This is a genomic window from Mesorhizobium sp. M0910, assembly GCF_040319465.1.
In the GTDB taxonomy this organism is placed as follows: Bacteria; Pseudomonadota; Alphaproteobacteria; order Rhizobiales; family Rhizobiaceae; genus Mesorhizobium.
The window spans coordinates 1-48860 of record NZ_JAMYNZ010000020.1 but is presented as its reverse complement, the minus strand read 5'-3'; the positions used below and the strand labels follow the sequence as shown (position 1 = coordinate 48860).

54 protein-coding genes, 2 tRNA genes and 2 pseudogenes are annotated in these 48860 nt (G+C 62.5%); 33 read left to right on the top strand and 25 right to left on the bottom strand.

Going from position 1 to position 48860, the window contains the following annotated elements:
• Nucleotides 1-238: 238 nt before the first annotated feature.
• Nucleotides 239-895: a glutathione S-transferase family protein gene (locus tag NKH78_RS30115; RefSeq protein WP_352740315.1), complete on the bottom strand. Its 657-nt coding sequence runs from the start codon at nucleotides 893-895 to the stop codon at nucleotides 239-241.
• Between the two features lie 236 nt (nucleotides 896-1131).
• On the opposite strand from NKH78_RS30115, the gene NKH78_RS30110 reads away from it, so the two are divergent.
• The 3 genes from NKH78_RS30110 to hdaA are packed head-to-tail and all read left to right on the top strand — an operon-like array spanning nucleotide 1132 to nucleotide 3594.
• A complete protein-coding gene (locus NKH78_RS30110) occupies nucleotides 1132-1689 on the top strand; it encodes a CDP-alcohol phosphatidyltransferase family protein (RefSeq protein WP_023677645.1) in 558 nt (185 codons plus the stop codon).
• Nucleotides 1661-2887 carry an AI-2E family transporter gene (locus NKH78_RS30105; protein WP_352740314.1) on the top strand — a complete coding sequence of 409 codons (1227 nt, stop codon included), beginning with the start codon at nucleotides 1661-1663 and terminating at the stop codon, nucleotides 2885-2887. The genes NKH78_RS30110 and NKH78_RS30105 overlap by 29 nt, the downstream gene beginning before the upstream one ends.
• A 5-nt stretch (nucleotides 2888-2892) precedes the next feature.
• Nucleotides 2893-3594: a DnaA regulatory inactivator HdaA gene (gene hdaA / locus NKH78_RS30100; protein ID WP_254820322.1), complete on the top strand. Its 702-nt coding sequence runs from the start codon at nucleotides 2893-2895 to the stop codon at nucleotides 3592-3594.
• Nucleotides 3595-3791: 197 nt separating this feature from the next.
• Here the strand turns inward: hdaA and NKH78_RS30095 are convergent, their stop codons facing one another.
• Nucleotides 3792-4793: a GlxA family transcriptional regulator gene (locus tag NKH78_RS30095; RefSeq protein WP_352779500.1), complete on the bottom strand. Its 1002-nt coding sequence runs from the start codon at nucleotides 4791-4793 to the stop codon at nucleotides 3792-3794.
• Between the two features lie 129 nt (nucleotides 4794-4922).
• Here NKH78_RS30095 and NKH78_RS30090 point away from each other — a divergent pair, with 129 nt between their 5' ends.
• On the top strand, nucleotides 4923-5750 hold the full coding sequence (locus NKH78_RS30090; protein ID WP_352479278.1) for an alpha/beta fold hydrolase: 828 nt from the start codon (nucleotides 4923-4925) through the stop codon (nucleotides 5748-5750).
• 125 nt (nucleotides 5751-5875) lie between these two features.
• Here NKH78_RS30090 and NKH78_RS30085 read toward each other — a convergent pair.
• Nucleotides 5876-5952: transfer RNA gene (locus tag NKH78_RS30085), tRNA-Pro, on the bottom strand.
• A 160-nt stretch (nucleotides 5953-6112) separates the two neighbouring features.
• Here NKH78_RS30085 and NKH78_RS30080 point away from each other — a divergent pair.
• The 3 genes from NKH78_RS30080 (at nucleotide 6113) to NKH78_RS30070 (ending at nucleotide 7824) form a co-directional block, all read left to right on the top strand.
• Nucleotides 6113-6418 carry an ETC complex I subunit gene (locus NKH78_RS30080; RefSeq protein WP_352479279.1) on the top strand — a complete coding sequence of 102 codons (306 nt, stop codon included), beginning with the start codon at nucleotides 6113-6115 and terminating at the stop codon, nucleotides 6416-6418.
• A gap of 50 nt (nucleotides 6419-6468) precedes the next feature.
• A tRNA-Arg gene (locus NKH78_RS30075) sits at nucleotides 6469-6545 on the top strand.
• A gap of 58 nt (nucleotides 6546-6603) precedes the next feature.
• A complete protein-coding gene (locus NKH78_RS30070; RefSeq protein ID WP_352740311.1) occupies nucleotides 6604-7824 on the top strand; it encodes an anion transporter in 1221 nt (406 codons plus the stop codon).
• A gap of 106 nt (nucleotides 7825-7930) precedes the next feature.
• Here the strand turns inward: NKH78_RS30070 and NKH78_RS30065 are convergent, their stop codons facing one another.
• The 4 genes from NKH78_RS30065 to NKH78_RS30050 form a co-directional block, all read right to left on the bottom strand.
• Entirely contained in the window at nucleotides 7931-8242 is a 312-nt protein-coding gene (locus NKH78_RS30065) for a cupredoxin domain-containing protein (RefSeq protein WP_352508883.1), read from the bottom strand.
• Nucleotides 8243-8256: 14 nt separating this feature from the next.
• Nucleotides 8257-8781, bottom strand: a complete 525-nt coding sequence (locus NKH78_RS30060; protein WP_352740309.1) for a DUF4142 domain-containing protein — start codon at nucleotides 8779-8781, stop codon at nucleotides 8257-8259.
• Between the two features lie 104 nt (nucleotides 8782-8885).
• On the bottom strand, nucleotides 8886-9557 hold the full coding sequence (locus NKH78_RS30055) for an RNA polymerase sigma factor (protein WP_352740308.1): 672 nt from the start codon (nucleotides 9555-9557) through the stop codon (nucleotides 8886-8888).
• A 245-nt stretch (nucleotides 9558-9802) separates the two neighbouring features.
• A complete protein-coding gene (locus NKH78_RS30050) occupies nucleotides 9803-10972 on the bottom strand; it encodes a cystathionine beta-lyase (RefSeq protein ID WP_352740306.1) in 1170 nt (389 codons plus the stop codon).
• A 427-nt stretch (nucleotides 10973-11399) separates the two neighbouring features.
• Between NKH78_RS30050 and NKH78_RS30045 the strand changes: the two genes are divergently transcribed.
• From NKH78_RS30045 to NKH78_RS30025, 5 genes are all read left to right on the top strand, one after another.
• On the top strand, nucleotides 11400-12428 hold the full coding sequence (locus tag NKH78_RS30045) for an amino acid ABC transporter substrate-binding protein (protein ID WP_352884939.1): 1029 nt from the start codon (nucleotides 11400-11402) through the stop codon (nucleotides 12426-12428).
• A 63-nt stretch (nucleotides 12429-12491) separates the two neighbouring features.
• A complete protein-coding gene (locus NKH78_RS30040) occupies nucleotides 12492-13679 on the top strand; it encodes an amino acid ABC transporter permease (protein WP_254820739.1) in 1188 nt (395 codons plus the stop codon).
• Between the two features lie 4 nt (nucleotides 13680-13683).
• Nucleotides 13684-14841, top strand: a complete 1158-nt coding sequence (locus tag NKH78_RS30035; RefSeq protein WP_254820738.1) for an amino acid ABC transporter permease — start codon at nucleotides 13684-13686, stop codon at nucleotides 14839-14841.
• A 69-nt stretch (nucleotides 14842-14910) separates the two neighbouring features.
• Nucleotides 14911-15660 carry an amino acid ABC transporter ATP-binding protein gene (locus tag NKH78_RS30030; protein ID WP_031212005.1) on the top strand — a complete coding sequence of 250 codons (750 nt, stop codon included), beginning with the start codon at nucleotides 14911-14913 and terminating at the stop codon, nucleotides 15658-15660.
• 257 nt (nucleotides 15661-15917) lie between these two features.
• Nucleotides 15918-17834, top strand: coding sequence for a multicopper oxidase domain-containing protein (locus NKH78_RS30025; RefSeq protein ID WP_352740304.1), 1917 nt, complete (start codon nucleotides 15918-15920; stop codon nucleotides 17832-17834).
• A 94-nt stretch (nucleotides 17835-17928) separates the two neighbouring features.
• Here NKH78_RS30025 and NKH78_RS30020 read toward each other — a convergent pair.
• Nucleotides 17929-18882 (bottom strand): annotated as a pseudogene (locus NKH78_RS30020) (cation diffusion facilitator family transporter); the annotation flags it as partial.
• Between the two features lie 5 nt (nucleotides 18883-18887).
• Nucleotides 18888-19151, bottom strand: a complete 264-nt coding sequence (locus NKH78_RS30015) for a metal-sensing transcriptional repressor (RefSeq protein ID WP_023719742.1) — start codon at nucleotides 19149-19151, stop codon at nucleotides 18888-18890.
• A 104-nt stretch (nucleotides 19152-19255) separates the two neighbouring features.
• Between NKH78_RS30015 and NKH78_RS30010 the strand changes: the two genes are divergently transcribed.
• Nucleotides 19256-19927, top strand: coding sequence for a TIGR02117 family protein (locus NKH78_RS30010; protein WP_352508875.1), 672 nt, complete (start codon nucleotides 19256-19258; stop codon nucleotides 19925-19927).
• A gap of 15 nt (nucleotides 19928-19942) precedes the next feature.
• Here the strand turns inward: NKH78_RS30010 and NKH78_RS30005 are convergent, their stop codons facing one another.
• Together NKH78_RS30005 and NKH78_RS30000 are read right to left on the bottom strand one after the other, a co-directional pair.
• Complete coding sequence (locus tag NKH78_RS30005; RefSeq protein ID WP_352508874.1) at nucleotides 19943-21175, bottom strand: FAD-dependent monooxygenase; 1233 nt, start codon at nucleotides 21173-21175, stop codon at nucleotides 19943-19945.
• A 19-nt stretch (nucleotides 21176-21194) separates the two neighbouring features.
• Entirely contained in the window at nucleotides 21195-21440 is a 246-nt protein-coding gene (locus NKH78_RS30000; RefSeq protein ID WP_254820632.1) for a zinc-finger domain-containing protein, read from the bottom strand.
• Between the two features lie 149 nt (nucleotides 21441-21589).
• Here NKH78_RS30000 and NKH78_RS29995 point away from each other — a divergent pair, with 149 nt between their 5' ends.
• Entirely contained in the window at nucleotides 21590-23791 is a 2202-nt protein-coding gene (locus tag NKH78_RS29995; protein ID WP_254820633.1) for an RNA degradosome polyphosphate kinase, read from the top strand.
• Entirely contained in the window at nucleotides 23791-25323 is a 1533-nt protein-coding gene (ppx, locus tag NKH78_RS29990) for an exopolyphosphatase (RefSeq protein ID WP_352508873.1), read from the top strand. Before NKH78_RS29995 ends, ppx begins: the two co-directional genes overlap by 1 nt.
• Nucleotides 25324-25494: 171 nt before the next feature.
• On the opposite strand, the gene NKH78_RS29985 is transcribed toward ppx, so the two are convergent.
• The 6 genes and pseudogenes from NKH78_RS29985 to betI all read right to left on the bottom strand — a co-directional run bounded on the left by NKH78_RS29985 (nucleotide 25495) and on the right by betI (nucleotide 30251).
• A complete protein-coding gene (locus tag NKH78_RS29985; RefSeq protein WP_352508872.1) occupies nucleotides 25495-25908 on the bottom strand; it encodes a DoxX family protein in 414 nt (137 codons plus the stop codon).
• Between the two features lie 118 nt (nucleotides 25909-26026).
• Nucleotides 26027-26458, bottom strand: coding sequence for a DoxX family protein (locus tag NKH78_RS29980; protein WP_352884937.1), 432 nt, complete (start codon nucleotides 26456-26458; stop codon nucleotides 26027-26029).
• Nucleotides 26459-26816: 358 nt separating this feature from the next.
• Nucleotides 26817-27167 carry a hypothetical protein gene (locus NKH78_RS29975; RefSeq protein ID WP_352884936.1) on the bottom strand — a complete coding sequence of 117 codons (351 nt, stop codon included), beginning with the start codon at nucleotides 27165-27167 and terminating at the stop codon, nucleotides 26817-26819.
• Between the two features lie 72 nt (nucleotides 27168-27239).
• Nucleotides 27240-28637: a class II fumarate hydratase gene (gene fumC / locus NKH78_RS29970; protein ID WP_352740298.1), complete on the bottom strand. Its 1398-nt coding sequence runs from the start codon at nucleotides 28635-28637 to the stop codon at nucleotides 27240-27242.
• 142 nt (nucleotides 28638-28779) lie between these two features.
• Nucleotides 28780-29537, bottom strand: a pseudogene (locus tag NKH78_RS29965) (SDR family NAD(P)-dependent oxidoreductase).
• A gap of 111 nt (nucleotides 29538-29648) precedes the next feature.
• A complete protein-coding gene (gene betI / locus NKH78_RS29960) occupies nucleotides 29649-30251 on the bottom strand; it encodes a choline-binding transcriptional repressor BetI (RefSeq protein WP_352508869.1) in 603 nt (200 codons plus the stop codon).
• Nucleotides 30252-30374: 123 nt separating this feature from the next.
• On the opposite strand from betI, the gene choX reads away from it, so the two are divergent.
• From choX to NKH78_RS29945, 3 genes are read left to right on the top strand one after another with little or no spacing between them, the layout of a single operon-like run.
• Nucleotides 30375-31310 (top strand): choline ABC transporter substrate-binding protein, encoded by a 936-nt coding sequence (gene choX, locus NKH78_RS29955; RefSeq protein WP_352884935.1) that lies wholly within the window; start codon nucleotides 30375-30377, stop codon nucleotides 31308-31310.
• Nucleotides 31307-32155, top strand: a complete 849-nt coding sequence (locus NKH78_RS29950) for an alpha/beta fold hydrolase (protein WP_352740295.1) — start codon at nucleotides 31307-31309, stop codon at nucleotides 32153-32155. The genes choX and NKH78_RS29950 overlap by 4 nt, the downstream gene beginning before the upstream one ends.
• 8 nt (nucleotides 32156-32163) lie before the next feature.
• On the top strand, nucleotides 32164-33612 hold the full coding sequence (locus NKH78_RS29945) for an amidase (RefSeq protein WP_352740293.1): 1449 nt from the start codon (nucleotides 32164-32166) through the stop codon (nucleotides 33610-33612).
• A 43-nt stretch (nucleotides 33613-33655) separates the two neighbouring features.
• On the opposite strand, the gene NKH78_RS29940 is transcribed toward NKH78_RS29945, so the two are convergent.
• The gene (locus NKH78_RS29940) at nucleotides 33656-34453 is read right to left on the bottom strand and encodes an NIPSNAP family protein (protein WP_352740291.1); all 798 of its coding nucleotides are present in this window, start codon (nucleotides 34451-34453) and stop codon (nucleotides 33656-33658) included.
• Between the two features lie 149 nt (nucleotides 34454-34602).
• Here NKH78_RS29940 and NKH78_RS29935 point away from each other — a divergent pair, with 149 nt between their 5' ends.
• Nucleotides 34603-35214, top strand: coding sequence for an LmrA/YxaF family transcription factor (locus NKH78_RS29935; protein ID WP_352740289.1), 612 nt, complete (start codon nucleotides 34603-34605; stop codon nucleotides 35212-35214).
• Nucleotides 35215-35263: 49 nt separating this feature from the next.
• On the opposite strand, the gene NKH78_RS29930 is transcribed toward NKH78_RS29935, so the two are convergent.
• Nucleotides 35264-35857, bottom strand: a complete 594-nt coding sequence (locus NKH78_RS29930) for a hypothetical protein (protein WP_352740288.1) — start codon at nucleotides 35855-35857, stop codon at nucleotides 35264-35266.
• A 119-nt stretch (nucleotides 35858-35976) separates the two neighbouring features.
• Between NKH78_RS29930 and NKH78_RS29925 the strand changes: the two genes are divergently transcribed.
• Nucleotides 35977-37107 carry a metallophosphoesterase gene (locus NKH78_RS29925; RefSeq protein ID WP_352778732.1) on the top strand — a complete coding sequence of 377 codons (1131 nt, stop codon included), beginning with the start codon at nucleotides 35977-35979 and terminating at the stop codon, nucleotides 37105-37107.
• Between the two features lie 63 nt (nucleotides 37108-37170).
• Here NKH78_RS29925 and NKH78_RS29920 read toward each other — a convergent pair whose 3' ends face one another.
• Complete coding sequence (locus NKH78_RS29920; protein WP_352479307.1) at nucleotides 37171-37350, bottom strand: CsbD family protein; 180 nt, start codon at nucleotides 37348-37350, stop codon at nucleotides 37171-37173.
• A 148-nt stretch (nucleotides 37351-37498) separates the two neighbouring features.
• Here NKH78_RS29920 and NKH78_RS29915 point away from each other — a divergent pair, with 148 nt between their 5' ends.
• Both NKH78_RS29915 and NKH78_RS29910 read left to right on the top strand, forming a co-directional pair.
• Complete coding sequence (locus NKH78_RS29915; protein ID WP_352884933.1) at nucleotides 37499-38167, top strand: glutathione S-transferase family protein; 669 nt, start codon at nucleotides 37499-37501, stop codon at nucleotides 38165-38167.
• Between the two features lie 84 nt (nucleotides 38168-38251).
• A complete protein-coding gene (locus NKH78_RS29910) occupies nucleotides 38252-39007 on the top strand; it encodes an SDR family NAD(P)-dependent oxidoreductase (RefSeq protein WP_352740286.1) in 756 nt (251 codons plus the stop codon).
• 18 nt (nucleotides 39008-39025) lie between these two features.
• On the opposite strand, the gene NKH78_RS29905 is transcribed toward NKH78_RS29910, so the two are convergent.
• Nucleotides 39026-39877, bottom strand: a complete 852-nt coding sequence (locus NKH78_RS29905; RefSeq protein WP_352740284.1) for a LysR family transcriptional regulator — start codon at nucleotides 39875-39877, stop codon at nucleotides 39026-39028.
• 97 nt (nucleotides 39878-39974) lie between these two features.
• On the opposite strand from NKH78_RS29905, the gene NKH78_RS29900 reads away from it, so the two are divergent.
• From NKH78_RS29900 to NKH78_RS29865, 8 genes are all read left to right on the top strand, one after another.
• Nucleotides 39975-40436: a RidA family protein gene (locus NKH78_RS29900; RefSeq protein WP_352740282.1), complete on the top strand. Its 462-nt coding sequence runs from the start codon at nucleotides 39975-39977 to the stop codon at nucleotides 40434-40436.
• A 66-nt stretch (nucleotides 40437-40502) separates the two neighbouring features.
• A complete protein-coding gene (locus NKH78_RS29895; protein WP_352740280.1) occupies nucleotides 40503-41294 on the top strand; it encodes an SDR family oxidoreductase in 792 nt (263 codons plus the stop codon).
• A 52-nt stretch (nucleotides 41295-41346) separates the two neighbouring features.
• Complete coding sequence (locus NKH78_RS29890; protein WP_352740278.1) at nucleotides 41347-41712, top strand: hypothetical protein; 366 nt, start codon at nucleotides 41347-41349, stop codon at nucleotides 41710-41712.
• Between the two features lie 84 nt (nucleotides 41713-41796).
• Nucleotides 41797-42006 carry a cold-shock protein gene (locus NKH78_RS29885; protein WP_010915421.1) on the top strand — a complete coding sequence of 70 codons (210 nt, stop codon included), beginning with the start codon at nucleotides 41797-41799 and terminating at the stop codon, nucleotides 42004-42006.
• A 465-nt stretch (nucleotides 42007-42471) separates the two neighbouring features.
• Complete coding sequence (locus NKH78_RS29880) at nucleotides 42472-42699, top strand: hypothetical protein (RefSeq protein ID WP_352740276.1); 228 nt, start codon at nucleotides 42472-42474, stop codon at nucleotides 42697-42699.
• Complete coding sequence (locus NKH78_RS29875; RefSeq protein WP_352740274.1) at nucleotides 42699-43106, top strand: hypothetical protein; 408 nt, start codon at nucleotides 42699-42701, stop codon at nucleotides 43104-43106. Before NKH78_RS29880 ends, NKH78_RS29875 begins: the two co-directional genes overlap by 1 nt.
• Nucleotide 43107: 1 nt before the next feature.
• Nucleotides 43108-43272: a hypothetical protein gene (locus tag NKH78_RS29870; protein WP_254820654.1), complete on the top strand. Its 165-nt coding sequence runs from the start codon at nucleotides 43108-43110 to the stop codon at nucleotides 43270-43272.
• A gap of 50 nt (nucleotides 43273-43322) precedes the next feature.
• A complete protein-coding gene (locus NKH78_RS29865; RefSeq protein ID WP_352508882.1) occupies nucleotides 43323-43661 on the top strand; it encodes a YkgJ family cysteine cluster protein in 339 nt (112 codons plus the stop codon).
• A 38-nt stretch (nucleotides 43662-43699) separates the two neighbouring features.
• Here NKH78_RS29865 and NKH78_RS29860 read toward each other — a convergent pair whose 3' ends face one another.
• Nucleotides 43700-44620, bottom strand: coding sequence for an AraC family transcriptional regulator (locus NKH78_RS29860; RefSeq protein ID WP_352884930.1), 921 nt, complete (start codon nucleotides 44618-44620; stop codon nucleotides 43700-43702).
• Between the two features lie 173 nt (nucleotides 44621-44793).
• On the opposite strand from NKH78_RS29860, the gene NKH78_RS29855 reads away from it, so the two are divergent.
• Together NKH78_RS29855 and NKH78_RS29850 are read left to right on the top strand one after the other, a co-directional pair.
• Nucleotides 44794-45213 (top strand): nuclear transport factor 2 family protein, encoded by a 420-nt coding sequence (locus NKH78_RS29855; RefSeq protein ID WP_352884928.1) that lies wholly within the window; start codon nucleotides 44794-44796, stop codon nucleotides 45211-45213.
• 86 nt (nucleotides 45214-45299) lie between these two features.
• Nucleotides 45300-45911 carry a LysE family translocator gene (locus NKH78_RS29850; RefSeq protein WP_352884926.1) on the top strand — a complete coding sequence of 204 codons (612 nt, stop codon included), beginning with the start codon at nucleotides 45300-45302 and terminating at the stop codon, nucleotides 45909-45911.
• 6 nt (nucleotides 45912-45917) lie between these two features.
• Here NKH78_RS29850 and NKH78_RS29845 read toward each other — a convergent pair whose 3' ends face one another.
• From NKH78_RS29845 to NKH78_RS29835, 3 genes are read right to left on the bottom strand one after another with little or no spacing between them, the layout of a single operon-like run.
• Nucleotides 45918-46304, bottom strand: a complete 387-nt coding sequence (locus NKH78_RS29845) for a nuclear transport factor 2 family protein (protein ID WP_352884925.1) — start codon at nucleotides 46302-46304, stop codon at nucleotides 45918-45920.
• 17 nt (nucleotides 46305-46321) lie between these two features.
• Entirely contained in the window at nucleotides 46322-46768 is a 447-nt protein-coding gene (locus NKH78_RS29840; RefSeq protein ID WP_352884924.1) for an OsmC family protein, read from the bottom strand.
• Nucleotides 46769-46819: 51 nt separating this feature from the next.
• The gene (locus NKH78_RS29835; protein WP_352884923.1) at nucleotides 46820-47830 is read right to left on the bottom strand and encodes a zinc-dependent alcohol dehydrogenase family protein; all 1011 of its coding nucleotides are present in this window, start codon (nucleotides 47828-47830) and stop codon (nucleotides 46820-46822) included.
• Nucleotides 47831-47933: 103 nt separating this feature from the next.
• On the opposite strand from NKH78_RS29835, the gene NKH78_RS29830 reads away from it, so the two are divergent.
• The gene (locus NKH78_RS29830; protein WP_352508846.1) at nucleotides 47934-48542 is read left to right on the top strand and encodes a TetR/AcrR family transcriptional regulator; all 609 of its coding nucleotides are present in this window, start codon (nucleotides 47934-47936) and stop codon (nucleotides 48540-48542) included.
• The last annotated feature ends 318 nt before the right edge of the window (nucleotides 48543-48860 follow it).

Genomic DNA, 48860 nt, shown 5'->3' with positions numbered 1-48860 from the left:
AGAAAATCCAGACCATCGACCTCAATGCAAGCCAACGATAGGATGGCAAACTGTTCGCGATGTCCTCGCACAGCTGTTCGCGATGTCCCCGGTCCAAACACCCACTTGAGGGGGGAGATGGCCGGCAGGCGAGAGGGGGCGCTGTCCCGCCGACCTGCCGATCGGCACCATTGCGCATCCAGGTCAAACCCCCAACCGGGTTCCAGATCAATGAGAAAGCCCTGCTGTCGGCTCAGCTTTATGAGGTAATGCTGGTTGATGGGGCGTTGATCGCAAATTGCGCGGTGAAAGCCCGGATATAAGCCGGCCGTGCTTCCCCGCGCGCTACATAGGCAGCCAAGTTTTGATATTCGTCCAAAATGCCGGACATTCTTAGTCGCAGCAGCACTGACACCATCAATAAATCGCCCGCGCTGAACGTATCATCGAGCCAGTCGGCGACGCCTAAGTGGGCCGAGAGTTTGTCCAGCCGAGCCCGAACACGGTCCTTTACCAACGGCAAGCGCTCCTCGCTCCAAGGCTTGTCACGTTCGAATATTCTTGCCGTCGTTAATTCGAGGATCGGCGGCTCGACGGTGTTAAGTGCGGCAAACATCCACGTGATCGCACGCGCGCGGGCACTGCGATCCTTCGGCAGCAATCCCGTATGCTGCGCAGCAAGATGAAAGACGATCGAGCCGGTTTCGAACAGCGAGAGAGAACCTTCCTCATAGGTGGGGATCTGGCCGAAGGGATGGATGGCCAGATGGCCAGGCGCCTTCATTTCTGCGAAGGAAACAAGACGAACCTCATACGGCTGCCCCACTTCTTCGAGCGCCCAGCGAACGCGCGTATCGCGCGCCAGTCCCTTGCCGCCATCGGGCGATCGTTCAAAAGCTGTGATAGTGATTGTCATCGCGTCCGTTTCCTTGCTCGCGGTCCAGGAAGGTCTGGGCGAATTCTTCGGCTTCCCATCGTGAGACGAATGAGCCTCCCCGAAATCGACATCTGTCTTGACCTATTTCATTTGTCTTGACCTATTTCATTGCTGGCGCCCTCGAGGGGTGATTGGCAGCTTCTGTGTCGCTTCTCACTTGCCGTCGCCCTCCATCTCCATCATGTATCGACAAACAAGAGCGACGGGATATGCGTTTGACCATCCCCAACATGATCACGATCATGCGCTTCGTGCTGGTGCCGGCCGTGGTGCTGGCCATGCTGCAGGAACGCTGGGACTGGGCGTTTGCCGGCTTCCTCATTGCCGGCATTTCCGACGGCGTCGACGGCTTCATCGCCCGCCATTTCAATCAGTTTTCCAGGCTCGGCGCCTATCTCGATCCCATGGCCGACAAGCTGCTGCTGGTCTCGGTTTTCGTGGTCCTGGGCTTCAGTGGCGAACTGCCGCTGTGGCTGGTCGTTACCATGGTGTCGCGCGACGCACTGATCGTCTGCGCCGTGCTTCTATCCACCGTCATGGCGCATCCGGTTGAGATGAAGCCGCTCCTGGTGTCGAAGGCCAACACCGCGATTCAGATCGTACTGGCGGCAGTGGTGCTGGGTGAACTGGCCTTCGACATCCGTCTCGATCCGCTGAGGCCGGCCCTCATATTGCTGTCCGGGGTCTTGACCGTGGCTTCGGCCGCGGCCTATCTCGTGGCTTGGCTGAGGCATATGAGCGGCTATGGCGAAGGCTCCACACCCGGCACCTGAACGCGGGGCACCTGAACATCGGGCACCTGACGAACGGTCCATCGACGCCGAGGCCGAAGCCGCGGCAGCGGAGGCTGCGGCATCGGCGTCGTTTCGCCGGCAGATCCGCTTCTGGCTGGTCAGCGCCATCATCCTCGCCGTCTTCCTTTACGTCTTCAGCGGCATCCTTCTGCCCTTCGTTGCCGGCATGGTGCTCGCCTATTTCCTCGACCCTGTCGCCGACCGGCTGGAGCGTCTCGGCCTGTCCAGGCTGATGGCGACGGTGGTCATCCTCGTCGCCTTTATCGTCGTCCTGGTGCTGGCCGTCGTCATCCTGGTTCCGGTGCTCGCCTCGCAGATGGCTGATTTCGCCAGCAAGCTGCCGGACTATCTGACCCGGTTGCAGAGCCTGATCACCAGCTTCGACCCGAAATGGCTGGAAGAGAAATTCGGCGTCGACGCCAATGGCCTGCGTGAAGGCTTGAACTCGCTGCTGACCTCCGGCTTCGGCCTCCTGACCACCGTCTTCACCTCGATCTGGAGCTCCGGCGTTGCGCTGGTCTCGGTCGTCAGCCTGTTCGTGGTGACGCCGGTCGTCGCCTTCTACATGCTGCTCGACTGGGACCGCATGGTGGCAATCGTCGACAGCTGGGTGCCACGCGACTATGTCAAGACCGTCAGGGCGATCGCCAGGGATATCAACACGGCAACCGCCGGCTTCGTGCGCGGACAGGGCACGCTGTGCCTGGTGCTGGGCGCCATGTATGCCACCGGCCTGACGTTGACGGGCCTGAATTTCGGCATCCTCATCGGCCTGTTTGCCGGGCTGATCTCGTTCATCCCCTATGTCGGCTCGCTGACCGGCCTGGTGCTGGCCGTCGGCGTCGCCTTCGTCCAGTTCTGGCCGGACTGGACCATGATTGCGGCGGTGGCCGGCGTGTTCTTCGTCGGCCAGTTCATCGAGGGCAATATCCTGCAGCCGCGGTTGGTCGGCAAAAGCGTCGGTCTGCATCCGGTGTGGCTGATGTTCGCGCTGTTTGCCTTCGGCGCGCTGTTCGGCTTCGTCGGCCTGCTGATCGCCGTTCCGGCTTCCGCCGCCGTTGCCGTTCTGGTGCGCTTCGCCATTGCGCGCTATCTCGAATCGCCGCTCTACAAGGGCCACGCCGACGAGCCGGTGCCGCCGCTGCAGGTGCGCCGCCGCGGGGGCGCGCGCGGTTGAGCCAGATGCCGGACAAGATCGATCCGCCGCGCCAATTGCCGCTCGATCTAGGCCACGGCACCGGCTATTCGCGCGACGAGCTTGTCGTTTCCAGCACCAACAGCCAGGCGGCGGCGCTTGTCGACCGCTGGCCGGACTGGCCGTCGCCGGTTGTCGTGTTGGCCGGGCCGGCCGGCTCCGGAAAAACCCATCTGGCCTCGATCTGGCGGACCCGCGCCGACGCGGTGAAAGTGGAGGCCGGCCGCATCGGCGACTGCATCGAAAATCTCGGCGCGCATCCGGCCCTGATCGACGATGTCGATGCCGGCCCGGTCGACGAGCACGGTCTGTTCCACCTGATCAATGCGGTGCGCGGCGCCGGCTCGACCTTACTGTTGACGGCGCGCCGCTTTCCCTCTGCCTGGGGCGTCCGGCTGCCCGACCTGGCATCGCGGCTGAAGGCGGCGGCTACCGTCGAGATCCACGAGCCCGACGACCTCTTGCTGGCCGGCGTCATCACAAAGCTGTTCGCCGATCGACAGGTCGAGGTCGAGCCGCATGTCGTGCAATATCTGGTGCGCCGCATCGAACGCTCGCTGGCCACCGCAATGCGGGTGGTCGAACGGCTCGACCGCACCGCGCTCGAGCGCAAGACGCCGATCACCCGCGCCCTGGCAGCCGAGACCGTCAGCGCCATGGATGAAGGGCAGGGCGAGTTCGAGATTTAGAGGATTCCAGTTCAGCCGCCGTCCCATTTTGGGAAAAAAGGCTGGCATCTGTCTTGCAAGAAAGAGCTTGCCGGCTAATCCCGGTCCTGATTGCGTATCAAATCAGGTAGTAGGCTCGCCGGGATGGAGTGGTTGGGGTTCTCGCCCGGCGAGCTTGCCGTCAGATGCATCTGGTAGCGCCATTGCGGCGGCAGGTCTCAACTTTCACCTCCTGCAATCGCGGCTCGTTCCACGCCAAAGCGCCGGCGATAATCGCCGGGCACCAGGCCGGTTATCCTGGCGAATACCTTGCGGAAGGAGCCGGGATCGTCATAGCCGACCTCCCAGGCGATCTGGTCGATCGATCGCATCGTGGTTTCCAGCATCTCGCGCGCCTTGCCGACCCGCAGGTGCTGACAATATTCGGTCGGCCTGAGGCCAGTGGCGTTGCGGAAGCGTCGCAGAAAGGTCCGCTCCTCCAGCCCCGCACGCTCGGCCATGGCGCCAAGCGTCACGTCGCGCGCGCCGTTCGCCTGCAGCCAGTGCTGCACCTTGAGGATCGCTTCGTCGTCATGGGTCAATCGCGGCGCAAACGGGCTGTAAAAACGTTGCTCGCGGCCCGGTGGATCGACAAGCATGAAACGCGCCGTGTCCATCATGACGGCTGACCCGAGCACCCTGTCCACCAGCTTCAGGCCGAGATCGGTCCAGGCCATGTAGCCGCCGGCGGTAATGATATCGCCATCGTCGATGACCAGCCTGTCGGCGTCGAGCAGGATGTCTGGGAAGCGTAGCGCCAGCGCGTCGCGATAAGCCCAGTGCGTCGTCGCGGCGCGACCGGACAACAGGCCGGTCTCGGCAAGCACGAAGGCGCCGGCGCAGACCGAACCGAGCGTCGCGCCTGCCGCATGACGATCCCTGAGCCAGCCGGCATAGGGCGCGGCTGCTTCCCGAGCGATCGGATCTCCCAAGGTCGGCGGGAGGATAACCATGGCTGGTTCATTGCCGGCGCCGGGGTCGCTGTCGAAGCTGCGGACTACGGTGTGGCCCGCGTCCTCCAATTGCCAATGACTGACGCGAAGCCTCAACGCGTCCGGCAACCGCTCGACAGCCAGCCGGTTTGCCAGCATGAAAAGATCGGTCAGGCCGAGCACGGCTGCTTCCTGCACGCCGGGATACAAGACGAGGCCGATTTCGATCAGATCACGCGCAGCCGTCATTTGTCAGTTTTGCCACGTTGAATGTCCGTTTTGCCAATGCTCACCCTGACCGCACTGTTATAATTTTTCCAGCTGAGGGGGCTAAAAGCTTCCCTGTTACCCCCAACTTTTCCATCAAGGAGTAGGACGATGAGCACATTCACCACCCATGACGGCACCGAGATTTTCTACAAGGATTGGGGCAAGGGCCAGCCGATCGTGTTCCATCACGGCTGGCCGCTGAGCTCAGACGACTGGGACAACCAGATGCTGTTCTTCCTCGAAAAGGGCTACCGCGTCATCGCACATGACCGCCGCGGCCACGGCCGCTCGTCGCAGACCGCGACCGGCAATGAGATGGACACCTACGCCGCCGATGTTGCGGCGCTGGCGGCGCATCTCGATCTCAGGGATGCGATCCACATCGGCCACTCGACCGGTGGCGGCGAGGTGGCGCGTTACGTCGCGCTTTATGGCGGCGGCGGCCGTGTTGCCAAGGCGGTGCTGATCGGCGCCGTGCCGCCGATTATGGTCAAGACCGACAGCAACCCCGGTGGCTTGCCGATCGAAGTCTTCGACGGCTTTCGCGCGGCTCTGGCCGCTAACCGTGCCCAGTTCTACAGGGATGTGCCGGCCGGCCCGTTTTATGGCTTCAACCGCGAGGGCGCCAAGGTCTCGCAAGGCGCCGTCGACAATTGGTGGCGCCAGGGCATGATGGGTGGGGCCAAGGCCCATTACGACTGCATCAAGGCCTTTTCCGAGACCGACTTCACCGACGATCTAAGGAAGCTCGACGTGCCCGTCCTGATCATGCACGGCGACGACGACCAGATCGTGCCGATCGCCGATTCCGCGCTGCTTGCGATCAAGCTGGTGAAGCATGGCACGCTCAAGGTCTACAAGGGCCTGCCGCACGGCATGTGCACCACCCATCCGGAGATCATCAATCCGGATCTGCTGGCCTTCATCCAGGGCTGACGGCTTGGGTATCGGACGGGCAGCGCAGGCTCGTGCTGTCCGTCCGTCGCTTACGCATCACCGGCGACGGCGGATCACGCTCGAGCGTGATCCGCTTGCGCTGCCGACGAGGTTCGCTTGATGAATGGTCGGAGTGGAGAGATTCGAACTCCCGACCCTCTGGTCCCAAACCAGATGCGCTACCAGGCTGCGCTACACTCCGAACGGTCTGTTGCCTAGTGATTTCAGCCCACCAAAGCAAGCGTAAAAAGCCATCGGCCTTGCTGCCGGCGGCATTGCGCAGTAATGACGGGCTAGTGCATGGCCAGAGAACAGTAATCTGGTGTCGCGGTCGTGCGCTTGCAACCAGCAATGAGGTGGTCATGTCAGCCCGCATTTTCAGCCCAGCCAAAACCGCGATGCAGTCCGGCAAGGCCAAGACCGGCCATTGGGTGCTGGAATTCGATCCGGAGCAGCGCAAGAAGATCGATCCGCTGATGGGCTACACCACGTCCGGCGACATGCGAAGCCAGATCAGACTGACCTTCGACACAAGAGAAGAGGCGGTCGCCTATGCCGAGAAGGAAGGCCTGGCTTTCCGCGTCGAGGAGCCGAAGGAAATCAAGCGCCGCCAGATTTCCTATGCGGAGAATTTCCGCTATGACCGCAGGACGCCCTGGACGCATTGATCCCATACCGGCCCTGCCGGCACAATCCGCCGGTCATGCGGCCGGCCAGTGGTCCCGTAGCTCAGCTGGATAGAGCACCGGCCTTCTAAGCCGATGGTCACAGGTTCGAATCCTGTCGGGATCGCCAATATCTTCAGGTCCATTCCGGACAGGTTCACTCGCCAGTCGCACAGGATTTCCAACACATGACAGCGATGGGCGCGGCGGCGCTGCTGATCCTTGTCCTGACCTATGCCGGCGTTGCTGTCGGCAGGGTACCCGGGCTGCGCCTCGACCGGGCAGGGATAGCACTGCTCGGCGGCGCGGCGATGATCGCCATCGGCGCGCTCGACATGGAAGACGCCTACCGCGCCATCAGCTTCGACACCATCACGCTTCTGCTCGGCATGATGATCGTCGTGGCGCATCTGAAAGTGTCCGGCGCCTTCCGCGCGCTCGGCGGGTTCGCCATCGAGCATGCGCATGCGCCGTTCATGCTGCTGGTGATGGTGACGCTGTTGACCGGCGTCCTGTCGGCATTCCTCGTCAACGACGCTATCTGCCTGGTCATGGCGCCGATCGTCGTCCATGTCACCCGCGTCATCAACCGCAACCCGGTTCCCTACCTGATCGCCACGGCGACCGCATCCAATTGCGGCAGTGTCGCGACCATCACCGGCAATCCGCAGAACATGGTCATCGGCGCCCTGTCGGGGATTTCCTATCCGGCCTTCTCGGCGGCGCTTGCGCCGGTGGCCCTGTCCGGCCTCGTCGCCGTCATCGTCATCATTCGCATCGTCTACCATGCCGAATTTTCGCGCAAGGCCGAGCTCAGCCCCGAAGTCTACCGAGGCCGCATGCTGCCGGGGCAGGTGCTGAAGGCGGTGGTCGTCTGTATCGGTTTGGCCATCGCCTTCTTTGCCGGCGTTCCGGTTGCCAAGGCGGCGCTGATCGGCGGTGCGATTCTGTTGCTGACCCGCGCCATCAAACCTGAGCGCATCTATCGCGAGATCGATGGGCCGCTGCTGTTCATGTTCGCCGGGCTATTCATCGTCGTCGCCGGAGCCGAGAAGACGCTGCTTACGCCCGACATCGTCGCTTCGGCAAAAGACCTTGGGCTGAATGATGTGTGGCGGCTGTCCGGCTTCACCGCGGTGCTGTCCAACATCATGAGCAATGTCCCGGCCGTGCTGGCGCTGAAGCCGTTCGTGCCCGGACTGGAAAACCCCGAGCGGGCCTGGCTGGTCGTCGCCATGAGCTCGACGCTGGCCGGCAATTTCACGTTGCTCGGCTCGGTCGCCAATCTGATCGTTGCCGAGCACGCGCGGGTCTCCGGCAAACCGCTGGGCTTCATCGCCTTCTTCAAGGTCGGCCTGCCGTTGACGCTGGTCACCCTTCTTGCCGGGACGGCATGGCTGGCGGCCTAGAAGCGCGTCGCATTCGACCGACCTCATGCGGCGCGCATTAGGCTCTTTTTCATCATGTCGTTATCGCAAAACCGCTGCACACCTTTGCGCGGCATGCATTAGCCGGTCAGGGCGATGTCACCGTCAGATGGCCTTTCATGTTGGGATGGAAACGGCAGAAATAATCGACCGATTCCGCCTTCTTCACCGTCAGGCTCGCCGCCTTCTTCGGCGGGATCATCACTTCCCAGGCGCCGTTGACGGTTGCCGTGTGGGCGAACACGTCCTTGTTTACCCACCTGATCGTGTCGCCGACCTTCGCCTCGATTTTCGCCGGCGAAAACACAAGCTTCTCGATCGTCACCTCGATGGTTTCGGCCTTGGCCGGCGCGGCACCCATGGCCAATGCCAGAGCAACCCACAGATGCCGCCGCGACATCATTGGCTCGATCCTCACTTCAGCATGCCGGCGACGTGTTCGGCGTGCTGTTCGTGGCCCTGGAATATTTTCAGGCCGGTTTCCAGCAGGCTTTTCAGCTCGGCGTTGCTGGCGGACGGGATCAGCAGAGTTTCGAGCGCGCCATTGACCTGCTTGTGGTAGGCCACCTCGCTGGCGACATAGGCCTTGTCGAAAGCCGCACCCTTGAGCTTGGCAAGCTTGGCACGTTCCTCGGCCGCCGCCTTGGTCAGCGCCTTGCTCGTCGGATTGTCCTCAGGCGTGACCTTGAGCTTCTTGACTAGGTCGAGAGCCTGTTTGTTGACCGCCTCGTGATCTCGCACCATGTCCTTGGCGAAATCCACGACTTCCTTGTTCTTGGATTTCTTCAGCGCCTGCTTGGCCGCCTCGACGTCAAGCACGCCCGCTGTGTAGGCGATATGTGCGATCTGCGTATCGGTCGGTTTGTCGGCAGCTTGCGACGAGGGCGCTGCGCCAAGCAGGAAAATTGCGGCCAGTGCCGTGGTCGATCGAATAAACATGATGCTCTCCTTCGCCCCGACGCGGAACTGCATCGGGCTTCGTTTTCGGTGATGCTCATTGGATGCAGGACACGGGAAAACGTTCCCGCGAAAATCGGTGCGGCCTATCCGGAAAGACCAAGCCGCTGCATCACGGCATTGGTCAGCCGTTCGCAGCGCCGGCCCGCGAACGGAAAGGCGTCGAGCAGCACCGGGCCGATCTGGTCGTCCAGCGCCTTGCGCACCAGCGCGCGGGCGCGGTGCAGCCGCGTCTTGATGGTTTCTGGTCGCACGCCAAGCAGTTCGGCGGTCTCCTCGATGCTCAATCCCTCGATGACGCGCGCCACGAACACGATCCGGTAGACATCGGGCAGACTGTCGGTTGCCCGTTCGACAAGCTCAAGGATCTGCCGTTGCGCCATCGTCCGCTCCGGATCGTCGCTCGGGTTGAGGGGAAACCGGATGATTTCGGCTTGCGGGTTTTCAGGCATCGCTACCATTCGCCGCCTGTTGCGCAAGCGGCCGAGGGCTTCGTTGATGACGATACGCGACAGCCATGTGGCGAGCGAGGCATCGCCGCGAAAGGACTCGAGATGGGCAAAGGCGCTGACGTATGCCTCCTGGACGATGTCCTCGGCCTCGCTGTCGTTCCGCACAACACCGCGGGCGATGCGGTAGAGCCTTTGGTTGTGCGTCTTGATGATGGTGCGAAATGCATCGCCATCACGTGCCAGCGCGCGGCCGACAAGCTGCATATCGCCGGAAGCGGCGGGCGTTGCCGTCAACGCAGCAGGCATGGCCGATCTCCTGATAGGCTTCTCATCGCGACATTGGATGCATCGGCCGACAAAAGGTTCCCGACCGATCCCGCCGGCCAACCTCGATCCGTTTCAAGGACTGGCAGAGACTATTCTATCGCCTTCACCACACTGCCGCCCCTGTTTTGTAGAGTCGACCGATCGGTCGCCGTGATATCGCTCAGGATCGCAATTTTTCCAGGCTGTTACGCCGATTTTCTGACTCAGTCTGGAATGGTGCTGGCTCAGGCCTCAGCGGCCGCCGCCAGCCCGCGCGCCAGGTCGGCCTTCAAATCCTCGACATCCTCGAGCCCGATCTGCAGGCGCACCAGCGGCCCGTCATACGGGCCCTTGGCGATTGTGCGGTCGCCAAGGAATACCGGCACGGCAAGGCTCTCATAGCCGCCCCAGGAATAGCCGAGGCCGAAAAACCTCAACGCGTCGAGGAAGGCGTGCTGCTGCTTCTGTCCGCCGCCCGCGAGAACGATCGAGAAGATGCCGCTCGATCCGCAAAAATCGCGCTTCCACATAGCGTGGTCGGGATGACTGGGCAGCCCCGGATGCAGCACCTGCGCTACGCCCGGCTGACCCTCCAGCCAGCCGGCGAGGGAAAGCGCGCTCTTTTGATGATGCTCCAGCCGCACGCCCATCGTGCGCAGGCCGCGCAGCACCTGGTAGACGTCGTCCGGTCCGGCGCAGCAGCCCATCGTGTTGAACGTCTCGCAAAGCTGATTCCAGCAAGCTGCATTGGCCGACACCGTGCCGAGCAGCACGTCGGAATGGCCGGCCGGGTATTTCGTCGCCGCGTGGATGGAGATGTCGACGCCGTGGTCGAGCGGGCGGAAGTAGAGCGGCGTCGCCCAGGTGTTGTCCATCATGACGATGGCGCCGGCGGCATGTGCTGCCTTGGCGATGGCCGGTATGTCCTGCACCTCGAAAGTGTTGGAGGCCGGCGATTCGGTGAACACCACCTTGGTGTTGGGCTTGATCAGCGCCGCGATGCCGGCGCCGATGCGCGGTTCGTAATACTCGACCTCGATGCCCAGCCGCTTCAGCATCGTGTCGGCGAAGTTGCGGGTCGGATGATAAACGGAATCGACGATCAGCAGATGATCGCCGGCCGACAGGAAGGCGAGCAGCGGCAGCGTCACCGCCGCCAGGCCGGACGGTACCGCGACCGTGCCTGCCGAACCTTCCAGCGCATCGATCGCGCTGTTCAGCGCATCGGTGGTCGGCGTGCCGCGCGTGCCGTAGGTGTATCTCTGGCTGCGTGAAGCCATCGCCGCCGCATTGGGATAGAGCACGGTCGAGGCATGCACCACCGGCGGATTGACGAAGCCGAAATAGTCATGCGGGTTGTTGCCGGAATGGGCGAGCCGCGTGTTGACGCCCATCTCGCTGTCGTCTTTTGCCATTGCTTTTCGTCCCATGGATTGGTCGTTAGCCATAGTGCGGCGGCATTGGCCGCGCAACCGCACCGCACTCGCCAGGCCAAGGTCTTGAATATGCCAATTCAGCAATGCGCCGTAGATCCTCTGAACGGCTGCCAGGTGCGCTTGGCAAGTCACGGTCGGACTTTGCCGGCTTAATTGGCGCGCTGACCAATTTGCGAGCGCGTTTGTCTGCAATTTCAGGCATTTCAGGCGGTTGGTTTTCAAAGTCTTTCGGATTTGGTCATTTCCCTTGACCTCACAGGAATAATCGCCTTCGATGTTGTTCGTGAATGGGAGGCAGCGCGTCGGTTACGATGCGCGATTCCGGTAATGGGCCGGGATACATAGCTGCGTTCACACGGGAAAAAGTCAGGTTCGCCTGGAAAAAACAGAAAAGGGTCTGTGGGTCATGAAACACATTGCAATCGGCGTTTTGGGCGCCGCCGCGTTTGGATTCGCGGCTTCGGCGGCTTCGGCGGCCACGCTCGACGATGTCAAAGCGAAAGGCTTCATCCAATGCGGCGTCTCGACCGGTCTGGCCGGCTTCTCGGCGCCGGACGACAAGGGTGAGTGGCAAGGCATCGACGCGGACTTCTGTCGCGCTGTGGCGGCCGCCGTGTTCGGCGATGGCACCAAGGTGAAGTTTACGCCGCTCAGTGCCAAGGAGCGGTTTACCGCTCTGCAGTCGGGCGAGATCGACATCCTGTCGCGCAATACCACCTGGACCATCAATCGCGACACCTCACTCGGCCTGAACTTCATCGGCACGACTTATTATGACGGCCAGGGCTTCATGATCAACGCCAAGAAGCTTCCGGGCGTGAACTCGGCGCTGCAGCTTTCGGGCGCGGCGGTCTGCGTGCAGAGCGGTACCACGACCGAGCTCAACCTTGCCGACTATTTCAAGTCGAACAAGATGGAGTACAATCCTGTCGTCTTCGAAAAGCTGGAAGAGGTTAACGCCGCCTATGACGCCGGCCGCTGCGACGTATACACCACCGACCAGTCGGGTCTTTATGGCATCCGCCTGACACTCGGTGCGCCGGCCGACCACGTCGTGTTGCCCGAGATCATCTCCAAGGAACCGCTTGGGCCGGCCGTACGCCAGGGCGACGACCAATGGTACCACATCGTCAAGTGGACCTATTTCGCGTTGCTCGACGCCGAGGAACTCGGCATCACCAAGGCCAATGTCGACGAGATGAAGAACTCGGACAGTCCCGAGATCAAGCGCGTGCTCGGCCAGGAAGCCGACACCAAGATCGGCACCGATCTCGGCGTCTCTAATGACTGGGTCGTCAACATCGTCAAGGCCGTCGGCAATTACGGCGAGATGTTCGAGCGCAATGTCGGCTCGGGCAGCCCGCTGAAGATCGCGCGCGGCATCAACGCGCTGTGGACCAAGGGTGGTCTGCAATACGCTCCGCCGATCCGCTGATCGAAAATGGATTCGGAAGGCAGATCGTCTGCCTTCCGGTCTCTCTTTCCAGGGGACTGTCGAATGGCATCGCAGGAAGTTCTTCGCGAGGGGCCAAGCCGCGGTTCTCTCATTAATGATCCTCGTGTCCGCGGTATATTCTTTCAAGCGCTGGTCCTCGTCCTGCTGGTAGCGGGGGTCTGGTGGGTTACCCACAATGTCATCGTCAATCTGACGCGCTTGCACATCGCTTCCGGTTTCGGCTTTCTCAAGGGCCGCGCCGGCTTCGACATTAGCGAAAGCGCCATAGCTTATTCGTCGGATTCGACTTATTTCCGAGCCATCCTGGTCGGCTTCATCAACACCGTGATCGTGGCTGTCGTCGGCATTATTACTGCCAGCATCATCGGTTTCATCGTCGGCATTGGCCGACTGTCGCGCAACTGGCTGATCAGGAAGATCTGCACGGTCTATGTCGAGGTCTTCCGCAATATCCCGCCGCTGCTGGTCATCTTCTTCTGGTATTCCGGCGTGCTAGCCGTGCTGCCGCCGCCGCGCGAGAGCATTAATTTGCCGTTCGGCTCCTTTCTCAACCAGCGCGGCTTCTATTTTCCGCGCGCTGTCTGGGGCGAGGGCTCCTGGCTGATCCTGGTCGCCCTGCTCCTCGGCATTGCCATGGCCTGGTTCGTCGCCCGCAAGGCGCGGCAGCGGCAGATGGCGACGGGTCAGCCATTCCCGGTGCTCTGGACATCGATAGCGTTGATTGTCGGCCTGCCGCTGCTGGCCTACGCGCTGAGCGGCTTTCCTCTGAGCTTCGAATTCCCGAAGCAATCGACTTTCAACCTGGTCGGTGGCTTTCAGGTCAGACCGGAGTTCCTGTCACTCTATCTGGCGTTGTCCTGCTATACGGCCGCCTTCATCGCCGAGATCGTGCGCGCCGGCATCAGGGGCGTCAGCACGGGCCAGACCGAGGCGGCCGCGGCACTTGGGCTGCGCTCGGGATCGATCCTCAGGCTTGTCGTCGTGCCGCAGGCGATGCGGATCGTGATTCCGCCGCTGACCAGCCAGTATCTGAACTTGACCAAGAACTCTTCACTCGCCATCGCCATCGGCTATCCGGACCTGACGGCGACTGCCGGCACTGTCTTGAACCAGACCGGGCAGGCGGTTGAAGGCGTGGTGATCATGATGGCTGTCTATCTCGCGCTAAGCCTGATCACGTCGGCGATCATGAACGTCGTCAATGCCAGGATGGCGCTGGTGGAGAGGTAGGACCATGCAGGAACACGACATGTCCTGGGTGCGGACGGAGATGGCGCTGGCCCAACCGGCGCCGTCGAGCGAGCGTGGCCTCACCGCCTGGATCCGCAAGAACCTGATTGCCACCACGGGCGACGCCATTCTCACCATCGTCGGCATCGCGCTGGTCGCTATGATCCTGCCCCAAATCATCAATTGGGCCTTCATCAACGCCCAGTGGACCGGACCGGACCGCTCGGTCTGCGCCACCGTGGCGCAAGGCGGCATCCAGCCGGATGGCTGGACCGGTGCTTGCTGGGCATTCGTCAACGCCAAGTTCGGCCAGTTCATGTTCGGCACCTATCCTATCGAGGAGCGTTGGCGGCCGATCGTGGTGGCCATCCTGTTCGTGGCACTGTTGGTGCCGCTGCTCATTCCGCGCGTACCGCGCAAGGGGCTGAATGCCATTCTTCTCTTTCTTGTACTGCCGGTCGTCGCCTTCGTTCTGTTGGTCGGCGGCATATTCGGCCTGCCGCATGTCGAGACGTCGCGTTGGGGTGGACTGCTGGTGACGCTCAGCCTGTCCTTCGTCGGCATTGCCGTGTCGCTGCCGATCGGCATCGTGCTGGCGCTCGGCCGGCGCTCGAACATGCCGATCGTCAAGCTGCTGTGCGTGATCTTCATCGAGACGGTACGCGGCATCCCGCTGATTACGGTGCTGTTCTTTGCCAGCGTGATGCTGCCGCTGTTCCTGCCGGCCGGCGTCAGCTTCGACAAGTTCCTGCGCGCGCTGATCGGCGTGTCGCTGTTTGCCGCCGCCTACATGGCCGAAGTGGTGCGTGGCGGCCTGCAGGCGATCCCCAAAGGCCAGTATGAGGGCGCCGATTCGCTCGGCCTCAGCTACTGGCAGAAGATGGGCCTGGTCGTCATGCCGCAGGCGCTGAAGCTGGTCATTCCCGGCATCGTCAACACCTTCATCGGCATGTTCAAGGACACCAGCCTGGTCATCGTCATCTCGATGTTCGACCTCCTCGGCATCGTCAAGCAGAACTTCTCCGACGCCAATTGGGCGACGCCGCAGACGGCCAGATCCGGCCTGGTGTTCGCGGCATTCATCTTCTGGCTGTTCTGCTTCGGCATGTCGCGCTATTCAATGTACACGGAACGCCGTCTCGACACCGGCCACAAACGCTAAAAAGGGGACCTTGTCATGGCCATAGAAAACGCCGTCAGCGCGGAAGAGATCAAGGTCAATGCCGCCAAGATGCACATTTCCACCACCGATGTCGCCATCGACATCATCGCCATGCACAAATGGTACGGCGAATTCCATGTGCTGAAGGACATCAATCTAAAGGTGATGCGCGGCGAGCGGATCGTCATCTGCGGCCCGTCGGGCTCCGGCAAATCGACGATGATCCGCTGCATCAACCGGCTGGAGGAACATCAGAAGGGCAAGATCATCGTCGACGGCAAGGAACTGACCAACGATCTGAAGAAGATCGACGAGGTGCGCCGTGAGGTCGGCATGGTGTTCCAGCACTTCAACCTGTTCCCGCATCTGACCATTCTGGAGAATTGCACGCTGGCGCCGATCTGGGTGCGCAAGATGCCGCGCAAGCAGGCCGAGGAAATCGCCATGCATTTCCTCAAGCGCGTCAAGATCCCGGAACAGGCCAACAAATATCCCGGCCAGCTTTCCGGCGGCCAGCAACAGCGCGTGGCGATCGCCCGCTCGCTGTGCATGAACCCGCGCATCATGCTGTTCGATGAGCCGACCTCGGCTCTCGATCCGGAAATGATCAAGGAAGTGCTGGAGACGATGGTCGGGCTGGCGGAGGAAGGCATGACCATGCTCTGCGTCACCCACGAGATGGGCTTTGCGCGCAAAGTCGCCAACCGGGTGATCTTCATGGACCAAGGCCAGATCGTCGAGCAGAACACGCCGGCCGAGTTCTTCGACCACCCGCGCCATGAGCGCACGAAGCTGTTCCTGTCGCAGATCCTGCACTGATCCTGTACCCCGGGTTCGGGACAAGAGCGGCGGATCAAGCCTCTCTGTCTTGCTGGCTTCGCGCGTATTCGACGAGCGCTGACCGTGCGCTGCGCGAGAAGATAGCAAGCGTGCTTCAGGTCGTTCGAGTGGTCACGTTGCAACCTGGTAACTAAGGCCGGCGCGGATCATAAGCGCGCCGGCTGCGTTCATTGCCATTGGGAGTTGTATAGCGAGCCGCGTGGGCGCGTGCGGCGGCAGGTCACGGGTTCATCCTGATGCTCATCCAACCGATCGATTATTTCCTCGTCGTCTGGTTCGCGCTGGCGCTGGCTTCGACGCTTTATGTCGGCTTCGACCAATATCGCAACAATCCCGAGCCGGTGGTGATGAAATGGGGCTTCATTCTGGTCACCCTCTATATGGGTCCGCTCGGCTTGCTGCTCTACGTGCTCGCCGACAAGGAGCCCCGGCCCGGCGAGCATGAACTCTTCACCCGGCCGCTCTGGAAGCAGGGCGTCGGCTCCACCATCCACTGCGTCGCCGGCGATGCCACCGGCATCATTCTTGCCGCCGCCGTCACGGCGGCGCTCGGCCTGCCGATGTGGATCGACCTGATTGTCGAATATCTGGCCGGCTTTGCCTTCGGCCTGTTCATCTTCCAATCGCTGTTCATGAAATCGATGATGGGCGGCACCTATTGGGAGAACGTGCGCAAGAGCTTCCTGCCCGAGTTCATCTCCATGAACTTCATGATGGCCGGCATGGCACCGGTCATGAGCTTCCTGATGATGGGCCGCGACATGCGCGCGATGGAACCGACGGAGCTGTTGTTCTGGGGCGTGATGTCGATCGGCGTCATCGCCGGCTTTGCGCTTGCCTACCCGGCCAATGTCTGGCTGGTCGCCCGGGGGCTGAAGCATGGGCTGATGACGCAGCGCGCGCAGGCAGCCGGCATCGATGGCCGGGAGCAGCCTGCCACGAGGCAACATGCGCAGATGCAAATGCAGCAGGCCGACGCCAGCGGCCATCGCGGGCAGCGCCACGATATGGCTTCCCACAAAGGCAAAGGCGGCGGCCATCACATGGAGACAGATGCCACGACGCCGCAGGTCGCTGCCCTAGGTGCCGTCTCCCTGCTGGCGCTCGGCATCGGCATGATCGCGCCGGCGAACTGGCTGAACCTGACGCTGTCGGCACGCGACGTCGGCGGGGTGATCATGCCGCGAGGCATGATCATGGATCGCGACACGCCGGCCGACGCAATGCGCGACATGGCCGCCACCGATCCGCGCCTCGTGGCCGCCTCTTATGGTCTGTCGACAAGGGGTGACCAGGACCTGCCGTTTCGAGTTGAGAAAGGCGTCAAGGTATTCGAGCTCAGGCCTTCAGTGGTCCGCTGGCAGATCCTGCCGGACGTTGCGGTCGACGCCTATGCCTATAACGGCCAGATTCCTGGTCCGCGAATTCACGTTCGCCAGGGCGATCGGGTCAGGATCAACGTCACCAACGGCCTGCCTGAGGAAACGACCATCCATTGGCACGGGATGATCTTGCCGAACCAGATGGATGGACCGGCCGAGATCACGCAGGCGCCGATCGAGCCCGGGCAATCCTATTCATACGAATTCACCGCAACCCAGCACGGAACCTATTTCTATCACCCACATGCCAAGCCGGACCGAACCCAGGCGCTCGGCCTCTACGGTGCGCTGATCATCGATCCCGCCAATCCCGCCGACGAGGTCGCGGCCGACCAGGATTACGTCATCGAGCTTCAGGAATGGCTGGTGCGAGAAGGGCTGACCTACCCGTCGATGCCGATGGACGGCGGCATGCCGAATTTCTTCACCATCAACGGCAAGGCCTATCCCTCGACCGAGACGATCCCGATGAAGGTTGGCGAGACGCTCAAGGTGCGGCTCATCGGCACCAACAACGGCTTCATCCATCCGATGCATATCCATGGCGGACCGTTCGAGGTCGTTGCCCGCGACGGCGAAACGATCCCTGCCCCCGGTCGTTTCCTTGCCGATACGGTCAATGTCGGGCCGGGTCAGCGCTACGACGTGATCTGGAAGGCGCAGCGTCCGGGCAAATGGCTGATCCATTGCCACATCCCGCATCACACCACGAACAACAATGTCGAGGAGAAGGGCGGCGGCGGGCTGATGGTCGTCATCGATGTCACCTGACCGTAGCCGTCTAAAAGGGACCTTCAGTGCTCGTGGCCGTGGTTTTCGTCATGCACGTCTCGTGAGGGTGAGGATGGTCGTTCTCTCCACGTTCGGTTGAAAACCGCACATTCGCCGTAGCCAAGGCCGGCATATGCTGGGACAGTTCGTCCTTCAGCGCCGCCGCGATGTTATTCGCTTCCGACAGCGGCAGGGTTTCGTCTGCGGCAATTGCGATGTCGGCGTGCAATCTATGACCGATCCAGCGCGCCTTGGCATCGACAATGCGTGCGCCCGGAACGTGCTCGGCGGCATGTCGGATTTCATCCATCACACCGGGTTCGATTCCATCCAGCACGCGGGTCAGCACCGAGCGGGCCGATTGCCAGACGATACCGAAGATCGCAATCGTGATCAGCAGGCCGACAATCGGGTCGGCCAAGGAAAAGCCAAGCCAGACGCCGGTGGCTCCGATGACCACGGCAAGGCTGGTAAGTCCGTCGGTGCGGGCGTGATAGCCGTCGGCAATCAGTGCCGCGCTGTTGATTTCGCGGCCGACGCGGATACGGAACACGGCAACCGCCTCGTTGCCGAGGAAGCCGACAATGCCCGCCGCCGCCAGCCAGCCCAGGTGCGTCACCGCTTGTGGATTGATCAGCCTGTCGATGGCTTGGTAGGCGGCGACTACAGCGCTGAACAGGATGATGAGCACGATGATGATGCCGGCCAGATCCTCGACCCGGCCCAAGCCATAGGTGAAGGTCCGCGACGGCTTGCGCCGCGCCAGCACGAACGCAATCCATAGCGGGATCGCCGTGGTCGCATCGCCGATGTTATGGATCGTATCGGCCAGCAATGCCACGCTCCCCGACAGCACAACCACGACCATCTGCAATGCTGCGGTGATCGCCAGGATCACGAACGACCATTTGATTGCCCAGATGCCCCGATCGGTGGTGGCAATTGTCGCATCGATGACGCCATGGCTGTGGCCGTGCGGACCGTGATCGCCGTGATGATGTGCGGCGTGCGAGCCGAACCCGAGCCATTCCAGAATGCGGGCTACGATGGCATTCATAGATATTTCGCCAGCTGCTTGAGTTCCGCCAGCGAGTTGCCGCCGGTTTCGACGCTGTCCGTCAGGCAATGCTCGATGTGATCATTGATCAGCTCGCGCTTGGCGCTGCTGATGGCCCGTTCGACGGCATGAAGCTGCTGCGCCAGATCAACGCAAGGGCGATGCGCCTCGATCATCGCCAGCACCGCCGCGAGGTGGCCTTGCGCGCGCTTCAGGCGCTTTATGATGGAAGGATGCGAAGCGTGGAGGTGATCTGACATGCCTCTGCATATCCTCCCCGGGAGGATACGCGTCAAGCGCTAAGTCAGCTGTGCAATTTCCGGAGAGGCTTCACCTTGAACATTGCTTGGCCTATGCCTTCCCCATGAAGAAGCTTGCTCGTTTTCTCGACCTGCTGGTCGTTGCAGCAGTCCTTGCGGTGGCGCTGGGCACGCTGCTGCCGCGCCCGCTCTGGCCGGCGGCCGCTGCCGATCCGATCGGCGCAAGCCACCGCATCGTGGTGCTGAAAAATCCGATCCACACCGACATCGCCATCCCGGTCGACGACGATGTGCGCCGGCGCTTCCACTTCCTGGTCGATGCCGGCATTCCGGCCGACATGGCGGAGGTCCGCTACATCGTCTTCGGCTGGGGCGGCCGCGCCTTCTATCTCGAGACGCCGACCTGGTCGGAACTGAAGGCAGTGCCGGTGATGAAGGCGCTGACCGTCGATGCCTCGGTGATGCATGTCGACATTTCAGGCGAAATCGCCGAGCCGCATCCCGACGTCGCCGGCTTCGACGTAAGTGAGGAACGCTTTGCGGCGCTGCTCGATTTCATTGCAGCGAGTTTTCAGCAGGGACCGAACGGGGCCATGCCGATCGAGGATGCGGCCTACTCCCGTTTCGATCGTTTCTTCGAAGCCAATGGCCATTTCAACGCGCTGGTCGGCTGCAACACCTGGGCGGCGGCGGCACTGCGCACCGCCGGCCTGCGCACCGGCTGGTGGAACCCGCTGCCGGCCTCGCTTAGCCTGTCGATGCGGCTTTACAATTGACAAGGCTCCGATGACTTAGGACCGCCGAGCGTCCGCCCGCCAGCCATAGAGCCAGTCCAGATCAGCGGCGAGTTTTTCGGGTGAGCGCATCGCCAGGAACAGGTTGCGGGCCATCGCCACCGGCCCGGCCGCATGCCAGGCGAGGCGGTTGAGGGCGCCGCGGCGGGCGACCTGGGATACGCGCGGCCGCCGCGCCTGTTCCCAGGCGACAAGCGCGCTGCTGAGGTCGGCAGGCGAGCTGGCAACGAAACCGGCAAGGGTTACCGTGTCTTCGATCGCCATCGCCGCTCCCTGTGCGGCAAACGGCGTCATCGCATGCGCCGCATCGCCAATCAGCGCTATGCCCTCCGGCGTCGTCCACCGCCGCTGCTCGACGGTATGGATCGGCCATGCCGTCCATGGCGCGGCCTCGCTCGCCAGACGGACCAGCGCCGGCGCGGTACCGCGCATGGCGTTGGCGAGGATGGCGGGGTCGGCATGCCCCGACCAGTTCTCGGCGATGCGCTCGCCCTTGGTGAAGGCCGCGAGGTTGAAGACCGCGCCACGGCTGACCGGATAGGCGACCATATGGAAGCCTGGATAGAGGAATGCGGTAACGCAATCGGGCGCTCCGATCACCCTGAAGGCTTGTCCGGCGAGGCTGTCCGCGGCCACCGTTGCGCGCCAGGCAAGCTCGCCCGAGAAGCGGCTTCTCCGGAAATCGGCCGCCTTGCGGGCGAGCGTTTCTCGCACCGACGACCAGACGCCATCGGCTCCGACCAGCAACGATCCTTCGGCTTCGATGGTCGTGCCGGCAATCTCGACTGTTGCGGTGATGCCATTCGGTCCGGTTGCGACGCCGCCGACGCGGGCACCAGTGACAAGCTCGACCTCGGAGCGCTCGGCTATCCGCGCCATCAGCGCTGACTGCAGGTCGGCGCGGTGGGCGACGAGATAGGGTGCTCCCCAGCGCGTTTCAGCCGCCTGGCCAAGCGGTACGCGCGCCAGCTCGCGCAGCGTGACGGCATCCTTCAGCACGACCGCCTCCGGCCGCACCGCCGTCGGCAGCAGCCGATCGAGTAGGCCGAATTGTCGAAGGATGCATGTCGCGTTGGGTGAAAGCTGGATGCCGGCACCGGCAGCCTCGAGGTGCTGCGCCTGTTCGAACAGTTTTGTCCGATAGCCGCGCTCGGCGAAGGCCAGTGCCACGGTCAGTCCGGCGACGCCCGCCCCGGCGATGACCACCTGCCGGGACTGCGTTTCTCGCATCAGGCTTGTCGCGGAAGAATCAGGCGGCCTGGTCGATATAGAGGCAGCCCGGCGGCTGCGTTTCCAATGCCTTCAGCTTGGGCGAATAGCGATAGAGCGTCGAGCAATAGGGGCAGACTTTTTCATTGTCGTCGCCCATATCGAGAAATACATGCGGGTGGTCGAAAGGCGGATTGGCGCCGGTGCACATGAATTCCTTGACGCCGATGTCGATTGCCGGATAGCCCGCATCGTTCTGGAAATGGGGAATGGAACCGCCTGCCATCGTCGTCTCCTGATCTTGTCGATTGCATCTGGATCATAACCCATCTCTTTGCAAGATCGATGAAATGAAACTGTCGCAAAAGCCTGTCAGAGGATAAGTTAAGCCGGTTAAGGCTGTGGTCGTCGAACGGTGTGGGAAGAGCGGAAACCATGAACGAACTGAAGCCGGTGCAGAGCGAATTCATCACCGTCGAGGCGGCGAGCCGCGAAGGCGGCAACCCCGACCGCTTCGTCAACCGCGAGTTTTCCTGGCTGCAATTCAACCGGCGCGTGCTCGAAGAATCGCTGAACGCCAATCATCCGCTGCTCGAGCGCGTTCGCTTCCTGTCGATATCGGCAGCCAATCTCGACGAGTTCTTCATGGTCCGCGTCGCCGGTCTTGCCGGCCAGGTGCGCGAGGGCATCGTGCTGAAGAGCCCGGATGGGCGCACTCCCGAGCAGCAGCTCGAACAATTGCTGCGCGAGGTCGAGCGCCTGCAGGAGGACCAGCAGAACAGCCTTTCGGCGCTGATGCTGCTGCTCGACAAACAAGGCATCGAAAGCATCACCCGCGATGCGCTGACCAAGGACGAGAAGACCTGGCTCGAGGACCATTTCCAGGAGCAGGTATTTCCGGTCCTGACCCCGCTGTCGATCGACCCGGCGCATCCGTTCCCGTTCATTCCCAACCTCGGTTTCTCGATGGCGCTGCAATTGCGCCACCGCAAGAACGGCGAGGAAATGAGCGCGCTTTTGCGCCTGCCGGTGGCGCTGAGGCGCTTCATCCGTTTGCCGGATCGCAAGCATCATGTCCGCTTCATTCCACTCGAAGAGGCGGTCAGTCTCTATATCGGCAAGCTGTTTCCCGGCTATGAGGTCAAGGGCTCCGGCACGTTCCGCATCATCCGCGACAGCGATATCGAGGTCGAGGAAGAATCAGAGGATCTGGTGCGGCTGTTCGAGACGGCGCTGAAGCGGCGACGCCGCGGCTCGGTCATCCGCATCGAGTTCGACAGGTCGATGCCGGCCGAATTGCGCGATTTCGTCGCCGGCGAGCTCGGCGTCTCGGCCAGCCGGATCAGCGTGCTCACCGGTCCGCTGGCGCTCAGCCAGATCTCGGAGATCGTCGCCGTCGCCCGCGACGATCTGAAGTTCACGCCTTACAATCCGCGCTTTCCCGAGCGCATCCGCGAGCATGGCGGCGACTGTTTTGCCGCGATCCGCGAGAAGGATATCATCGTCCACCACCCTTACGAATCCTTCGACGTGGTGGTGCAGTTTCTGCGCCAGGCAATGGCCGACCCGGAAGTGGTGGCGATCAAGCAGACGCTCTACCGCACCTCCAACGACAGCCCGATCGTACGGGCTTTGGTCGATGCGGCGGAAGCCGGCAAGTCGGTGACGGCGCTGGTCGAGCTCAAGGCGCGCTTCGACGAGGAGGCCAACATCCGCTGGGCGCGCGACCTCGAGCGCGCCGGCGTCCAGGTCGTCTTTGGCTTTCTCGAACTGAAGACCCACGCAAAGATGTCGCTGGTCGTGCGGCGCGAGGACGGCAGGCTGCGCAATTACGTGCATCTCGGCACCGGCAACTACCACCCGGTCACCGCCCGCATCTACACCGATCTGTCCTTCTTCACCACGGACCCGACAATCGCGCGCGATGTCGCCCAGTTGTTCAACTTCATCACCGGCTATGCCGAGCCGGCCGAGCAGATGCGGCTGGCCATCTCGCCGTTCACGCTGCGCGACCGCATCCTCCAGCACATTTCGGATGAGATCAGCCACGCGCTGGAGGGCAGACCGGCCCGCATCTGGATGAAGATGAACGCCTTGGTCGACCCGATCGTCATCGATGCCCTCTACGATGCCAGCCGCGCCGGCGTCGAGATCGATCTCGTCGTGCGCGGCATCTGCTGCCTGAGACCGCAGGTGCCCGGCCTATCGGAGAACATCAGGGTGAAGTCGATCGTCGGCCGCTTCCTCGAGCACAGCCGCATCTATTGCTTCGGCAACGGCCACGGCCTGCCCTCGGACGGGGCGATCGTCTATATCTCCTCGGCCGATTTGATGCCGCGGAATCTCGATCGCCGCGTCGAGACCATGGTGCCGATCACCAATCCAACTGTGCATGAGCAGGTGCTCGGCCAGATCATGCTCGGCAACATCATGGACAACCAGCAAAGTTTCGACGTATTGGCTGATGGAACCTCCCGGCGCGTCGTGCTGGAAGAGGGCGAGGAACCGTTCAACGCGCAGGAATATTTCATGACCAATCCGAGCCTGTCCGGACGGGGCGATGCGTTGAAGTCGCATGCGCCCAAGCGCATCGCGCAGTTCAAACGCCGCAAGAAACAGAACGCAGCGACGGGCTGATGATTTCAGCGTCCCAGGGCCGGCTCCAGGACCGCCGACCGCTGTCCATCATCGATATCGGGTCGAACTCGATCCGTCTTGTGATCTATGAGGGGCTGGCGCGCTCGCCGACCTTGCTGTTCAACGAAAAGATGCTGGCGGGCCTCGGCCGCGGCATCGTTTCGACCGGAAAGCTCGATCCCGAGGCGGTGACTCGTTCGATGGAAGAGTTCCGCCGCTTCCGCGCGCTCTCCGACCAGGCCGGCGCCGAGCGCATGTATGTGCTGGCGACCGCCGCCGCTCGTGAGGCGGTCAACGGCCCCGACTTCATCCACCGCGCCGAGGATGTGCTCAGGACCGAGATCCAGGTGCTGAGCGGCCGCGAGGAAGCTCATTATTCAGCACTCGGCGTCATCTCCGGTTTCCATCCGGCCAACGGCATCGCCGGCGACCTTGGTGGCGGCAGCCTCGAACTGATCGATATCGACGGTGTGACGATCGGTGACGGCATCACGCTGCCGTTGGGCGGCTTGCGCCTGCAGGACATGGCGAAGAACTCGCTGGCCCAGGCGGCAAGGATCACGCGCGAGCAACTGGCGCGGGCGAAATTGCTGAAGGGCGGGCAGGGCAGGGCCTTCTACACAGTCGGCGGCACCTGGCGAAACCTGGCCCGGCTGCACATGGAAATGACCAACTACCCGCTCGGCGTCATGCACCACTACGAGATCGGCATCGAAAGCGCCGCGAACTTCCTCCGGCAGGCCGCCAAAGCCGAGATCGACAAGATCAAAGGCATCGAGGGCATCTCCAAGAACCGCCGCTCGCTGCTGCCCTATGGCGCCATCGTGCTGCAGGAGATCATGGCGGCGATGCAGCCGTCGAAGATCATCGTGTCGGCGCTGGGCGTGCGCGAGGGCTTTCTCTATTCGCTGCTCGACAAGGCCGAGCAGAAGGCCGATCCGCTGATCTCGGCTGCGGAAGAGCTTGCCCGCCTGCGCTCGCGCTCGGTCGACCACGCGCATGAGCTTGTCGAATGGACCGGCAAGGCATTCGCCGCCTTCGGCATCGACGAGACCAGGGATGAGGCGCGCTACCGCCACGCCGCCTGCCTGCTCGCCGATATCGGCTGGCGTGCCCATCCCGAATATCGCGGCAAGCAATCGCTCAACATCATCGCTCACGCCTCGTTTATTGGCGTCGACCATCCCGGCCGCGCCTTCCTGGCGCTTGTCAGCCTGTTTCGCCACGAGGGCGTGTTCAATGAAGCCGCTCCGGAAATCCGCGGGCTGGCGACACCGCGCTATCTCGAGCGCGCCCGCGTGCTGGCCGCGCTGCTGCGCGTCGTCTATTTGCTGAGCGCGGCAATGCCCGGCGTCATGCCGCGACTGAAATGGGAAAACCGCGGCAATGGCGTACTGGCGCTGGTGCTGCCGGCAGCGCTGGCCGATCTTTACGGCGAGCGGCCGGCCGGCCGGCTGGCACAGCTGGCAAGGGTCACCAACCGCCGGCTGGTGCTGGCGGTCGAGGGCGGGCCTGGCATGTCTGTCAAATAGACGCCCGCGCTGTCGCGTCGCGACCGTTGAGGAAAGAAGGAAAACGCCGTGAAATCCAGGCAGGTTCTGCAGCTGTTGGTTGCCGGGATCTTCGTCCTCTTCGCTGGCCCGTCAATGTGAGCCGTCTCGCAAAGTTCGTTTTTCTGAACACCGAATAAACCGGGCGGCAGCTTAGGCGCTCGCTGCAACCAGCCGCCCGTCGGCCGACCAGGCGCCCGCACCAGCCATTGCCAGCGCCAGGAAACCGCCTGCTATGGCGATGTCCTTCATCAGCATCTGTGAATGCATGAAGGTCAGCGTCGGATCGTCGCCGCCCTGGCCATAATGACCGAGGAAGCCCGCCGCGATGCAGAAGGCAGCGAGCAGCAGCGCCACGACCGGCGTCTTGAAGCCGACGAGGATGAGCAGCCCGGCGATCAACTCGAACAGGCCTGTCGCCCAAGCCACCAGCGTCGGCAGCGGCAGGCCGAGGCCGGCGAAATAGCCTGATGTGCCCGCGATGTCGGCAAGCGCATGGAAGCCGGACGGCACGAACAGCGCGGCGAGCAGCAGCCGGGAAAGCAAGAGCAGCGCATTGCGAGGCATGGTCTCCTCCGATATCGGCGACCGATCCTAGCAGAGTTCCAGCCAGCGGATATGAACCGACAACGAAAAAGGGGCGCGGAAAATTCCGCGCCCCTTTGTTCAGGAACGCTGGACTGCTTCAGCCGCGCTTGGCGTCGATCGAATACGCGCCTGGGCCCGAGGAGGCGAGCACGAGGAAGCCGCCGGCAATGCCGAGGTTCTTCATGAAATTGATCATCTGCATTTGATCGGCCCAGCCGGTGTGGGCGACCAGCGCGGTGGCGACGGTGAAGATCGCCATTACCCAGCCGACGATCCTGGTCTGGAAGCCGACGAGGATGGCCAGGCCGCCAAGCAGTTCGATAAGGCCGACGACAATGGCGGTCACCATCGGCAGCGGCAGGCCAAGGCTGCCGAAATAGCCGGCGGTGCCGGCAATCGCCGTCAGCTTGCCGAAACCGGAAAGCAGGAAGATGACAGAAAGCAGGATGCGGCCGAGCAGGATCGTGCCCGAGGCGCCGGCGGTGCCGGAACCGGCAAACGAAGTGTTGGTGGACGTATTGGTGGACATGCGTAACTCTCCAGAAGGGTTTGGCCAAACGGCTTGGGATACCCGCCTAGTTAGCGCAGGTCGACTGTTCACCAAAGACGTCAGATTGGTTACGGATTGTTCACCCAGGTAACGTTTTCGCGATGAACATGGATGTTGTGATCCAGGCATATCAACACCCTAGGCGGCGTGGACAAATTTTAGCCGGTATCTGGCGGTGGCGGTATGGACCATTGATCGGCAGCAATCCTTTCAGAATTCGCCATTCCGCCTCTGTCAGATCGCCTCTGCTCAAGTCCGCCTCCAAAAGCAGCCTTGAATCAATACAGTGAGACGTCGTCAATAGCCGCTGCGCAAGGCTTGGCAGTGCGTGTCGACCTTACGACAGCAGGCGGCCGGAGATGAGTTGCTGGATCAAACGTGCGTCGTGCTCAGGGCCGGGCGATTGGTACCACTCTTTATCCCCGCTGACCCATGCATCAGTCACACGAATACCATTCGGCGAACCCTCGAGACGGACGCCATAGATGCAGGCTCCTGTCCACGAACGATGAAAATAGAGCCAGCCATTCTCAAAAAATATGAACCACTTATCGTCCATATCCCGCGGAACGTGCCCAAGCCTGATCTTCTCGCCTTCGGCGTCCGAATACAGCAATGCAAGATCTATCCGATCTTGCTGCGCTGGGAGGGAGAGCGTTTTCCAAGAGGAGCGTGTGGCTGCTTGCATGCCTCATCTAACCAAAGCCATGAAAATCACACAACGAGCGATTTGCAGGCCGCTCAAATTTGTCCACGCCGCCTAGCCCGGATGCGTCATGTCCTCCGGCCGCACCAGCCGCTCATAGTCGGCTTCGCTGACCAGCCCGGTGGCCAGCGCTTCCTCGCGCAGCGTGGTGCCGTTCTTATGTGCCGCTTTGGCGATCTTGGCGGCGTTCTCGTAGCCGATCGTCGGCGCAAGCGCCGTCACCAGCATCAGCGAACGGTCGAGCGCCGCCTTGATGTTGTCTTCGCGGGCCTCGATGCCGACGACGCAATTGTCGGTGAAGGACACCGAAGCGTCGGCCAGCAGTTGTACCGATTGCAGGAAACAATAGGCCATCAGCGGATTGTAGACGTTGAGCTCGAAATGGCCCTGACTGCCGGCGAAGCTGATCGCCGCATTGTTGCCGAACACCTGCACGCAAACCTGTGTCATCGCCTCGCATTGGGTCGGATTGACCTTGCCAGGCATGATCGACGAGCCCGGTTCGTTTTCCGGCAGCGACAATTCGCCGAGGCCCGAACGCGGGCCGGAGCCGAGCAGGCGGATGTCGTTGGCAATCTTGAACAGCGCCGCCGCGCAGGCATTGATGGCGCCGTGCGAGAACACCATGGAATCATGGGCGGCCAGGGCCTCGAACTTGTTCGGCGCGGTGACGAAATCGATGCCGGTGATCGCGGCGATGCGCGCCGCCACCTTTTCGGCAAAACCGACCGGCGCGTTGAGGCCGGTGCCGACCGCGGTGCCGCCTTGCGCCAATTCCTGCAGGCCGGGAAGGGTCATTTCGATGCGCTTGATCGACGAGGCGACCTGCGCCGCATAGCCGGAGAATTCCTGGCCGAGCGTCAGCGGCGTCGCATCCTGCGTGTGGGTGCGGCCGATCTTGACGATGTGGGCGAAAGCCCTGGTTTTGGCGTCGAGTGCCGCATGCAAATGCCTTAGCGCCGGCAGCAGGTCGTGAATGATGCGCTCTGCGCAGGCGATGTGCATGGCCGTCGGATAGGTGTCGTTCGACGACTGGCTCATGTTGACGTGGTCATTGGGATGCACCGGCTTCTTCGACCCCATGACGCCGCCCAAAAGCTCGATCGCGCGGTTGGAAATCACCTCATTGGCGTTCATGTTGGACTGGGTGCCTGAGCCGGTTTGCCAGACGACCAGCGGGAAATGGTCGTTCAGCTTGCCGTCGATGACCTCCTGGGAGGCCTCGATAATGGCCTTGCCGATCGCCGGATCGAGCCGCTTCAGCTCCATATTGGCTTCGGCGGCCGCCCGCTTGACGATGCCCAGCGCCCGCACGATCGAGGCCGGCTGCTTCTCCCAGCCGATCTTGAAATTGGCCAGCGAACGCTGCGCCTGCGCGCCCCAATAGCGGTCCGCGGCGACCTCGATGGGACCGAACGTGTCGGTTTCGGTTCTGGTCTCTGGCGCGCTCACGCAGTCTCTCCGGTTTGCAATTTGCAAACGGCGTATCGCGTTGCACAAACGCCTTCAAGCGGAGATTGCGGGCGATGGAGATGCAAATCGGTTGAAGCCGCGCCTTTTCCTTCTCCCATAAGCGAGGAGGAGGGCGCGCTCCTCACCCCGCCGTATACCCGCCGTCGATGGCAAAGATACCGCCGCTGGTCCACGCCGCCTCGTCGCTGGCGAGATAGACCGCGATGCCGGCAAGGTCGCTGGTCCGGCCGATGCGGCCGAGCGGATAGCTGCGCTCGACATAGGCCTTGAGCTCGGCTTGCGCGGCTTCCGGCAGGTTTTCGATCGACCTGCGCCGCATCGCTGTGTCGACCGTGCCGGGCGCGATGGCGTTGACCTTATGCCGCGCGGCCCGAGCTCGAAGGCGAGCGATTTGGTCAGCGAATTGAGCGCGCCCTTCGACAGCGAATAGAGGCTGGACGGCCGCTTCGGGATCATCTTGTGCGCAAAATAGGACGAGATGTTGATCACGGAAGCCCTGCCTTGCGCGAGATGCGGCAACAGCCGTTGGGTGAGGAAGAATACGGCCGTGACGTTGAGCGCGAACGATTGCTGGAACTGGTCCTCGCTGACGGTCTCGAACGGCACCAGGAATGCCACGCCGGCGTTGTTGACGAGGATATCGAGAGGTGGGCCGCGCCTGGCATGCTCGACCACGGCGTCGATGCCGGCGCTGGCCGACAGGTCGGCCGACAGCGTTTCGACATTATTCCCGAGCTGCTCGCGGGCGACGTCGAGTTTTTTGCCGTCGCGGCCGACGATCAGCACGCCAGCGCCTTCGCGCGAGAAAGCCTCGGCGATTGCCAGCCCGATCCCCTCCGAACCGCCGGTGACCAGTGCCCGTTTGCCGCCTAGTCTCATCCAACACTCCGCGCTTTGCCGTCTTGTCTGGTAAGGAGAGCAGCGCCGTTGCCGATTGTGGTCAAGCCTCCGGCTTATCCTACAATATGAACTTTCGGCTGATGCGCCTGGCTATTCGGCAGCGGCTGCACCGCGCCGAACAGCCAGCCGGGTAGCGACAAAATCCTTGACCTGATGAATGGCCTGTTCACGCGTAACGCTGCCGGGCTGCAGGCCAAGCCTCACCCACAGCCCGTCGATCAGGGCGGTGACGCCGAAAGCGATCTCATCAGCATCGCGCGCCGGCGCCAGACCGCGCAGGCCGGACAGCAGGTTGGAGCGCATGCGCGCATGGATCACCTTCTGGATGCGGGCAAGCTTTTCGTCGCGCGGCACCTCCGCGCAAAGCGAAAGCCAAGCGTGGCAGAGGGACGGCTGGAAGAGATGCGGCTCGAAATTGCCTTCGATGATGGCATCTATCCGTTGCATTGGCGTACGCGCCTGCCTCAACCGCTCCACCACCGCATGACGCAGCACCAGGTTCGATTCGCGCATGGCATGCTCGAAAAGCTCCCGCTTGCTGTTGAAATAGTGCAGCACGATGCCCTTCGACGCGCCGGCCTGTGCCGCCACTTTTTCTATGGTGGCGCCAGCTATGCCTTCGCGCTGAAGCACGGCAAAGGCGGCTTGCCGCAGCTCCTTGCGGCGTATGTCGCTGAGACGCTTGAGTTTCACGGGCCGGGATCCATGCATCGAAAACCGACGTTGACATTTTTGTCCGCCGAGATCAATGATTGACCGTTGGGACAATTTAAAAACCGAATGGTCAACGTCGTTGGTGAAATGAGGAGAACCGAAATGCTTCGTTGCCTTGGAATAGGCGCCTCGCTCTGCGTCGTGCTGGCGATCCAGCCGGCCTTTGCGGCCGAACCCGAGCAATGCAAGGTCGTGCGCATGGCCGAGCCTGGATGGAACGACCTTGCCTTCACCACCGGCGTCACCAGCGTCTTGCTCGATGCGCTCGGCTACAAGCCGGCAAGCTCGCTTCTGGGCATCAACGTCATCTATGAATCCTTGAAGAACAATGATTTGGACGTGTTCCTTGGCTATTGGGATCCGGCGATGATCACCTACTACGAGCCCTATAAGAAGGACGGCTCGGTGGACGATGTGCGCGTCAATCTCGTCGGCGCCAAATACACCTTTGCCGTGCCGACTTACGTCTGGGAGGCCGGCGTCAAGGATTTTGCCGACCTGCAAAAGTTCGCCGACAAGTTCGGCAGGAAGATGTACGGCATCGAGCCGGGCTCGAACCAGCTGATGATGGACGCCATCGCTGATAAGTCGCTCGGCCTCGATGGCTGGCAGGTCGTCGAATCGAGTGAAGCCGGCATGCTTTCCGAGGTCGGCTACGAGATCAAGGAAAAGCGCTTCATCGTCTTCCAGGGCTGGGCGCCGCATCCAATGAACACGATGTACGACTTCAAATATCTGAGCGGCGGCGACAAGTTCTACGGCCCGAACTTCGGCGCCGCGACGGTGACGACGCAGGTGCGCAAGGGCTATCTGCAGCAATGCCCGAATGTCGGGCAGTTGCTGAAGAATCTCGCCTTCGACATCGATTTCGAAAATCTCGGCATGAGCTATCTCATCAATGACGGCATGAAGCCGGAGGAAGCCGGCCTCAAGGCAGTCAAGGAGAATCCGGATAGGCTCGGCGCCTGGCTTGCCGGTGTCACCACATTCGATGGCAAGCCCGCGCTCGACGCAGTCAAGCAGCAGCTCGGCCTGTGATATCGGCCGATCAGGCGGGCTGGAACGGCCGCAAGCGCAAGGTCGGTATCGGCAGCACTGAAACGGCCTGCGTCGAAATCGCCGGGCAGGAGCCCGCGCTGGTGCTGGTGCACGGCTTCTCCGACACGAGCCGCAGCTTCTCGCTGCTGGCGCCGCATCTCGCCGGGCGCCGGCGTGTCATTCCAGACCTGCGCGGGCATGGCGCCTCGCCGGCCGGGACACGCGGCTTCGCCCCGGCGGATTTCGCGGAAGATGTGGCGAGTTTGATCGAGCGATTGCGGCTCGAGCGGCCGGTTCTGGTCGGGCATTCCCTGGGCAGCATGGTGGCGATCGAGGCAGCCGCGCGCTACCCCGAGATGATCGGTGGCCTGGTGCTGATGGCCGGAACGCTGCGGCCGCAGATCGGTGAGGATCACCCGATGACCGTTGGTGTGCGGGCACTTCGAGACCCGATATCGCCGGCCGATCCGTTCTATGAATATTGGCATGCCTGCGAGGCCGAGGTTCCAGCGGACTTCCTGACCATGGCTGCAAAGGAAGCGTCAGCCATGCCGGCGGCACTTTGGTGCGCAATCCTGGAGCAGGTTCGGCGCGTCGATCTGACCGACAAGGCGCGCACGCTGCACCTGCCGGCGCTTGTCATTGCGGGCGGGCGCGACCTGCTCTTCGACGAAACGCACCAACGGCGGCTCCTCGAAGAAATCCCCGCCGCCGCGTTTGTAAGCGCGGTGCGATGCGGACACAACCCGCACTGGGAGGATCCGGCATTGGTTGCGGCAGCCATCGCCCGGTATTTCAAGGTCTGGAATGAAGCCGACCTCGAAGCGACCGGCAATCTGGGCTGAGAGCAGTCATGAACCTTTCCGAATACGTGGCGTTGGATGCCGTCGCTCTGGCCGGGCATGTTCGCTCGGGTGAATTGTCGGCTGCCGAGGTCGTTGAGGCGGCTATCGAAGCGATCGAACGCATCAATCCCGCCATCAATGCCGTGACACTGATCGATGCGGACCGGGCGCTTTCCGCGGCGGCAAGTTGCAACCGGCAGGCCGCACTCGCCGGCATTCCCTTCTTGGTCAAGGACACCGGCGTCAATGTACGGGAGTGGCCGACGACGCACTCGTCGCTCTACTTCAAGGATGCCGCGCCGAAGCCCGACAGCGAGATCGTCCGGCGCTGGCGGGCCGCCGGTCTGATCTTGCTGGGAAAGACAAACACGCCTGAATTTGCCAACGACTTCGTCACCGAACCCAGCTTTCGCGGCCCCACCTTGAACCCCTGGGATCCTTCGCTGACGGCGGGCGGCTCAAGCGGCGGAGCTGCCGCCGCGGTGGCAAGCGGCATGGTGCCGGTCGCCCACGGTTCCGACATCGGCGGCTCGATCCGGGTGCCGGCTGCCTGTTGCGGCGTGTTCGGCATGAAGCCGTCGCGCGGGCTCACGCCTGTCGGCCCCTATCGAGGTCAGGTCGGCGCCGGGCTCTACGCCGACAGTGTCCTATCCCGCACCGTTCGGGACAGCGCCGCTATGCTGGACATGACTGCCGGTCCAGAACAAGGAGCGCCTTACTCCGTGCCGAAATCGGTGCCATCCTACCTGGACTCGCTGTTTTCGCCCGGCGAGCGTCTGCGCGTCGCGTGCCTGATGCACCGGCCGGATGGCACGCCCGTCGCGTCCGAGATCGGGGGAAAATTCCAGGAAGCCATGATCCTCCTCGAGGACATGGGACACGAGGTCACAGAGGCGCGTTTCCCGCGGGAAGCCAGTGCCGAAGCGGACTGGAGCATCTTCTGGATGTCGGAGGTCGCGCGGCTGGTTGACGAGCGCGCCGACGAGATCGGGCGGATGCCGGGGGCCGGCGAAATCGAAAGCCTGACTCGTCACGCTCTCGACAGTTTTCGGCGATCCTCGGCCGCCGATTATCTCAGAGCGCTGGACCATGTGCACAGCGCTTCGCTGGCGATGGCGATGGCGTTCGATGGGTTCGACCTGATCATGACGCCGACGACGGCCGAGCTTACGCCCCGGCTTGGCGCCATCCATGGCGATGGTGCTCTCTTCGATTACGAGGCTTGGGCGAGCCGGGCCTACGGCTTTGCGCCCTTCACCGAAATCTTTAATGTCACCGGGCAACCGGCCGCCAGCCTGCCGCTTTTTCAGTCGAAGGGCGGCCTGCCGATTGGCATCCAGCTCATTGGCCGCAAGAACGAGGACCACCGGCTGCTTCGCGTTTCCTTTGACCTGGAGCAGGCAACCGCATGGATCACGCGTTACCAGGCGATCCATGCCAGACACTTTCAGGCATGAACCAGGAGGCTCCGGCGACGTAGGGGGCGTCGACGATGTTGGTTCATACCGAAATTGGGTGCTGCCCTAGCAGCGATCGCGCCGTCGGTAACAGACGCAAAACCTCCGCGGGCCTGGCGAATTCCCCTTGTACGGTCTGCTGAAGCGCCTGCCAGTCCGGGGAGGCGGCCAAGGCCGCTTCGTGCCGGGCATACGCTTCGGCGCTGGCGAAACCCGTGACGCTGATGAAGACGTTTTCGCTGGCCCGCACCGGCAGCCGCGGAAAGCTGTTTTCGGCATGTTCGGTGACGAAGGCGGCCAGCGGCTGTGCGCCAAATGCGGCAAGCACCGGAAGAGCCGCGGTCTGGAAGTCCCTGGCGAAGCCGGCTTCCAGTCCCGGTCGCAGATGATGAATCTTGATGACAATAATTGTCTGCAAAGCACTGCTTGTGCTTGGTTCTTCGAGATCCGTCTGGATTGCTCGTTGCGATCCCGAGAGATCGAAGCCGGCGCCCGGCCAGGCCGGCCTCAGCAGCAACACGTCGTCGGAATCGATCATCGTGGCGTTGGCGGCATCGCGCCAGGCAGCCCAGACCGGCCCGTCATAGAAGGCGGTCAGAGCGTTTTTCCGCGCTTCCATGCCGTCGAAGCCGCGCAGCCAGACGAACATGTCCGGCCGGTCGAGATCGCCGAACTGGCCGATGATGGTCATTCCCGCGGTTTCCTGGCCCTCGATCAGGTGATTGTCGAAGATGCCGATCAGCGTCTCGCGCCGCCCGCGTTTCAGCGTGTATTGCCTGAGTTCGACGACGGGCGAGGCGAGCAGATCGGGATTAGGTATGGCGTTCAAAGGCAGGTTCATCGCTCGATCTCAAAACAGGTCAGTCATCCTGTTTTACAAAACAGACCGGTTGTCCTGTTTTGTCAATCTGCTATCGTGTGAAGATGTCAGCAGAGATGTCCGCTCGCCCAAGGTCGCGGGCTCAAAAACGCACCAACGACCCCGAAGGCATGCGCAAGAAAGTGCTCGACGTCGCCGAGGAGGCGTTTCAGGCACGCGGCTATCATGCGTCCAGCATGGGCGACCTGATGGCGACGGCGGGCGTCACCGGCGGCGCGCTGCACCACCATTTCCCAACCAAGAAGGCGCTGGCGCTTGCAGTGATCGAGGAGCGGGTCGCCGCCGCGGTCGAAGAGACATGGATCGCACCGGTGCGGATGGCTCCCTCAGCGCGCGAGGGCGTGCGCTCCGTGTTCGCGGCCGTCGCGGCGGAGCTGGAGCGGCAAGGTTTCGTGCGCGGTTGTCCGCTCAACAACCTGGCGCATGAACTGTCGCTTGCCGATCCGGATTTCCGCATGGCCCTTGCCGGCATTTTTTCGGCCTGGCGCCAGGCGATCGCCGACAAGATCAGCGCCGACCAGCGGGCGGGACGGGAGCTGGGCACCGATCCGCAGCGCTTCGCAGCGCTCGCCGTCGCCAGCTATTCGGGCGCCGTGTCGATGGCCAAGACCGCACAGGACGCAAGCGTGCTGCGCGACTGCCTGATGGCGTTGGAGCAGGGAGTTATGTCGTCCAAAACGGGAACGAGGCGACGTAGCAGGATACTGCACAGAGCCCTTTGACGCCGGCAGGACAGTCGCTCACTATGACCGAGGCGGGGAGGCCGAACGCTTAATTCGGCAGCGGCTTGATCAGCTCGTAGCCGACCACGCTTTCGGCGCTGGTGCCCTCGTCATAGCGCCTGGCCACAACTGCCTGCAGATCGGGTGCGTAAAGCGCGGTGAACTCGTCCCGCGTCTCGCCGGCCTCGCTCCTGATCGTCTGCTTGACCGCGAGCACGGCGTATTTGCAATCACCCAGGCTGAACGTCTCCTTGCCCTTGACGTTGATCTCCAGCGTCTCGGTGCCCTTCGGCGGCTTGTTCGGTGCAAGACGGGCAAACACGATCTTGCTCTTGGCCCCCGCCTTCAGTGGGAACACCTTCCTGAGATCGGAAAACGGGATCATCGCCATCTGCCCTGTGCTGCTGTCGCGAAACACTTCGATCAGCCCGCCGAACAGGTACTGCGACTGCGGCGATTGCGACTGGTATTTGTTGGCAACCGCCACCATTCCGCCCGCCGCCGGACGAAATTCGCTGTGGACGCCAGGCCTTTCGAGAACGAAGCCGGCCTTGGCCGATTTGGCGTCGATGCACGCGGAGGCGTGCGCTGCGCTCGTCATCGCCAGGATCGCCATTGTCATGCCGATGGATGCAGTTTTCATGGCGTCCTCCTCTGCCCGCGCAAGTTGAATGCCGAAAGCAATGCCAGACCTGGGAGAACGTGTCGACACACTTTGCGAGCAACTGGACTGCCGGTTCGCGTCGTGCTGAATTTTAGCGCATGATGCACAGAATTTCCGCCCGACCGGTCTCCCGGCGCAGTTTCCTGATGAAGGCAGCGGCCGTTGCCGCGGCCGGCGCCGTTTCGCGCCCGGCCTTCGGCCAGACCGGGCAGCGCATTCCGCCGATCGACGCCACCTTCCTGTTTATCGCTGATGTCCATGCCTGTCGCATGGCGAACGGATTGAGCCCGCACTGCGAGCAGGAAGGCAAGACCGACGCCGCCCTGCTGCGCAATGTCGCCGCACTCAACGGCGTCGGTGACAGACAATGGCCGGCTGAAATCAACGGCGTCGCCACCGGTCTGCATTCGACGGGCAATATCGGCACGCCGCTCGGCCTCGTCGTTGGCGGCGACATCACCGATGATGGTGGCGGCCAGATCACCCAGCCCAGCGAAGGCACGCAGCTGCTCCAGTTCAGCCAGCGCTACCAGCAGGGCGTTGGCCCCGACCGCGTGCACATGCCGGTCTATGTCGGCCTCGGCAATCACGACCTCGACCAGAACGGCCCACGCTCGCATGCCGACTGGTACCGCCGCGAAATGCGCGACTACGTCGAGGTCAATCACCGCCCCGGCGTTTTCTTCAAGCCGCCCGCGCCGGCGACCAACTACGATCTCGAGACCGATTGCTATTCATGGGATTGGGGCGGTCTGCATCTTGTCCAGACGCACCGTTTCGCCGGCGATACCGGCCATGGCGCAGTCAGCAGCCTGCCATGGCTGAAGCAGGACCTGCCGACCTATGCCGGCGACGGGCGCCCGGTCATCCTGTTCCAGCATTATGGCTGGGATAATTTTTCGATCGAAAGATGGGACGCCGCCGAGAAGACCTTCGACGACAACGGCACGGGCCCACCGCATTGGTGGAGCGAAGCCGACAGGCAGGCGCTGCTGGCTGTGCTGAAGGGCTACAACGTCGTCGGCATCTTCCATGGCCACCAGCACGCGACGCCGATGATCTATCACCGTGACGGGCTCGATTTGTTCAAGCCGAAGGCTGCCTTCATGGGCGGCTTTGCGTTGGCGCGGGTGACCGGCAGCAGCATGGATGTGGTTCTGGGCGAAGCCGCCGGAGATCATGGCGAGGTCGCCTTCACCAATGCGTACAGCAAAAGTCTGACTTTCTGACGGGCAGGAGAGGCCCAAAAAAGGCGGCCGAGCCGCCTTTTTCTGGTTTGCGAAGCGTCGGCGTCAAAGCGCCTTCTTCACCTTGTGCTTCACGTCGCCGTAAGCCTTCTGCATCTTGCCGGTCGCCTTGTCGACGTCGCCTTCGGCCTCGGTGCGCCTGTTGCCGGTGGCCTTGCCGGCGGTCTGCTTGACCGAGCCCTTGGCTTGCTTGGCAACGCCGGCAACCTGATCCTTGTTCACCATCTCGCATCTCCTGATCCGTTCGCCTGGAGAAACGGTCGCGGATCGCTTAGGTTCCGGGTTCGGCCCGTCGATTGGCATAGCTTCCGGTCGCGAAGCCGACAGGATAGGGTGCACCAGGACGCCCGAACAGACAGGGGCCGGAGGGACAATGGCTGAATTCACGCTCTTCATCGGCAACAAATGTTTTTCGTCGTGGTCGCTGAGGCCGTGGCTGGCGATGAAGTATCTGGAGATCCCGTTCGAGGAAGGTCTTGTGCGCCTGCGCACGCCCGAGACCGCGGCCAATCTGGCCAGGATATCGCCGACAGGCCAGGTGCCGGTGCTGAACCATCGGCTGCCGAATGGCGAGGTCCGGATCGTCTGGGAAACCCTTGCCATCCTTGAATATCTCGCCGAGCTGTTTCCCGGGAAAAAGCTCTGGCCGGCCGACATCGGCGCCCGCGCGCTGGCCCGCTCGGCGGCGACAGAGATGCATTCCGGCTTTCGCGAGGTCCGCTACGGCTGGCCGATGAATTTGCGCCGGCCAAAAGGCCACAAGCCGCTCGACGCCGAAGGTGAGGCACAACGGGCGCGCATCGAGGAGCTATGGCGCGAATGCCGCGAAAAATACGGCAAAGGCGGCCCGTTCCTGTTTGGCCATTTCACTGTGGCCGACGCCATGTACGCGCCGGTCGTCACCCGCTTCGACACCTATGGTGGCACGCTGGCAACCGATACCCGCGCCTATGTCGACGCCGTGCTTTCGATGCCGGCGATGCGCCACTGGTATGCCGAGGCGGCGAAAGAGTCTTGGCCGGAGCCCGGCCCAGACGAATAGAGCCGAGCAACCCGCAAGCTGGTCTTCCACTTCGCCGCCCGCGGCCTATCTGAAAATCGGGCTGGGGCCTTGGAGAACTTCGCAATGACATCTGTTTCTTCCGCATTGGCCGGCAAGGTCGCGCTCGTTACCGGCGCATCGTCGGGCATTGGCGAGGCGACGGCTGCGGCTTTGGCCGCCGCCGGGGCCAAGGTGGCGATTGCCGCACGCCGGGCCGATCGCCTCGAAGCGCTGGCCGCGCGTATAGAAAGGGCCGGCGGCGCGGCGCTCCGCATCGAGGCCGATGTCACAAGCAACGATGATGTCACCGGCATGGTCGACAAGGTTGTCGACGAATGGAGCCGCCTCGACATCCTCGTCAACAATGCCGGGGTGATGCTTCTGTCGCCGGCCGCCGAGGCCGTGCTCGACGACTGGCGCCGCATGGTCGAGCTCAACCTGCTGGCGCTGATGGGGGTCACCAAGGCGGCGCTGCCGCATCTCAGGGCCGCCAAGGGTCACATCGTCAACGTCTCGTCGGTCGCGGGCCGTGTCGCCAATCCGGGGGCCAGCGGCTACGCGGCAACCAAGTTCGGCGTCGTCGGCTTTTCCGAATCGCTGCGCCGCGAAGTCTACGCCGACAAGGTTCGCGTCACCGTCATCGAGCCGGGCCTGGTGCGCACCGAGCTCGGCGACCACATCACCAATCCGGCGTTCAAGGCTGATCTGGACAAGCGGCTCGCCGCCATGGAGGCGCTGACCGCCGAGGACATCGCCGCGGCCATTCTCTACGCCGTGAGCCAGCCGCCGCACGTCAACGTCAACGAGATCGTCATCCGCCCGACCGACCAGGAACGATGACTGACATCGGATCTTTCGCTAGGCTTCAAACCCCGCCCGCAGGAAATCGCCACACTCCTCCACCAGCCGCGACGGGTCCCTCGCGAGGTAGACGCCGAAATCCGCCGTCGGCGCCGGCGGCAGGTTGAAGCGTCCGTTGAGGCTTTGGCAATCGGGCGGCAGCCCCTCCTGCAGCAGAAGCCCGATGCCAAGCCCGGCCCTTAGCGCCGAGATCAGCGTCGCAAAGGTCGACACGCGGCAGCCGATCTTCCAGCCGATCCCGGCCTCGGCGAGCGAAGCCAGCATCCTGTCCTGCCAGGAGCAGGCGCCTTCGAAGATGATCAGCGGCAGCTCGACCTCGTCGTCGATCTCGATCATGCGGCTTGCCGCCCAGACCAGCTGTCGCGACAGATGGCCTCGCGGCGCCATTGTGAAGCGCGCCGGATCGGCCATGACGATGTCGCATTTTCCTTCGCCCAGCGACTTGCTGAGATCGCTGCTGCTGGCCGATGTCAGTTCGATCTCCACGGAAGGATGCCGGCGCCGGAAGTCGGCGATGATCAACGGCAGCCGCGTTACCGCCAAATCCTCGACGATGCCCAGCCGGACACGGCCGACCAGCCTGCGGCCTTCTATCTCGCGCCTGGCATCGTCGCCGATCGCGATGGCCTTGCGGGCGAAGGCGAGCAGGATCTCGCCGGCCTCGGTCAGCGTCACGCCGCGCGGCGAGCGGTGCAGCAGCTCGGCACCCACTTCGCCCTCGAGGCGCTGAAGCTGCATGCTCACCGCCGCCTGGGTGCGGGCAAGCCGATCGGCCGCCCGGCTCACCGTCCCGGTATCGGCCACGGTGACGAAGGCGCGCAGCAGTCTGACGTCGATATCTCCGGTCATAAGAATTCCTGATAGCTGTGTCAGCACTATCAGGCTATCTGAAAGCCCGATCTGAATTCAAGGTCTGCTCGCACGAATGAAAGCAGGAGCAGCCACCTTGTCCTATAGAAGAAGATTTGAAGAGCTCGGTGTCGCCTGGCCGTCGCTCGAGCGGCCTGCTTTGCCGTTCTCGCCGACGGCTCGGGTCGCCGACATCGTCTATGTCTCCGGTCAGATCCCCGAGATCGGGCCGGATATCGCCGCAATCGGCCGGGTTGGCGCAGAGATCGATCTGGCTGCTGCGCGCAACGCCGCCCGGCTTTGCGCTGCCAACATCGTCTATTGGCTGGACAAGGAACTGGACGGCAATCTCGACCGCGTCGTGAAATTCGCCAAGCTGACCGTCTATGTGAATGCGGCGGCCGGCTTTTCGGCCTATTCGGAGGTCGGCAACGGAGCATCCGAATTTCTGCTCCATGTTTTCGGCGGGCGTGGCGAGCACGCCCGCTGCTCGCTCGGCATGGCCGGCTTGCCGGCCAATGTTCCGGTCGAAGCCGACGCTATCGTGCATGTCCGCTGATGCACCCCCAAAGCATGCCCTCGGGGCTTATCCGGGAGTGCGCAGTGAAACCAGAGGAGGCTTGGCTTGATAAGTGCAAATCTTGAGAGGCGGAAGGCGCTGGTTCTCGGCGGAGGCAAGGGCCTCGGTTTCGGCGTTGCCGAAGCGCTCGCGGCAAAAGGCGCCGAGATCATCGTGGTCGGACGAGGGAAGGCGACCCTGGATGCGGCGCAGCGCGCGATCGACGCCGCCGGCCACATCTGCTCGACCTTCAGCGCCGACCTCTCGGACAACGACAGCGTCTCCCGACTGATCCGTGCCGTCGAGGACGAGCATCAGCGGATCGACATCGTCCTGCTCAATGGCGGCGGCCCGCCGCCCTTCGCGGCCAGCGTCTTCGATGCGAGCGTCTGGGAGAAACAGTTCACCAGCATGGTGCTAAGCCAGATGCGCATCGCCATTTCGTTCCTGCCAGGCATGCGGGCGCGGCGCTGGGGACGCATCATCGCCGTTTCCTCGACTTCCGTCCGCGAACCGATCCCCGGCCTTACCGCTTCGAACGCGTTGCGTGCCTCGCTCGCCGGCTGGGCCAAGACGCTGGCCGGCGAAGTGGCGGCGGACGGCGTCACCGTCAACCTGTTGCTGCCGGGCCGTTTTGCGACGGACCGGACGAAAGAGTTCGACGCCATGGACGCAGCCGACAGGGGTGTCGACGCCGCCGTGATCGCCGCCGAGAGTCAGGCCGAAATCCCGGCAAAGCGTTATGGCACCCCCGCCGAGTTCGGCGCGGTCGCTGCATTCCTGGCCAGCGACGACGCCGCCTATGTCACCGGAGTGGCGTTGCCGGTGGATGGTGGACTCAGCCGCGGCATGCTGTGAGGGGCAGGTGATATGACGGCACGATTGCGTGCATCTCACAGGAACGCCCCTCGTGCCTTTTATCTGCGCGGGGGCGTCCTGTTTGTCGTCCGCCTTTCTCAAGATCGCTCTTTCGAGAACGGCTTTCGACATCGAAAAAATGCCCTGGCGCCGAAATGGTTCCCGGTTGGAGCAATTCCAGGACAAGCGTGAACGATTTTCCGTCCGGATTGCGAAAAAAAAAGAGCTCCAAGTGGTTTTTTGGCAGGCAATAGCCCGGCTTTTGCTGTCGGATTTGCCGGCGCGCCGGTCGCCGACGCGCGTCTCCGCGAGTGTCGCAAATCAAAAAATTGACACGGCGCGCAAAGAAGTCTATAAGAACTTTGTCGATGTTTGTTTGACCGACTTTTGTTATCCGCGTGCCAAGGCGCGCCTTTGACGAACTTCCCCATCAAAATCGAGACAAACGTTGTTGTGCATCCGCATGACGACGAACGAATATTTGCCATGGAAAGGGTTCGTTATGAGCACAGGCACAGTTAAATGGTTCAACGCCACCAAGGGTTTTGGTTTTATTCAGCCTGACGACGGTTCTGCCGACGTTTTTGTCCACATCTCAGCCGTCGAGCGCGCCGGAATGCGCGACATCGTCGAGGGCCAGAAGCTTGGCTACGAGATGGTCCGCGACAACAAGTCGGGCAAGATGTCCGCCGACCAGTTGAAGGCGGCCTAAAACGGAATTCAGCCTCACCGGTGACCACGGATGTACTGGCACCGGTGAATGGCTAATTCCAGCGCATGATCGCGGGAGGCTAAGTCCCAGCTCATGCGCATGAGAAGAACGTTTCTTTGCGCGTCTCTCGGGATGCGCGGGCGCTCTTATGGAAGGTCAGGCGGTGCCTGGCCTTTTTCATTTTTGCGCTTCGACCGCCGAAAGAGCGCTGCTCGACGGCCTGGACGTGCTAAGAGGCTGTTTCGAAATTCGCTCTGGCGAGTCATATGGTGGGTTCGAGAACCGGCGCGCAGCGGACATTTGGGTCCGTGAGCACCGGAAGCGCGGAAAACGCCATCAGATGGCCGTCAGAGTAGAATTTCCCAGCAATTTGAAACCGGCTGCCGTATTGCTTTGTGCGGGATCCTGGCCGAAAGACCAGTCTCGCCACCTTTGGGCGGCGCGCTCCGAACCGGGAGAAAGACCTTGACCGCAACTTCAAAAAAACTTCGCGACCAGGCTGAATCCATCTTCAGCAAGACGCGGACCCAGTCGATGTCGCTCGACCGGATCAATTCCGAACGGGATGCCGTCAGCCAGGCCCGCGAAGCCAAGACCGCGCGGCTGCGCGAACTGCGGCTGGAAAAGGAAGCCGATGACATGGCGGCAACGGCTGCGCTCGCGGCCTCGCCAAAACGCGCAGGCAAACGCTGATGGCCACCAAACGTGTGCCTCAAAAGGCGATCGCCGCTGATTCGACCATTGCCGATGTCGTGGCCGAACTCGACAAGCCGGTCGAATACGTCCGGCGCGTGCTCGAAAAGCTCGAGCGCTGCCGGCGTGTCCACGGCGATGCCCAGGTGCGGCTCGGCGTGCGCGGCCGCGCCGAATGCCCCAATTATCTGATCGAATACGTCCGGGAAAACGCCAAGACGCACGAGCGCGTGACCTTTCAGGACGCCGCCTACAGCGGCAGCACGCATCGCGAGCTGGCCCCCCGGCACATCGAGGAGGCCAGGAACTGGTCGCCCGAAGAAATGAACATCACGGCCGTTTCGGCGCTCATCGGCCGCCTTCGCAATCCGAACGCGCCATCATCGCGTTTCTCTGACGAGGATTGATATGGCAATCAAGTTTTCCGCCAAGGGGCAGCCGGCAGCGCCTGCTGCCGCCGTGAAGCCGGCCAAGCCGGCCGTCGCGCCAAAAACCGGCGAAGCCGCCGAAGCGGGCACCGATCTGTTCAGGTCGCCGGCCGAAGCGCCGCCGCGCAAGCCGAAGAAGAAATAGCGCCCTTGCAGCAGGATGCCGGCCGGAAATCGGCGCCAAGGCTGCTTGCCTTGGCGGTCGCAGAGGATTTTTCGTCGCCACAAGAGGGCGCCGACCCGGTTGCCTTCGATTGCCAGACCTGTGGCGCCTGCTGCGCCTACTCGTCAAGATGGCCGCGCTTTTCAACCGAGGATGACGCTCAGCTCGACCTTATCCCGCAAAAATACGTGGCTGCCGACGAAGCCGGCATGCGCTGCGACGGCGCGCGCTGTTCGGCACTGCGCGGCGAGGTCGGCAAGTCGACCGCCTGCGGAATCTATGAGATCCGTCCCGACGTCTGCCGCGCGTGCATGCCGGGCGATGACGACTGCCTGATGGCGCGCCGGGCTCACGGACTGCCGACGCTGTAATGACAGCACACGCGCTGGCGTCCCCAGTTTAAATTTCCTCAGTCGGATGATCGAAAGTCGCTGCGGTAGAGGCCGGGCGATCGTCCGGTCAACCGTTTGAATGCCTGCGAGAACGACGGCACCGATTCATATCCGACGGCGCGCCCGATCTCGCCAATATTCTGGTTCGTTTCCCGCAGAGCCTTGGCGGCAAGATTCATCCGCCATCGAGTCACATAGGACAGCGGCGGCTGTCCCACCAGTTGAGCGAAGCGACGCGCGAAGGTGGCTCGGGACTGTGCCGCGCCGCTGGCAAGGGAAGCGATGGTCCAGGGATTGCCCGGCCGCTCGTGGATCAGGCGCAAGGCCTGCGCAATGCCTTTGTCGCGCAAGGCGCCAAACCATCCCCCTGTTCCGAGTGGCTGATGTTCGATCCAGGCACGCAACAAGAAGATCAATGTGCTGTCGAGAAGGCGTGGGGCGACAATGTCGTGGCCGCCGAGATTGCCTTTCGCTTCGACCTGTAGAAGTTCCAGGGCAAGCCGCAGCGGCTCGCTGGTGTGGATCTGATTCCGGGTCAAATGAATCAGCGGAGGAAACAGCGAAACCATCGGATATGGCCCGACGCCGTCGAGTGAATATCTCGCACAAAGAAGAGTTGTCGCGCCGCTTTCGCTTTTCGGTTCCAGTCCGCTCCGATTTGCGGAAAGGACGGCGGATATCGATGCCGTCGGTGCACCCGCCGGATTGCAAAGGGCATGCCCGATACCGCTCGCGACAAGGATGACATCTCCCTCGCCTAAGCGGATCGGCTCTTTTTGACCAGTCAGCCGCAACCAGCATTCGCCGTTCTGTATGACGTGGATGGCGGCATTCCTTGTCGGATCGACTGAAATACCCCATGGCCGATGCAGGGTCGCGCTGCCGATCATGGCGCTGCCAAATCGCAGCGAAGCAAGAAGTTCGGACAAGGCGTCCATGAGAACCATCCTCCGACAATGAACCAGACGATATTAGACGATTGGATAAGAATCCAGGCGAATAGCATATCGACCATCTCACAAGCGTGGCTGATTATGTTGGCAATGTCGGCCGGGCCTGCGGACGCTCCTGTCCACAACAGGCAGAAGCAGGCACCTGAAGGAGCAAGAACATGCGTGACGAACCATCAAATCCAGTTCCAGCCAAGATCCATAATTCGCTCGACACCAACAAGGCGATCGTCCTGGACTTCATCGACAAAGCAGTAAACCAAGGCAACATCGAAGCTGCTTCGATGCATTTTGGCGAACGCTACATCCAACACAATCCGAACATTGCGGATGGTGCGGAAGGCTTCAAAGCCTATCTGCAGCAGCTCAAACAATCATTTCCCCTCGTGAAGGGAGAGGTGAAGCGGATTTTTGCCGAAGGGGATTTCGTCATCGTGCACATGCACGCAAAACGCGAACCGGAGGAGGAGGGCCTAGCCATTGTCGACATTTTCAGGCTGAAGGACAGCAAGCTGGTCGAACACTGGGAAGTTCGGCAGCCTATAGCCGATAGCAAGCTGCACGCCAACAGCATGATCTGAATGCGCATAGGCTCTCAGGCTGACTTGTGCCCGCACGTTTCGCTGATTACGCTGCCGGCGGCAGGGCCAGCACCGGGAGACCATCCGTGAGCATCGAATTCTTGTTGACGTCGCTGATTGTCGTGGCTTCGCCCGGTACCGGCGTTCTCTATACGCTGAGCGCCGGGCTTTCGCGTGGTGCGCGCGCCAGCATCATTGCCGCTTTCGGCTGCACGCTCGGCATCATTCCGCACATGGCGGCCGCCATCACCGGCCTCGCGGCTCTGCTGCATACCAGTGCCGTCGCCTTCGAGACGCTGAAATATCTCGGCGTCGCCTACCTGCTCTACATGGCCTGGAACACGCTGAAGGAGAAGGGTGGCCTGAGCGTCGAAGAAAATGTTGCGCCGCGCTCGGCCGGCAAAGTGATCACTTCGGGCATCCTCATCAACATCCTCAATCCGAAGCTGTCGATCTTCTTCTTTGCCTTCCTCCCGCAATTCGTCAGCACCACCGAACCGCATGCGCTGTCGCAGATGCTGGAGCTCAGCAGCGTCTTCATGCTGCTCACCTTCGTGGTCTTTGTCGGCTACGGCGTTTTCGCGGCGTCAATCCGCAGCCATGTCGTGTCGCGGCCAAAGGTGCTGACCTGGATGCGCCGTACCTTCGCCGGAGCCTTTGTAATGCTGGGCGCCAAACTGGCGCTGGCAGACCCGTAGAGAGCCTTATGCTTTCACGTAGCCCATGGCCTCGACGATCTGCCCGTCCGCCACGCGCATCAGGTTGACGCCGCGCAGCGAATTGCCGTCGGCCATCCAGTAGCGCCAGCGGATCGTCGCCCGGTCGCCGGCGACGAAGGTTTCTTCGATGTCGAAGCGCGTGCCGGGTCCGGTCGCGATCGCCGACCACAGTTCGACGCAGGCGCCCTTGCCGATGCGGCGGGCGCCGTCCGGGGCCGGCGTGGTGTTCTCGATCACGCAGTCTTCCGCCACCAGATCGTCGAGCGCCGATGGGTCGTGGCGCTGGAAGACGTCGTTGTAGCGCCGCATGATCTCGGCCGTTTCGGCGGAGCGTTTGGCCGCGGCGATGTCGATGATGAGTTCCTGTGTCATTGGATATTCCTTTCCCTTCAGTGATCAGTAGCGGTTTCGATGAGGCGGGCCTTGAGCGTGATCACGGCGACGCCGGCCAGCGCCCGCGATACGAGGCAGGTCTCCTTGGCCGTCTGTGCCAGCCGCTCGAAATCCCCCGCCGCCAGCCCGGCGACGCTTGCCTCGGTCTCCAGCTCGATACGGGTCAGCGTCGGCCCGGCCGCGGTGGCGCCGAGATGCGCTTTCGCGATCGTGTGGATGCGCGCGGGAGTGTAACCTTCGCGGCCGAGAATGGCGCTTAGCGCCATCGAGAAGCAGCCGGCATGCGCCGCCGCAATCAATTCCTCCGGGTTGGTGCCGGGACCGTCCTCGAAACGCGACGGGAAGGAGTAGGCACCTTCGAAGACGCCGCTACCTAGTCTCAGCCGACCCGAACCTTCCTTCAACGATCCCTGCCATTGAGCTTCTGCTTCACGAATGGTCATTGCGTCTCTCCTTTTAGTTTGAGGCTCGATCGAATTTTGGGGGTGAACCAGTCAGGCGCCGTCGACGACCACTTTCCCGAAGACGTCGCCTTGCTGGAAATAGCGATAGGCGTCTTGGGCCTCGTCGAAGCAGAACACCTTGTCGATGACAGGCTTAAGCCGATGCACCGAGATGGCGCGCAGCATGGCTTCGAGGTTGGTGCGATTGCCGACGAACAGCCGGCTGATGGTGGCGAGGCTGCGCTGGTAGACCGGGCCGGGGATCTGCACCGTCCCGCCTTTCGCATCCTGTATGGTCAGAAGCACGATGCGCCCGTACAGCGCGCAGGCGATCATCGATTGCGCGAAGGTCGGCGGGCCGCCGGTCTCGACGACGAGGTCGATGCCGCCGGTCTGCTCGCGCACCGCAGCACCCCATTCCGGCATGCCGGCTGTCGAGACGACGAGGTCGGCGCCCAGCGCCCGCAGCCGGTCCAGCTTCTCGCTGCGCGAACTGACGGCCACGACCCGGCAGCCGAGCAGCTTGGCGAATTGCAGCGCAAACAGCGCGACGCCACCTGAACCGATGACAAGAACCCATTGGCCGGGCTTCGGCATCTCGGCCGCCGTCACCGCATTCCAGGCGGTCAGGCCGGCGCAGGTCAGCGTCGCCGCTTGATGCCAGTCGAGATGGTCGGGAAGCCGCACCGCCCATTGCTCATCGAGCACCGCGTATTCGGTCAGCATCCCATCCAGCGTGCAACCGAGCTGGTCGATCAGCCCGGCATTGATGTGGCCGTCGATCCAGCGCGCAAAATAGCTGCCGGTGATGCGGTCGCCGACGGCGAAGCGGGTGACGGCATCGCCGACGGCAACGACTTCACCGGCACCATCGCTCAGCGGGATAACGCCCTGGCGTGGCGCCAGTGGATAGTTGCCGTTGAGGATCATCGTGTCGCGGCGGTTGAGCGAACCGGCGCGCACACGCACGGCGATCTCGTGTTGCTTCGGCGCCGGCTGCGCCTCGTCGCGCCTCACCAGGCGTTCGATTCCGCCGGTTCCTTCAAGGCGATAACTATGCATATCGGCCTTCTCTTTCGAATATGTAGACTGATCTACATATTATGTAGACCGATTGCTATATTCGAGGCAAGGCCTATAGTGTTCACTCCTGACAGAGGTTGGCATGGCGAACGACACCCGCACCCGCATGATCGAGACGACGGCGCGGCTGCTGAGGCAGCGCGGCTACCACGGCACGTCGCTCAACGACATCTTGAGCGCCTCAGGCGCACCGAGAGGCTCGCTCTACTTTCACTTTCCGGGCGGCAAGGACCAATTGGTCATCGAGGTGACGCGCGACAGCGTCGCCGATGTCACGCAGAGGCTGGACGCCGCGCTCGCGGCCGAAAAGGACCCGGCGGTGGCTGTCCACCACATCTACCAGTCGGTCGCGCGCATGCTGGAAGACAACCAGTTCACGCTCGGTTGCCCGATCGCGCCCGTGGTGCTGGACTCGCCGGCAGACGTGCCGGAACTGGCCGAATTGTGCCGCTCGGCTTTCGAGCAGTGGATAGGCTTGCTCAGGGCCGCCTTCGTCAGGGCAGGGGTGCCCGAGCGCCGCGCGCACGCGCTCGCATTGCTGGTCGAATCATCGCTGGAAGGGCTGATGGTGATCGCACGCGCCACCCACGACCGTGCCCCTGTGCTGGCAGTAGCCGATGAAGTCGCGGCGCTGATTGAGGGTGCTTTGCCTGCCAAATCTCACCCTCGGCGGATTGACGCCGCCGTCTGAGCGGGCAAACCGCTAAGCAAAGCAAACAAAAAGGGCGACCTCTCGGCCGCCCTTTCCGTATCTGAAGGTAGATGGGCTGGACTGGAAATCCATGCCGCCACTCAAGCCCGCTTGCGGGCTTGAGCAACGTGAGTTCATGGCGTGCTTTATGGACTTCTTAGAAGTCCATGCCGCCACTCAAGCCCGCTTGCGGGCTTGAGCAACGTGAGTTCATGGGCGTGCTTTATGGACTTCTTAGAAGTCCATGCCGCCACTCAAGCCCGCTTGCGGGCTTGAGCAACGTGAGTTCATGGGCGTGCTTTATGGACTTCTTAGAAG

Excerpts from the sequence above, each read along its gene's own strand:
- NKH78_RS29925 (WP_352778732.1), top strand. The coding sequence starts at position 35,977 with ATGATGCACAGAATTTCCGCCCGACCGGTCTCCCGGCGCAGTTTCCTG.
- NKH78_RS30010 (WP_352508875.1), top strand. The coding sequence starts at position 19,256 with ATGAAGAAGCTTGCTCGTTTTCTCGACCTGCTGGTCGTTGCAGCAGTC.
- NKH78_RS30000 (WP_254820632.1), bottom strand. The coding sequence starts at position 21,440 with ATGGCAGGCGGTTCCATTCCCCATTTCCAGAACGATGCGGGCTATCCG.
- NKH78_RS29910 (WP_352740286.1), top strand. The coding sequence starts at position 38,252 with ATGACATCTGTTTCTTCCGCATTGGCCGGCAAGGTCGCGCTCGTTACC.
- NKH78_RS29875 (WP_352740274.1), top strand. The coding sequence starts at position 42,699 with ATGGCCACCAAACGTGTGCCTCAAAAGGCGATCGCCGCTGATTCGACC.
- NKH78_RS30115 (WP_352740315.1), bottom strand. The coding sequence starts at position 895 with ATGACAATCACTATCACAGCTTTTGAACGATCGCCCGATGGCGGCAAG.
- NKH78_RS29840 (WP_352884924.1), bottom strand. The coding sequence starts at position 46,768 with ATGACCATTCGTGAAGCAGAAGCTCAATGGCAGGGATCGTTGAAGGAA.
- NKH78_RS29945 (WP_352740293.1), top strand. The coding sequence starts at position 32,164 with ATGAACCTTTCCGAATACGTGGCGTTGGATGCCGTCGCTCTGGCCGGG.
- NKH78_RS30040 (WP_254820739.1), top strand. The coding sequence starts at position 12,492 with ATGGCATCGCAGGAAGTTCTTCGCGAGGGGCCAAGCCGCGGTTCTCTC.
- NKH78_RS29985 (WP_352508872.1), bottom strand. The coding sequence starts at position 25,908 with ATGCCTCGCAATGCGCTGCTCTTGCTTTCCCGGCTGCTGCTCGCCGCG.
- NKH78_RS29905 (WP_352740284.1), bottom strand. The coding sequence starts at position 39,877 with ATGACCGGAGATATCGACGTCAGACTGCTGCGCGCCTTCGTCACCGTG.
- hdaA (WP_254820322.1), top strand. The coding sequence starts at position 2,893 with ATGCCGGACAAGATCGATCCGCCGCGCCAATTGCCGCTCGATCTAGGC.
- NKH78_RS30060 (WP_352740309.1), bottom strand. The coding sequence starts at position 8,781 with ATGTTTATTCGATCGACCACGGCACTGGCCGCAATTTTCCTGCTTGGC.
- NKH78_RS29920 (WP_352479307.1), bottom strand. The coding sequence starts at position 37,350 with ATGGTGAACAAGGATCAGGTTGCCGGCGTTGCCAAGCAAGCCAAGGGC.
- NKH78_RS29830 (WP_352508846.1), top strand. The coding sequence starts at position 47,934 with ATGGCGAACGACACCCGCACCCGCATGATCGAGACGACGGCGCGGCTG.
- NKH78_RS29870 (WP_254820654.1), top strand. The coding sequence starts at position 43,108 with ATGGCAATCAAGTTTTCCGCCAAGGGGCAGCCGGCAGCGCCTGCTGCC.
- NKH78_RS29885 (WP_010915421.1), top strand. The coding sequence starts at position 41,797 with ATGAGCACAGGCACAGTTAAATGGTTCAACGCCACCAAGGGTTTTGGT.
- NKH78_RS30015 (WP_023719742.1), bottom strand. The coding sequence starts at position 19,151 with ATGTCAGATCACCTCCACGCTTCGCATCCTTCCATCATAAAGCGCCTG.
- NKH78_RS29935 (WP_352740289.1), top strand. The coding sequence starts at position 34,603 with ATGCGCAAGAAAGTGCTCGACGTCGCCGAGGAGGCGTTTCAGGCACGC.
- ppx (WP_352508873.1), top strand. The coding sequence starts at position 23,791 with ATGATTTCAGCGTCCCAGGGCCGGCTCCAGGACCGCCGACCGCTGTCC.
- NKH78_RS30030 (WP_031212005.1), top strand. The coding sequence starts at position 14,911 with ATGCACATTTCCACCACCGATGTCGCCATCGACATCATCGCCATGCAC.
- NKH78_RS29940 (WP_352740291.1), bottom strand. The coding sequence starts at position 34,453 with ATGAACCTGCCTTTGAACGCCATACCTAATCCCGATCTGCTCGCCTCG.
- NKH78_RS29835 (WP_352884923.1), bottom strand. The coding sequence starts at position 47,830 with ATGCATAGTTATCGCCTTGAAGGAACCGGCGGAATCGAACGCCTGGTG.
- choX (WP_352884935.1), top strand. The coding sequence starts at position 30,375 with ATGCTTCGTTGCCTTGGAATAGGCGCCTCGCTCTGCGTCGTGCTGGCG.
- NKH78_RS30035 (WP_254820738.1), top strand. The coding sequence starts at position 13,684 with ATGCAGGAACACGACATGTCCTGGGTGCGGACGGAGATGGCGCTGGCC.
- NKH78_RS30005 (WP_352508874.1), bottom strand. The coding sequence starts at position 21,175 with ATGCGAGAAACGCAGTCCCGGCAGGTGGTCATCGCCGGGGCGGGCGTC.
- NKH78_RS29855 (WP_352884928.1), top strand. The coding sequence starts at position 44,794 with ATGCGTGACGAACCATCAAATCCAGTTCCAGCCAAGATCCATAATTCG.
- NKH78_RS29975 (WP_352884936.1), bottom strand. The coding sequence starts at position 27,167 with ATGCAAGCAGCCACACGCTCCTCTTGGAAAACGCTCTCCCTCCCAGCG.
- NKH78_RS29845 (WP_352884925.1), bottom strand. The coding sequence starts at position 46,304 with ATGACACAGGAACTCATCATCGACATCGCCGCGGCCAAACGCTCCGCC.
- NKH78_RS30050 (WP_352740306.1), bottom strand. The coding sequence starts at position 10,972 with ATGGCAAAAGACGACAGCGAGATGGGCGTCAACACGCGGCTCGCCCAT.
- NKH78_RS30095 (WP_352779500.1), bottom strand. The coding sequence starts at position 4,793 with ATGACGGCTGCGCGTGATCTGATCGAAATCGGCCTCGTCTTGTATCCC.
- NKH78_RS30045 (WP_352884939.1), top strand. The coding sequence starts at position 11,400 with ATGAAACACATTGCAATCGGCGTTTTGGGCGCCGCCGCGTTTGGATTC.
- NKH78_RS29860 (WP_352884930.1), bottom strand. The coding sequence starts at position 44,620 with ATGGACGCCTTGTCCGAACTTCTTGCTTCGCTGCGATTTGGCAGCGCC.
- NKH78_RS30070 (WP_352740311.1), top strand. The coding sequence starts at position 6,604 with ATGACAGCGATGGGCGCGGCGGCGCTGCTGATCCTTGTCCTGACCTAT.
- NKH78_RS29980 (WP_352884937.1), bottom strand. The coding sequence starts at position 26,458 with ATGTCCACCAATACGTCCACCAACACTTCGTTTGCCGGTTCCGGCACC.
- NKH78_RS30025 (WP_352740304.1), top strand. The coding sequence starts at position 15,918 with ATGCTCATCCAACCGATCGATTATTTCCTCGTCGTCTGGTTCGCGCTG.
- NKH78_RS30090 (WP_352479278.1), top strand. The coding sequence starts at position 4,923 with ATGAGCACATTCACCACCCATGACGGCACCGAGATTTTCTACAAGGAT.
- NKH78_RS30065 (WP_352508883.1), bottom strand. The coding sequence starts at position 8,242 with ATGTCGCGGCGGCATCTGTGGGTTGCTCTGGCATTGGCCATGGGTGCC.
- NKH78_RS29930 (WP_352740288.1), bottom strand. The coding sequence starts at position 35,857 with ATGAAAACTGCATCCATCGGCATGACAATGGCGATCCTGGCGATGACG.
- NKH78_RS29915 (WP_352884933.1), top strand. The coding sequence starts at position 37,499 with ATGGCTGAATTCACGCTCTTCATCGGCAACAAATGTTTTTCGTCGTGG.
- NKH78_RS29995 (WP_254820633.1), top strand. The coding sequence starts at position 21,590 with ATGAACGAACTGAAGCCGGTGCAGAGCGAATTCATCACCGTCGAGGCG.
- NKH78_RS30105 (WP_352740314.1), top strand. The coding sequence starts at position 1,661 with ATGGCGAAGGCTCCACACCCGGCACCTGAACGCGGGGCACCTGAACAT.
- NKH78_RS30080 (WP_352479279.1), top strand. The coding sequence starts at position 6,113 with ATGTCAGCCCGCATTTTCAGCCCAGCCAAAACCGCGATGCAGTCCGGC.
- NKH78_RS30055 (WP_352740308.1), bottom strand. The coding sequence starts at position 9,557 with ATGCCTGCTGCGTTGACGGCAACGCCCGCCGCTTCCGGCGATATGCAG.